Origin of the sequence: Streptomyces sennicomposti (assembly GCF_019890635.1) — a bacterium.
Classification (GTDB): domain Bacteria; phylum Actinomycetota; class Actinomycetes; order Streptomycetales; family Streptomycetaceae; genus Streptomyces; species Streptomyces sennicomposti.
Genome location: NZ_JAIOAB010000042.1, coordinates 1 through 56,660, shown reverse-complemented (window position 1 = coordinate 56,660; position 56,660 = coordinate 1). Strand labels below are relative to the sequence as shown.

Annotated in this window: 48 protein-coding genes (1 of these 48 running past the window's edge); 23 read left to right on the top strand and 25 right to left on the bottom strand. The window is 73.9% G+C overall.

Translation table 11 applies throughout. The features are described from left to right. Positions 1-1,590: the 3' portion of an NAD+ synthase gene (locus tag K7787_RS21995; protein ID WP_223002655.1), read on the top strand. It extends 165 nt beyond the left edge of the window; the window shows 1,590 of its 1,755 coding nt (coding positions 166-1,755); its start codon lies off the left edge, out of view; its stop codon occupies positions 1,588-1,590. Positions 1,591-1,743: 153 nt separating this feature from the next. Here the strand turns inward: K7787_RS21995 and panB are convergent, their stop codons facing one another. Beyond that, entirely contained in the window at positions 1,744-2,610 is an 867-nt protein-coding gene (gene panB, locus K7787_RS21990; protein WP_009188271.1) for a 3-methyl-2-oxobutanoate hydroxymethyltransferase, read from the bottom strand. Between the two features lie 258 nt (positions 2,611-2,868). On the opposite strand from panB, the gene K7787_RS21985 reads away from it, so the two are divergent. From K7787_RS21985 to K7787_RS21960, 6 genes are all read left to right on the top strand, one after another. Then, positions 2,869-4,473, top strand: coding sequence for an MFS transporter (locus K7787_RS21985; RefSeq protein ID WP_009188272.1), 1,605 nt, complete (start codon positions 2,869-2,871; stop codon positions 4,471-4,473). 175 nt (positions 4,474-4,648) lie between these two features. Continuing rightward, complete coding sequence (locus tag K7787_RS21980) at positions 4,649-5,281, top strand: TetR/AcrR family transcriptional regulator (protein ID WP_009188273.1); 633 nt, start codon at positions 4,649-4,651, stop codon at positions 5,279-5,281. A gap of 175 nt (positions 5,282-5,456) precedes the next feature. Further along, positions 5,457-6,515: an endonuclease/exonuclease/phosphatase family protein gene (locus K7787_RS21975; RefSeq protein WP_223002654.1), complete on the top strand. Its 1,059-nt coding sequence runs from the start codon at positions 5,457-5,459 to the stop codon at positions 6,513-6,515. Positions 6,516-6,606: 91 nt separating this feature from the next. Beyond that, the gene (locus tag K7787_RS21970) at positions 6,607-7,830 is read left to right on the top strand and encodes an MFS transporter (protein WP_223002653.1); all 1,224 of its coding nucleotides are present in this window, start codon (positions 6,607-6,609) and stop codon (positions 7,828-7,830) included. A 710-nt stretch (positions 7,831-8,540) separates the two neighbouring features. Next, the gene (locus K7787_RS21965) at positions 8,541-9,563 is read left to right on the top strand and encodes an ATP-binding cassette domain-containing protein (protein ID WP_164388756.1); all 1,023 of its coding nucleotides are present in this window, start codon (positions 8,541-8,543) and stop codon (positions 9,561-9,563) included. Further along, positions 9,560-10,387, top strand: coding sequence for an ABC transporter permease (locus K7787_RS21960; RefSeq protein WP_223002652.1), 828 nt, complete (start codon positions 9,560-9,562; stop codon positions 10,385-10,387). Before K7787_RS21965 ends, K7787_RS21960 begins: the two co-directional genes overlap by 4 nt. Before the next feature lie 31 nt (positions 10,388-10,418). Here the strand turns inward: K7787_RS21960 and K7787_RS21955 are convergent, their stop codons facing one another. Beyond that, the gene (locus K7787_RS21955; RefSeq protein WP_223002651.1) at positions 10,419-14,600 is read right to left on the bottom strand and encodes an AfsR/SARP family transcriptional regulator; all 4,182 of its coding nucleotides are present in this window, start codon (positions 14,598-14,600) and stop codon (positions 10,419-10,421) included. Between the two features lie 328 nt (positions 14,601-14,928). Here K7787_RS21955 and K7787_RS21950 point away from each other — a divergent pair, with 328 nt between their 5' ends. Then, the gene (locus K7787_RS21950; RefSeq protein WP_223002650.1) at positions 14,929-15,729 is read left to right on the top strand and encodes a site-2 protease family protein; all 801 of its coding nucleotides are present in this window, start codon (positions 14,929-14,931) and stop codon (positions 15,727-15,729) included. 13 nt (positions 15,730-15,742) lie between these two features. Here K7787_RS21950 and K7787_RS21945 read toward each other — a convergent pair whose 3' ends face one another. Continuing rightward, on the bottom strand, positions 15,743-15,931 hold the full coding sequence (locus K7787_RS21945; RefSeq protein WP_019982076.1) for a hypothetical protein: 189 nt from the start codon (positions 15,929-15,931) through the stop codon (positions 15,743-15,745). Between the two features lie 255 nt (positions 15,932-16,186). Further along, positions 16,187-16,891, bottom strand: a complete 705-nt coding sequence (npdG, locus tag K7787_RS21940; RefSeq protein WP_169438222.1) for an NADPH-dependent F420 reductase — start codon at positions 16,889-16,891, stop codon at positions 16,187-16,189. 139 nt (positions 16,892-17,030) lie between these two features. Here npdG and K7787_RS21935 point away from each other — a divergent pair, with 139 nt between their 5' ends. Then, the gene (locus K7787_RS21935; protein ID WP_027758085.1) at positions 17,031-17,630 is read left to right on the top strand and encodes a hypothetical protein; all 600 of its coding nucleotides are present in this window, start codon (positions 17,031-17,033) and stop codon (positions 17,628-17,630) included. Between the two features lie 666 nt (positions 17,631-18,296). Here the strand turns inward: K7787_RS21935 and K7787_RS21930 are convergent. Next, positions 18,297-18,527 carry a hypothetical protein gene (locus tag K7787_RS21930; protein WP_164390166.1) on the bottom strand — a complete coding sequence of 77 codons (231 nt, stop codon included), beginning with the start codon at positions 18,525-18,527 and terminating at the stop codon, positions 18,297-18,299. Positions 18,528-18,585: 58 nt separating this feature from the next. On the opposite strand from K7787_RS21930, the gene map reads away from it, so the two are divergent. Both map and K7787_RS21920 read left to right on the top strand, forming a co-directional pair. Next, entirely contained in the window at positions 18,586-19,443 is an 858-nt protein-coding gene (gene map / locus K7787_RS21925; RefSeq protein WP_223002649.1) for a type I methionyl aminopeptidase, read from the top strand. A gap of 166 nt (positions 19,444-19,609) precedes the next feature. Further along, a complete protein-coding gene (locus tag K7787_RS21920; RefSeq protein ID WP_019982082.1) occupies positions 19,610-20,260 on the top strand; it encodes a biliverdin-producing heme oxygenase in 651 nt (216 codons plus the stop codon). Between the two features lie 146 nt (positions 20,261-20,406). Here the strand turns inward: K7787_RS21920 and K7787_RS21915 are convergent, their stop codons facing one another. From K7787_RS21915 to K7787_RS21905, 3 genes are all read right to left on the bottom strand, one after another. Continuing rightward, entirely contained in the window at positions 20,407-21,051 is a 645-nt protein-coding gene (locus K7787_RS21915) for a PhzF family phenazine biosynthesis protein (protein WP_019982083.1), read from the bottom strand. Positions 21,052-21,125: 74 nt separating this feature from the next. Continuing rightward, entirely contained in the window at positions 21,126-22,760 is a 1,635-nt protein-coding gene (locus tag K7787_RS21910) for an HtaA domain-containing protein (RefSeq protein WP_223002648.1), read from the bottom strand. A 116-nt stretch (positions 22,761-22,876) separates the two neighbouring features. Beyond that, on the bottom strand, positions 22,877-24,346 hold the full coding sequence (locus K7787_RS21905) for an HtaA domain-containing protein (protein WP_223002647.1): 1,470 nt from the start codon (positions 24,344-24,346) through the stop codon (positions 22,877-22,879). Between the two features lie 67 nt (positions 24,347-24,413). Between K7787_RS21905 and K7787_RS21900 the strand changes: the two genes are divergently transcribed. The 7 genes from K7787_RS21900 to K7787_RS21870 all read left to right on the top strand — a co-directional run bounded on the left by K7787_RS21900 (position 24,414) and on the right by K7787_RS21870 (position 31,893). Continuing rightward, complete coding sequence (locus K7787_RS21900; RefSeq protein ID WP_372456672.1) at positions 24,414-25,475, top strand: heme/hemin ABC transporter substrate-binding protein; 1,062 nt, start codon at positions 24,414-24,416, stop codon at positions 25,473-25,475. Continuing rightward, the gene (locus K7787_RS21895) at positions 25,472-26,599 is read left to right on the top strand and encodes a FecCD family ABC transporter permease (RefSeq protein WP_223002645.1); all 1,128 of its coding nucleotides are present in this window, start codon (positions 25,472-25,474) and stop codon (positions 26,597-26,599) included. Before K7787_RS21900 ends, K7787_RS21895 begins: the two co-directional genes overlap by 4 nt. After that, entirely contained in the window at positions 26,596-27,438 is an 843-nt protein-coding gene (locus K7787_RS21890; RefSeq protein ID WP_223002644.1) for a heme ABC transporter ATP-binding protein, read from the top strand. Before K7787_RS21895 ends, K7787_RS21890 begins: the two co-directional genes overlap by 4 nt. A 178-nt stretch (positions 27,439-27,616) precedes the next feature. Then, on the top strand, positions 27,617-28,756 hold the full coding sequence (gene efeO / locus K7787_RS21885) for an iron uptake system protein EfeO (RefSeq protein ID WP_223002643.1): 1,140 nt from the start codon (positions 27,617-27,619) through the stop codon (positions 28,754-28,756). Between the two features lie 14 nt (positions 28,757-28,770). Further along, positions 28,771-30,054, top strand: a complete 1,284-nt coding sequence (efeB, locus tag K7787_RS21880; RefSeq protein ID WP_169438230.1) for an iron uptake transporter deferrochelatase/peroxidase subunit — start codon at positions 28,771-28,773, stop codon at positions 30,052-30,054. 5 nt (positions 30,055-30,059) lie between these two features. Beyond that, complete coding sequence (efeU, locus tag K7787_RS21875; protein ID WP_164392773.1) at positions 30,060-30,932, top strand: iron uptake transporter permease EfeU; 873 nt, start codon at positions 30,060-30,062, stop codon at positions 30,930-30,932. Next, on the top strand, positions 30,892-31,893 hold the full coding sequence (locus K7787_RS21870; RefSeq protein ID WP_223002642.1) for an SCO2278 family lipoprotein: 1,002 nt from the start codon (positions 30,892-30,894) through the stop codon (positions 31,891-31,893). Before efeU ends, K7787_RS21870 begins: the two co-directional genes overlap by 41 nt. Positions 31,894-32,196: 303 nt before the next feature. On the opposite strand, the gene K7787_RS21865 is transcribed toward K7787_RS21870, so the two are convergent. Both K7787_RS21865 and K7787_RS21860 read right to left on the bottom strand, forming a co-directional pair. Beyond that, positions 32,197-32,934 carry a bifunctional DNA primase/polymerase gene (locus tag K7787_RS21865; protein WP_223002641.1) on the bottom strand — a complete coding sequence of 246 codons (738 nt, stop codon included), beginning with the start codon at positions 32,932-32,934 and terminating at the stop codon, positions 32,197-32,199. A gap of 133 nt (positions 32,935-33,067) precedes the next feature. Next, entirely contained in the window at positions 33,068-33,682 is a 615-nt protein-coding gene (locus K7787_RS21860) for a TetR/AcrR family transcriptional regulator (RefSeq protein ID WP_223002640.1), read from the bottom strand. A gap of 244 nt (positions 33,683-33,926) precedes the next feature. Between K7787_RS21860 and ddaH the strand changes: the two genes are divergently transcribed. Beyond that, a complete protein-coding gene (ddaH, locus tag K7787_RS21855; protein WP_164391963.1) occupies positions 33,927-34,748 on the top strand; it encodes a dimethylargininase in 822 nt (273 codons plus the stop codon). A 58-nt stretch (positions 34,749-34,806) separates the two neighbouring features. Here ddaH and K7787_RS21850 read toward each other — a convergent pair whose 3' ends face one another. From K7787_RS21850 to K7787_RS21840, 3 genes are all read right to left on the bottom strand, one after another. Further along, positions 34,807-35,832 (bottom strand): small ribosomal subunit Rsm22 family protein, encoded by a 1,026-nt coding sequence (locus tag K7787_RS21850; protein WP_169435680.1) that lies wholly within the window; start codon positions 35,830-35,832, stop codon positions 34,807-34,809. 207 nt (positions 35,833-36,039) lie between these two features. After that, positions 36,040-37,173 carry a serine hydrolase domain-containing protein gene (locus K7787_RS21845; RefSeq protein WP_223002663.1) on the bottom strand — a complete coding sequence of 378 codons (1,134 nt, stop codon included), beginning with the start codon at positions 37,171-37,173 and terminating at the stop codon, positions 36,040-36,042. Next, entirely contained in the window at positions 37,170-38,513 is a 1,344-nt protein-coding gene (locus tag K7787_RS21840; protein ID WP_223002639.1) for a multidrug effflux MFS transporter, read from the bottom strand. Before K7787_RS21840 ends, K7787_RS21845 begins: the two co-directional genes overlap by 4 nt. 98 nt (positions 38,514-38,611) lie before the next feature. Between K7787_RS21840 and K7787_RS21835 the strand changes: the two genes are divergently transcribed. Continuing rightward, positions 38,612-39,772 (top strand): Gfo/Idh/MocA family protein, encoded by a 1,161-nt coding sequence (locus K7787_RS21835; protein WP_223002638.1) that lies wholly within the window; start codon positions 38,612-38,614, stop codon positions 39,770-39,772. Here the strand turns inward: K7787_RS21835 and K7787_RS21830 are convergent. After that, on the bottom strand, positions 39,759-41,399 hold the full coding sequence (locus K7787_RS21830) for an alkaline phosphatase D family protein (protein WP_223002637.1): 1,641 nt from the start codon (positions 41,397-41,399) through the stop codon (positions 39,759-39,761). The genes K7787_RS21835 and K7787_RS21830 overlap by 14 nt on opposite strands. 147 nt (positions 41,400-41,546) lie before the next feature. On the opposite strand from K7787_RS21830, the gene K7787_RS21825 reads away from it, so the two are divergent. Then, positions 41,547-42,344, top strand: a complete 798-nt coding sequence (locus tag K7787_RS21825) for an SDR family oxidoreductase (protein ID WP_223002636.1) — start codon at positions 41,547-41,549, stop codon at positions 42,342-42,344. A gap of 132 nt (positions 42,345-42,476) precedes the next feature. Here K7787_RS21825 and K7787_RS21820 read toward each other — a convergent pair whose 3' ends face one another. Continuing rightward, on the bottom strand, positions 42,477-43,763 hold the full coding sequence (locus K7787_RS21820; RefSeq protein ID WP_223002662.1) for a D-alanyl-D-alanine carboxypeptidase family protein: 1,287 nt from the start codon (positions 43,761-43,763) through the stop codon (positions 42,477-42,479). 276 nt (positions 43,764-44,039) lie between these two features. Further along, a complete protein-coding gene (locus K7787_RS21815; RefSeq protein WP_223002635.1) occupies positions 44,040-44,366 on the bottom strand; it encodes a nuclear transport factor 2 family protein in 327 nt (108 codons plus the stop codon). Positions 44,367-44,506: 140 nt separating this feature from the next. On the opposite strand from K7787_RS21815, the gene K7787_RS21810 reads away from it, so the two are divergent. After that, positions 44,507-45,052, top strand: a complete 546-nt coding sequence (locus tag K7787_RS21810) for a DoxX family protein (protein WP_169435687.1) — start codon at positions 44,507-44,509, stop codon at positions 45,050-45,052. A gap of 148 nt (positions 45,053-45,200) precedes the next feature. Here K7787_RS21810 and K7787_RS21805 read toward each other — a convergent pair whose 3' ends face one another. The 9 genes from K7787_RS21805 to K7787_RS21765 all read right to left on the bottom strand — a co-directional run bounded on the left by K7787_RS21805 (position 45,201) and on the right by K7787_RS21765 (position 55,610). Continuing rightward, complete coding sequence (locus tag K7787_RS21805) at positions 45,201-46,541, bottom strand: MFS transporter (protein ID WP_247721158.1); 1,341 nt, start codon at positions 46,539-46,541, stop codon at positions 45,201-45,203. After that, on the bottom strand, positions 46,535-47,065 hold the full coding sequence (locus tag K7787_RS21800) for a GNAT family N-acetyltransferase (RefSeq protein ID WP_223002634.1): 531 nt from the start codon (positions 47,063-47,065) through the stop codon (positions 46,535-46,537). The genes K7787_RS21805 and K7787_RS21800 overlap by 7 nt, the downstream gene beginning before the upstream one ends. 1 nt (position 47,066) lies before the next feature. Next, complete coding sequence (locus K7787_RS21795; protein ID WP_223002633.1) at positions 47,067-48,284, bottom strand: alanine racemase; 1,218 nt, start codon at positions 48,282-48,284, stop codon at positions 47,067-47,069. Next, the gene (locus tag K7787_RS21790) at positions 48,281-49,594 is read right to left on the bottom strand and encodes a DUF6271 family protein (protein ID WP_223002632.1); all 1,314 of its coding nucleotides are present in this window, start codon (positions 49,592-49,594) and stop codon (positions 48,281-48,283) included. The genes K7787_RS21795 and K7787_RS21790 overlap by 4 nt, the downstream gene beginning before the upstream one ends. Beyond that, on the bottom strand, positions 49,591-50,628 hold the full coding sequence (locus tag K7787_RS21785; protein ID WP_223002631.1) for a phytanoyl-CoA dioxygenase family protein: 1,038 nt from the start codon (positions 50,626-50,628) through the stop codon (positions 49,591-49,593). Before K7787_RS21785 ends, K7787_RS21790 begins: the two co-directional genes overlap by 4 nt. A gap of 271 nt (positions 50,629-50,899) precedes the next feature. Next, on the bottom strand, positions 50,900-52,387 hold the full coding sequence (locus K7787_RS21780; protein ID WP_223002630.1) for a glycoside hydrolase family 3 protein: 1,488 nt from the start codon (positions 52,385-52,387) through the stop codon (positions 50,900-50,902). 8 nt (positions 52,388-52,395) lie between these two features. Further along, the gene (locus K7787_RS21775) at positions 52,396-53,226 is read right to left on the bottom strand and encodes a carbohydrate ABC transporter permease (RefSeq protein ID WP_009188309.1); all 831 of its coding nucleotides are present in this window, start codon (positions 53,224-53,226) and stop codon (positions 52,396-52,398) included. Then, a complete protein-coding gene (locus K7787_RS21770) occupies positions 53,223-54,224 on the bottom strand; it encodes a carbohydrate ABC transporter permease (RefSeq protein ID WP_027758091.1) in 1,002 nt (333 codons plus the stop codon). Before K7787_RS21770 ends, K7787_RS21775 begins: the two co-directional genes overlap by 4 nt. Before the next feature lie 108 nt (positions 54,225-54,332). Next, positions 54,333-55,610: an extracellular solute-binding protein gene (locus K7787_RS21765; protein WP_009188311.1), complete on the bottom strand. Its 1,278-nt coding sequence runs from the start codon at positions 55,608-55,610 to the stop codon at positions 54,333-54,335. 312 nt (positions 55,611-55,922) lie between these two features. Here K7787_RS21765 and K7787_RS21760 point away from each other — a divergent pair. Then, on the top strand, positions 55,923-56,660 hold a 738-nt coding region (locus K7787_RS21760), incomplete at its 3' end, for a GntR family transcriptional regulator (RefSeq protein WP_223002629.1).

Below are 56,660 nucleotides of genomic sequence, written 5' to 3'. Positions count from 1 at the left end.
GCCCTGAGGTCGTCGTTCGTGACGGCGTCCCGCACCGCGCTGCGCGAGCTGGCCGCCCGGCTCGCCGGGGAGGGCCTCGGCGAGCTGCCGGTCGTCGTCGGCTACCTGGACCGCAGCGAGAGCGCCCAGCCGAAGTACGGCATGCCGGCCGGCGCGCCGCGGAACGCGGCGGCGGTGCTGCACCGCGGCGAGGTGGTGCTGACCTTCGCCAAGCACCACCTGCCGAACTACGGCGTCTTCGACGAGTTCCGCTACTTCGTGCCCGGCGACACCATGCCGGTGCTGCGGGTGCACGGCGTGGACGTCGCCCTCGCCATCTGCGAGGACCTGTGGCAGGACGGCGGCCGGGTCCCGGCGGCGCGCACCGCCCGCGCGGGGCTGCTGCTGTCGGTCAACGCCTCGCCGTACGAGCGGGAGAAGGACGACACCCGCCTGGAGCTGGTCCGCAAGCGGGCCCAGGAGGCCGGCTGCACCACCGCCTACCTGGCCATGACCGGCGGGCAGGACGAGCTGGTCTTCGACGGCGACTCGATCGTCGTCGGCGCGGACGGCGAGGTGATCGCGCGGGCGGCGCAGTTCGAGGAGACCTGCGTGGTGCTGGACCTGGAGCTGCCGGCCGCCGCCGCGGACGCCCCCTCGGGCGTGGTGGACGACGGGCTGCGGGTCGACCGGGTCGTGCTGTCCGAGGAGCCGCTGCCGGCCTACGAGCCGGTGCCGGCCGCCGGGTGCGGTGAGCGTCTGGACGACGACGAGGAGGTCTACACGGCGCTGGTCACGGGCCTGCGGGCGTACGTGGCGAAGAACGGCTTCCGGTCGGTGCTGATCGGCCTGTCCGGCGGCATCGACTCCGCGCTGGTCGCGGCGATCGCCTGCGACGCGGTGGGCCCGGAGAACGTGTACGGCGTCTCGATGCCCTCGAAGTACTCCTCGCAGCACTCCAAGGACGACGCGGCGGAGCTGGCCCGGCGCACCGGCCTGAACTTCCGCACGGTGCCGATCGTGCCGATGTTCGACGCGTACATGGACTCGCTCGGGCTGACCGGGCTCGCGGAGGAGAACCTCCAGTCCCGGCTGCGCGGCACGCTGCTGATGGCGCTGTCCAACCAGGAGGGCCACATCGTCCTCGCCCCCGGCAACAAGTCGGAGCTGGCGGTGGGCTACTCGACGCTGTACGGCGACTCGGTGGGGGCGTACGGCCCGATCAAGGACGTGTACAAGACGTCGGTGTTCCGGCTGGCGAAGTGGCGCAACCGGGCGGCGGCCGAGCGCGGCCAGACCCCGCCGATCCCGGAGAACTCCATCTCCAAGCCGCCGAGCGCGGAACTCAGGCCGGGCCAGGTGGACACCGACTCGCTCCCGAACTACCCGGTGCTGGACGCCATCCTGGAGCTGTACGTCGACCGCGACAAGGGCGCCGACGAGATCGTCGCGGCCGGTTACGACCCCGAGCTGGTCGCCCGGACGCTGCGGATGGTGGACACGGCCGAGTACAAGCGCCGCCAGTACCCGCCGGGCACGAAGATCTCCCCCAAGGGCTTCGGCAAGGACCGCCGCCTCCCGATCACGAACGGCTGGCGCGAGCACTTGTGACCGCCCCGCGCGGCCGCGGAACAGCCCCGCCGACGGGGGAAGATCGGCGGGGCTGTTCCCGGTGGTGCCGTGGTGGTCCGGTGGGCGCGGTGGGGCGGGGCGGCGGGCCGGTGGCCCGGCCGCCCGGTGGTGCGGCGCCCTGGGGGTTCCGCCCTAGTGGACGGAGTGCTCCTCCTGCGGGAAGGCGCCGCCGACGACGTCCTCGGCGAAGGACCTGGCCGCGTCGCCCATGATCTGGCGCAGGTCGGCGTACTGCTTGACGAACTTCGGGACGCGGCCGCCGGTGAGGCCGAGCATGTCGGTCCAGACCAGGACCTGCGCGTCGGTCTCCGGGCCGGCGCCGATGCCGACGGTCGGGATGTGCAGGACCCGCGTCACCTCGGCGGCCAGCTCGGCCGGGACCAGTTCGAGGACGACCGCGAACGCGCCCGCGTCCTGCACCGACTTGGCGTCGCGCAGCAGCTGCTGGGCGGCCTCCTCGCCGCGGCCCTGGACGCGGTAGCCCATGGCGTTGACGGACTGCGGGGTCAGGCCGATGTGCGCCATGACCGGGATGCCGGACTCCACCAGGAGCCGGATCTGCTCGTGCGAGCGCTCGCCGCCCTCCAGCTTGACCGCGCCGGCGCCCGCCTCCTTGACCAGCCGGGTGGCCGAGCGCAGCGCCTGCACCGGGCCCTCCTGGTAGGAGCCGAAGGGGAGGTCGGCGACGATCAGGGACCGCCTGGTGCCGCGGACGACGGCGGCGGACAGCATGGTCATCTCATCGAGGGTGACGGGCACGGTGGTGTCGTACCCGAGGTGACAGTTGCCGGCGGAGTCGCCGACCAGGATCACCGGGATGCCGGCCTCGTCGAAGACGGAGGCGGTCATCGCGTCGTAGGCGGTGAGCATGGGCCACTTCTCGCCGCGTTCCTTGGCGAGGGTGATGTCGCGGACGGTGATGCGGCGGGTGCCCTTGCCCCCGTACAGCGCCTTGCTGCCGTCGGAGGGCTGGGTGCGGGCAGCCGAAAGCTGCGTCATTGCAACGGCTCCTTCAGTCATCTCGAGGCGCCCTGACGGCGTCCCCGGACTCCCCTCCATGGTGGCACTTCGGGCCGGAGGGGGCCAGAGGGGGTCTGTGTGCGCCGTGTCTCGGGGGCGGGGTGCGTATCGGGGATGCCGGGCCGGGCGGGCGTAACTCGGAAGGCCCCCTTCCGGTACAGCACGGCGCGTAAGTTCTCAGTAAAATACTTCCGATACGAGACGGTCTCGTATCGGAAAGCGCCTAGGCTCGGGACCATGACTACTCCTGCCGACCACGCCGGGTCCGGCCCCCGGATACCGGAGGCGGTGCACCGGCGCCGCTGGGCGATCCTCGGCGTCCTGATGCTGAGCCTGCTGATCGTGGTGCTCGACAACTCGATCCTGAACGTCGCCATCAAGACGATCTCCACCCCCGCCCCGACGGGGCTGGGCGCGACCCAGAGCGAGCTGGAGTGGGCGATCAACGCCTACACGCTCGTCTTCGCGGGTCTGCTGTTCACCGCCGGCCTGGTCGGCGACCGGGTGGGCCGCAAGAAGGTCCTGCTCGGCGGTCTCGTCGTGTTCGGCATCGGCTCCGCGCTGGCCGCCGAGTCAGGCTCGCCCGGCCAGCTGATCGCCTTCCGCGCGCTGATGGCGCTCGGCGCCGCGTTCGTCATGCCGGCCACGCTCGCCGTGCTGATGAACGTCTTCGAGCGCGAGGAGCAGCCCAAGGCCATCGGCATCTGGGCGGGCGGCGTGGGCCTGGCCATCGCCATCGGCCCGATCACCGGCGGTCTGCTGCTGGACCACTTCTGGTGGGGCTCGGTCTTCCTCATCAACGTGCCGATCGTGATCCTCGCGCTCGGGCTGATGGTGTGGCTGGTGCCCGACTCCCGCGACCCGCGCCCGGGCCGACTCGACCCGGTCGGCGTCGTCCTGTCCGTGGTCGGCCTGGTCCTGCTGGTCTACGGCATCATCAAGGGCGGCGAGCTGGCCGACTTCACCGACCCGAAGGTGCTCGCGACGATCATCGCCGGCGTGGTGGTCCTCGCGGCGTTCATCCTGTTCGAGAAGCGCAGCGACCACCCGTCGCTGGACGTGACGTACTTCAAGAACAAGGTGTTCTCGGCCGCCATGGCCGCCATCGCGCTGGTCTTCTTCGCGCTGATGGGCGTGACGTTCTTCTCGGTCTTCTACACCCAGAGCGTGCGCGGCTACTCCCCGCTGCAGTCCGGTCTGCTGATGATCCCGCTGGCCGCCGCGCAGATGATCTTCGCGCCGCGGGCCCGGCTGGTCGTCGACCGGTTCGGCTACCGGGCGACCACCACGGCCGGTCTGGCGCTGCTGGCCGGCATGCTCGGCGCCTTCGCCGCCTTCGACGCGGACACGCCCATCTGGCTGCTGGAGGTCGTGTTCTTCCTGATGGGCGCGGGCATGGCGCACATCATGACGCCGACCAGCGTGGTCATCATGCAGGCCCTGCCGCGCGAGAAGGCCGGTTCGGCGTCCGCGCTGAGCAACACCTTCCGGCAGGTCGGCGGCGCCCTCGGCATCGCCGTCCTCGGCTCGGTGCTCTCCACGGCGTACCGGAACAGCATCGAGGGCAAGCTCGGGATGCTCCCGGCCAATCTGCGCGACACCGCCGGCGAGTCGATCGAGGCCACCCTCGGCGTCGCCGCGAAGCTCGGCCCGCGCGGCCAGGCCCTGGTGGACCCGGCCAACGACGCCTTCCTGCACGCCATGCACGTCACCGCGCTGTGCGGCACCGTGGTCGCGCTGCTCGGCGCGGTCGTGACGGCCGTGTTCCTGCCCGGCAGGCCGCAGCAGCCGCCTCGGCAGGGCGGCGAGGAGGAGCAGGAGCTGGTGGCGGCCATGGACTAGCCGCGCGGGAGCACGGGCGGGAGTACGGGGACGCGGGAGGTCGTCGAGGAGGGGGAAGCACGGGGGGCGCGGCAGTCGACGGGGGCGGCAGGCCGGCGGTGGGGGAACCATCGCCGGTCGCCGGTCACGGTCACCGGGTAGGAGAATTGCCCGGTACGACGAAAGGACGTCTCAAGTGAGTCTCGCCGACAGCCCGGCCTCACCCGCCGCGGAGGCCCCCGCGCGGGGACGCCCCCGCAGCGAGGCGGTGGAACGCGCCATCGTGGAGGGCGTGATGAAGCTGCTGGAGGAGGGCGTGCCGCTGGCCGAACTCTCCATCGAGCGCATCGCCCGGACCGCCGGCGTCGGCAAGGCCACCATCTACCGCCGCTGGAGCGGCAAGGAGGAGCTGTTCGTCGACGTGGTGCGCGCGGCCGAGCCGCCCGATCCGGAACTGCCCGGCACGAGCGTGCGCGACGATCTGGTGGTCCTGCTGGAGCAGTTGCGCATCCGCGGGCTGGCCAGCCGCTCCTCGGCGATCCTGCACAACGTCTACGCGCAGATGAAGAGCAGCCCGAAGATCTGGTGCGCCTACCACCAGACCGTGGTGGAACCGCGGCGCAGGCTCCAGATCGAGGTCCTGCGCCGGGGGCAGCTGCGCGGTGAGCTGCGCACGGATCTCGACGTCGAGCTGCTGAACGACATCTTCGTCGGCCCCATGCTGGTGCGCAGTGTGATGCGCCCGGAGGCCGATCTGCCCGAGGACCTGCCCGAGCAGATCGTGGACGCGCTGCTCGAAGGTCTACGGCCCGTCAGTTCCCCGTCATAATGTGCACGTTTCGTCACAGACCATGATCACCGAGCGGTAACCGGAACCTCTCGCGCCGACTTGTTCGTCATCGTGCCCGTACGGCCGTCACCGGACGGCGGAACGGAGCCGATCATCCCCTAGGGTCGTAACCCACGGGGTGAACGGTGTGCACGGCAGGCAGTGAGGCGACGGTATGGCGCAGCAGGCGTACATGACGGAGACGGACGACGGCGGCTCGGGGCCCGAGCGCCGGAGAAACCGGCTCCGGCGCCTGGTGCATCGCCTCCTCGGCGCCTGGCGCGGCGACCGGCGGATCTGGCTGCGGGGCATCGTGCTGGCCGTGGTCGCGGTGGCGCTGGCCCTGGTGATGCTGCTGCACTCGCACATCCCCAACCGGATCGGCAACCTCGGCAGTCTCACCGAGACGTTCCTGCCGTGGCTGGGCCTCGCGATCCCGGTGCTGCTGGTGCTGGCGCTGGTGCGCAGGTCGGCGACGGCGCTGCTCGCGGTGGTGCTGCCGGCGGCCGTCTGGCTGAACCTCTTCGGCGGGCTGCTGTTCGACAAGTCGGCCGGCGGCGGCGATCTGATGGTGGCCACGCACAACGTCAACGCCGACAACCCGGACCCGTCCGGCACCGCCCGCGAGGTGGCCGCCTCGGGCGCGGACGTGCTGGCGCTGGAGGAGCTGAAGGCGTCGGCGGTGCCGGTGTACGAGAAGGCGCTGGCGCCGACGTACCGGTACCACGCGGTGCAGGGCACGGTGGGGCTGTGGAGCAAGTATCCGCTCAGCTCGGTGAAGCCGGTGAACATCCGGCTGGGCTGGACGCGGGCGATGCGGGCCACGGTGGCGACGCCCGAGGGCGCGGTCGCGGTGTACGTGGCGCACATGCCGTCGGTGCGGGTGAAGATGAACGCCGGGTTCACGGCCTCGCAGCGCGACCAGAGCGCGGACGCGCTGGGTGAGGCGATCGCCGACGAGGCGCTGCCGCGGGTGGTGCTGCTGGGCGATCTGAACGGCACGATGAACGACCGCTCGCTCAACGCGGTGACCGCGCAGATGCGTTCGACGCAGGGTGCGGTGGGCAACGGCTTCGGGTTCAGCTGGCCGGCGTCGTTCCCGATGGCGCGGATCGACCAGATCATGGTCAGGGGGGTCGAGCCGGAGAGCTCGTGGACGCTGCCGCGCACGGACAGCGACCATCTGCCGGTGGCGGCGCGTGTGAAGGTCACCACATCGGTCACCGGCTCGTAACCCGCTGGAATACGGGACCTGAGAGACTTTGTTCCGCAGCTGAACTTACCGTCCTCACCGCTGCCCGGAACCCACCTCGAAAGGCCCCTTCATGCCCCTGGCCCTGCTCGCCCTCGCCGTGGGCGCCTTCGGCATCGGCACGACCGAGTTCGTGATGATGGGGCTGCTGCCCGATGTCGCGGACGACCTCGGCATCTCGATCCCCACCGCCGGGCACCTGGTCTCGGCGTACGCGCTCGGCGTCGTCATCGGCGCGCCGCTGCTGGCCGCGCTCACCTCGAAGCTGTCCCGGCGGCACGTGCTGATCGGCCTGATGGTCCTGTTCGTCGTCGGCAACGCGCTGTCCGCCCTCGCGCCCGGCCACGGCTGGCTGCTGGCCGCCCGCTTCCTGAGCGGCCTGCCGCACGGGGCGTTCTTCGGCGTGGGCGCGGTGGTGGCGACCGGTCTGGTGCCGCCGGAGCGCAAGGCGCGGTCGGTGTCGCTGATGTTCCTCGGGCTCACCGTCGCGAACATCGCGGGGGTGCCGGCCGCGACGCTGATGGGCCAGCACCTGGGCTGGCGGGCGACGTTCCTCGGCGTCGCCGCGATCGGCATCGCGGCGATCGCCGCGCTGGCGCTGCTCGTCCCGGCCGACCGCGCGACCGCGGTGCCGTCCGCCGGGCTGCGCGGCGAACTGGCCGCGCTGCGGCCCCTGCCCGTCTGGCTGGCGCTGCTGACGACGGTGGCGGGCTTCGGGGCGCTGTTCGCGGCCTACAGCTACATCACGCCGATGCTGACGGAGGCGGCGGGCTACGCCGAGGGCAGTGTGACGGTGCTGCTGGCGCTGTTCGGGGTGGGCGCCACCGCCGGGAACCTGCTCGGCGGACGCCTCGCGGACCACTCGCTGCGGGGCACGCTGTTCGGCGGGCTGGGGGCGCTGGCGGTGGTGCTGGCGCTGTTCCCGGTGCTGATGCGGGACGAGTGGGGGGCCGCGGTCGCGGTGGCGCTGCTCGGGACGGCGGCGTTCGTGACCGGGTCGCCGCTGCAGCTGATGGTGATGGAGAAGGCCGCGGCGGCGCCGTCCCTGGCGTCCTCCGCGAACCAGGCGGCGTTCAACCTGGCCAACGCGGGGGGCGCGTGGATCGGCGGCCTGTCCCTGGCCGCCGGGTTCGGCGCGACGTCGCCCGCGGTGGCCGGGGCGGCGCTGGCCGTCCTCGGGCTGGGCGTCGCGGGGGCGGCGTACGCGGTGGACCGGCGCGAGGTGGCCGCGCCGACCGGGCGCGTGGTGGTGAGTCACCTGCCGGAGGAGACAGGGGTGCCGGGGCTGGTGGACTGAGGGGCGGCCGGTGGCCGTTGGCCGTCCGCGTTCCGGCGGACCGGGGCCACTGAGCGCAGGCCGCTCAGGACCGGACCGCTGGCGCAGGCCGCTCAGCGCAGTACGGCCGCCGACAGGTCGGACCCCAGCGCCGTCAGGTCGGGCAGATTGAGGGTGTGGCGGACATAACGCCCCTGCCGCCGGGCCACGGCTGCACGCCTCCCCCCTGTGGTCGGCGGTGATCTCCGTGGCCGACACCGTGCTGGTGGTCACCCTGCAAGTGCCGGTCACCGTCCTGCTGTCGCGCCTCTCCCGGCGAGGCCGCTCTCTGGGGCGCCCTCGCCGCCACGACGCTCCTCGCCGCAGTCGCCGTAGCCGCGGAGCGGCACGCGCACCCCACAGGGCGGAGCAAGGAACGAGCCGCGGACGCGGGACGGCGGGAGCGGGGGGTGGGGGTGCGGTGCGGGCCGCCGCGTACTGGGGTCCCTCCTCCGTTCCCCCTTCCCCCTCCGGGCCGTATGTCCGCGGGCGGCGGCCCGACCGCACCCCCACCCCCCGGACCCACGAACCCCCGTAGGCGCACCACCCAGCCACCGAGCAGCCGAACCACCGACCGGCCAAGCCGCCACCGAGCCACCGAGCCGCCCCCTGTCGGCGAGATGTCGGTGCCGCCCCCCGTTTGTCGGTACCGTGTCGGACGTTTGTCGGTGGGAGGTGGAAGTCTCTTCGGCATGACGCGAAACGACGACATCCCCACCGGCGGACGCGCCGCCGTGACCGTACGGGGGCTGGTCAAGCACTACGGCGAGACCAAGGCGCTGGACGGCGTCGACCTGGACGTGCGCGAGGGCACCGTGATGGGTGTCCTCGGCCCGAACGGCGCCGGCAAGACCACCCTCGTACGCATCCTGTCCACCCTGATCACCCCCGACGCCGGCCGGGCGACGGTCGCCGGTTACGACGTGGTCCGCCAGCCCCGCCAGCTGCGCCGGGTCATCGGCCTCACCGGCCAGTACGCCTCGGTCGACGAGAAGCTCCCCGGCTGGGAGAACCTCTACATGATCGGCCGCCTGCTCGACCTGCCCCGCAAGCAGGCCCGCGCCCGCGCCGACGAACTCCTGGAGCGCTTCTCCCTCACCGAGGCCGCCCGCCGCCCGGCGAGCACGTACTCCGGCGGTATGCGCCGCCGCCTCGACCTCGCCGCCTCCATGATCGGCCACCCCGCCGTCCTCTACCTGGACGAGCCCACCACCGGCCTCGACCCCCGCACCCGCAACGAGGTGTGGGACGAGGTCAAGACGATGGTCGGCGAGGGCGTCACCGTCCTGCTCACCACCCAGTACATGGAGGAGGCCGAACAGCTCGCCTCCGAGCTGACGGTGGTGGACCGCGGCAAGGTCATCGCGAACGGCGGCATCGAGGAGCTGAAGGCGAAGGTCGGCGGCCGCACCCTGCGGGTACGCCCGGCCGACCCGCTGGAGCTGCGCCCGCTCGCCGCGATGCTGGACGAACTCGGCATCACCGGCCTCGCGACCACCACGATCGACGCCGAGCGAGGCTCGCTGCTGGTGCCGATCCTCAACGACGAGCAACTGACCGCGGTGGTCGGCGCGGTCACCGCGCGCGGCATCACGATCTCGTCCATCACCACCGAACTGCCCAGCCTGGACGAGGTCTTCCTGTCCCTCACCGGCCACCGCGCCGGTGCCCCGCAGGACGCCCGGTCCGCCGCCCCCGAGGAGGTCGCCGTATGAGCGCCGTCACCGCACCCGCCGCCGCCCCCGACGTGCAGGCGGACGCCCGGATCACGCTGCGCGGCCATCTGCGGCACACCGGCGCGCTGGTCCGCCGCAACCTGCTGTGGATCCGCCAGGACCCGGAGTCGATGTTCGACGCGCTGCTGATGCCGATCGTCTTCACCCTGCTGTTCGTGTACGTCTTCGGCGGCTCCATCGGCATGGCGCTCGGCGGCGGCCAGGAACGCTATGTGCAGTACGTGATCCCGGGCATGCTGGCGATGATGAGCATGACCCTGTCGCAGGGCGTGGGCACCGGCTTCAGCCAGGACTTCAACAGCGGTGTCATGGACCGCTTCCGCTCGCTGCCGATCGGCCGCGGCTCGGTGCTGTTCGCGAAGATCGCGGTCGAGCTGGCGCGGATGCTGTTCTCCACGGTCATCCTGATGATCGTCGCCGTGCTGGTCGGCTTCCACATCACCCACTGGCTGGGCCTCATCGCGACCGTGGGCCTGTCCGCGCTGTTCGCCTCGTCCATCATGTGGATCTTCCTGACGCTCGGCGTGGTGCTGAAGAACGCCCAGTCGGTGCAGGCGATGGGCTTCCTGGTGCTGTTCCCGCTCCAGTTCGGTTCGTCGATCTTCGCGCCGACCAACTCGATGCCGGGCTGGCTGCAGCACTTCACCGACTACAACCCGCTCTCGACGCTGGCCGACTCGGCCCGCGGCCTGATGACGGGCGGCGCGGTGGGCCACAGTGTGTGGGTGACCGTGGCCTGGTCGGTGGCGATCACGGTGGTCATGGCGCCGGTGGCGATCCACAAGTTCCGCACCAAGAGCTGACCCGGCCGTGCGGCCGGGCCGGTCCGCGACGTCACTGTCCGACCAGGGCGGCGGCCTCCTCCGGGGAGAGGCCGCCGCCCTCGGCGTGCGCCTCCTGGAAGGCCGCCTCGGTCAGCCGGGACAAGGCGCGTATGCGCACCTGCTCGTGGGTGTGGCGTTCCACCAGGGTGCTCACATGGCCCTCCGGCAGCAGGGCGTCGGCGGCGCCGAGGCAGCGGACGGCGTCCCGCACACGGCTGCCGCCGTCCACTCCGGCTAGGGCCAGCGCGCCGACGGCGAGGTAGGAGGCGTGCATCTGGGGGGCGACGGCCCGGGAGATCGGGTCGTCGGCCCGGTCCAGCGCCCGGCGGATCTTGTCCAGGGCCTCCTCGTCGCGGCCCTCCAGGGCGGCCAGGCGCGCCTCCGCGCCGAGGATGAAGGCCTCGAAGACCACGAAGTGGGAGAGGACGAACTCCTCCCGCAGGATCCGCAGTTGCTCGCGGGCCTCGGCCACCCGGCCGGTCGCGCCGAGCCAGCCGACCAGGGCGAGCCGGGCGAACGGCTGGGCCTCGTTGGTGGAGCCGGCCTCGTTGTCGGTCACCTCGCGCAGCAGCGCCTCGCCGCGCTCCTGTTCGCCCCCCTCCAGCAGCGCGCCGCCGAGCCGGGCGCGCAACACGCTGACCTGGGCGTGGGCGCCGAGGCGCTCGGCGTGCTCGACCGCCGCCGAGTAGTCGGCGGCGGCCTGCTCGTAGCGGCCGGCGCGCTCGTGGGCCTCGCCGCGCGCGGAGAGCGCCTCGGCGAGACCCCAGTCGTCGCCGAGACGGCGGAAGATCTCCAGCGCCTCGTCGGCGTCGTGGGTGGCGTCGCCCACCCAGTCGGCGCGGTTGGCCAGCAGATTGGCGCGCAGTTGCAGCGCGTTGCCGAGGTCCCACTCGAAGCCGGGGGCGCTGCGGCAGGTGGCCACGGTGGCGTCGACGATCTGCCGGATCCGCTCCGCGTCACCGGTCATGATCACGGCGAAGAACCACAGCATGCCGGTCCCCCGGCAGGTCTGCGGCAGCCCGGGCTCGTAGGTCTCGGCGATGACCTGGAGCTTGCGCCGGGCGGCCGGGGTCTGCCAGGCCTCCATCTCGGTCTCCATACAGGCGAGATGGGCCAGGTGCAGACCCCGCCGGGCCTCGGCGAGGACCTCGCCGGTCATCGGCGGCGGGTTGTCGGTGCACCGCTGCCACACCGGGGCGGCCGGGCGCACCGGCTCGGTGAACGGGTCGGGGACGAACGCCATGACCTCGCGGCACCAGTTGCGCGCCTCGACGCGCAGCTCGCGCATCTGCCAGTAGTAGACGAGCGAGAGGACCAGGCACAGGCACTCCTGCTCGTCGCGGGCCGCGACGGCGTGCCGCAGGGCGGTGCGCAGGTTCTCGTACTCCCGCTCGAACCGGGCGATGGCGGCGCGCTGTCCGGGACCGCGCAGCAACGGGTCGGTGGTGCGGGCGAGTTCGCGGTAGTACGTCAGATGGGCGCGCTCGGCCGGGGTACGGCCGCCGGTCTCGTCCAGGCGTTCGGCGGCGTACTCGGCGACGGTCTCCAGGAGCCGGTAGCGCATGCCGCCGTCGCCGTCGGGGGCGGCCACCACCAGGGACTTGTCGACCAGGGAGCCGAGGGCGTCGAAGGCGGCGGGCCCGCACACGGCCTCGGCGGCGGCGAGGTCGCAGCCGCCGGCGAACACGGAGAGCCGGCTCAGCACCTCCCGCTCGGGCTCGTCCAGCAGGTCCCAGGACCAGTCGACCACGGCGCGCAGGGTCTGCTGCCGGGGCAGGACGGTACGGCTGCCGGAGGTGAGGAGGCGGAAGCGGTCGTCCAGCCGTTCGGCGATCTGCCGCGGGGTGAGCATCCGCAGCCGGGCGGCGGCGAGTTCGATGGCCAGTGGGAGGCCGTCCAGGCGGCGGCAGATCTCCGCCGAGGCGGCCGCGGTGTCCTCGTCCGCGTCGGTCCGGAAGCCGGGCCGTACGGCCGCGCCCCGGTCGGCGAACAGGCGCAGCGCCACCGGCTCGGGCAGCGGCTCCACCGGCCGCAGCAACTCACCCGGCACGCCGAGGGGTTCGCGGCTGGTGGCGAGGACGGTGAGCTGGGGGCAGCGGGCGAGGAGTTCCGCGGCGAGGCGGGCGGCGGCGTCCACGACGTGCTCGCAGTTGTCGAGCAGGAGCAGCATGCGGCGGCGGGCGCAGTGTTCCACGAGGCGGTCGACGGGGTCGTCGTGCCGGTCGGCGACGGCCACCCGGATCTCCTCGGCGCCGGCGCCGTAGAGGACGGTCTCACGGGCGCCGACGGCGGTCAGCACGGCCTCGGGCACGGCGTCCGGGTCGTCCACGGGGGCCAGCTCGGCGAGCCAGACGCCGTCCGGCTGCGCCGCGCGCACGGCTTCGGCGGCCTCCTGGGACAGCCGGGTCTTGCCGGCCCCGCCGGGTCCGAGGAGCGTGACCAGCCGGTTGGCCCCGAGATCGGCCCGGATCGTCGCGAGATCGGCCTCGCGCCCGACGAAGGAGGTGAGGCGGGCGCGGAGGTTGCTCGGCGGCTCGGCGAAGCCGCCCCGGGGCGGGACGGCGTCCGCGGCGGCGGGCGGGGTGACGCCGGAGCCCGCCGCGCCGGGCCGCGGGACGGCGCCCTGCCCGACGCCGGGCCGCGAGTCCGGGAGACGGGCGTCGTCACCCGGGACACGGGGGTCGCCTGGGACGCGGGGGTCGCCCGAGCCCTGGGGGTCGCCCGAGGCATGGCGACCGCTGGAAGCGTGGGCGTCGCCCCAGACATCCGAGCCACCGCCGGACACGGGACGGTCACTCGGCAGGAGACGGCTCCCCGGCATGGGATCGCCACCCGAGGCGGGACGACCGTCCGGGCGATGGCCCCCGGCGGGCTCACCGCCTGAGACGGGACGGCGGCCCTCGACGGGGTGGCCATCCGAGGCGGGAGCACCGTCCGGCACCGGACGGCCGCCCTCGACGGGACGGCCACCCGACACCGTTCGGCCACCCCCGGCGGAATGGCCGCCCGCGACGGGATGACCGGCCGGGCGGTCGTCCCCGGCAGGATCGCCACCCGAGGCGGCGTGACCGCCCCCGCCGGAATGACCGTCACCCGAGACACCAGGGCCACCGGAGCCGGGACGGCCGGCCGGGACACCGGAACCACCCGAGCCGGGACGACCACCCGGTACACCCGCACCGCCGGCCGAGGCAGAGTGCCCACCCGGCGCGGAGTACCCACCCGAGCCAGGCTCCCCGCCCGAGGCGCCAGAGCCACCCGAGGCACCGGCACCACCCCGGAAACGCGCGCCCTCGCCCGAGCCACCCGTACCGCCGCCCGAGCCACCAGCACTGGCACCGGCACCCGAGACACCCGCACCGGCACCGGCACCCGAGACACCCGTGCCTCCGCCCGAGAACCCGCCCCCACGCGAGGCGCCCGCGCCTCCACGCGGCGTACCGACACCCCCGCGCGGCGCGCCCGCGCCGTCCAGGAGTTCCGCGTGCAGCGCGCGCAGCTCGCCGCCCGGGTCCGAGCCGAGGCGGTCGGCCAGGAGGCGGCGTACGTCCTCGTAGGCGGCCAGGGCCTGGGCGGTGCGGCCGGCGTCGCGCAGGGCGCGTAGGCGCAGCGCCTGGAGCGGCTCGTCCAGGGGGTGGGTGTCGCACAGGGCGATCAGTTCGGGCAGGGCCTCCTCGGCGCGGCCGAGGGCGAGGGCGGCGGTGAGGCGGGCGCGCCGCGCGTCCAGGTGGCGGGTCTCCCGGCGGGCCGCCTCGGCGGTGCGGTCGGGCAGGTCGGACAGGGCCGGGTCGCGCCACAGGGCGAGGGCGTCGTCCAGGACGGCGGCGGCCTTCTCGGCGTCGCCGTCGGCGAGCGCGGCGAGGCCTTCCCCGGTCAGCCGCTCGAAGCGGTGCAGGTCGATGTCGTCGGCGGCGGCGGTGAGCCGGTAGCCGCCCTCCTCGGAGGCGACCGCGTCGGCGCCGAGCGCCCGGCGCAGCCGGCCGACCAGGGCCTGCAGCGCGCCGGTGGCGTCGGCGGGCGGCTCCGCGCCCCAGACCTCGTCCACCAAGACGCGCACCGGGACCGTACGGCCGGGGCGCAGGGCGAGCACGGTCAGCAGGGCGCGCAGACGCGCCCCGCCGACCGGGACGGCGGTGCCGTCGGGGCGGACTGCCTGGGTGGTGCCGAGGATGCGGTAGCGCACGGGGTCCATTGTCTCCGGTGGTCTCACAGGCGGTCACGGGGTTCGGGCGGCGGGGCGCGGCGCCCGGCGGCCCCGAGGGGACCGACGGCTCCGCGAGGGCCGGCAGTTCCCCGGGGGCCGACGGCCGCACGGGGACCGGCGGCTCGGCTCCGAGGGGCCGGCGGCTCCGCGGCGGCCGGTGGCCCCTCGGGGCCGGGAGGCCGTCCCGGGGCGGTCGGCGCGGGGCGCGCAGGCCATACTCCCCTGGAGCCCCCCACAGCGCGCGAGACGTTTTTCCCCGTACCCGGTACGGTCGGCCTCGTTCGTACGGACGTCCACCAGCACAGGAGCCCTCTCGATGACCACCGCCACCACCCGCCCGAGCGACCGGAGGATCAGTCCGGTCTTCGTGGGGATCCTGGCCGTCACCGCCGTCACGGGCTGGGCCACCTGGACCGGGTTCGCCGAGCAGCCGGGCGTGGCGGTGTTCCTGTTCGTGACGGCGGCCTGGGTGGTCTCGCTGTGCCTGCACGAGTACGCGCACGCCCGGACCGCGCTGCACGGCGGGGACATCACGGTCGGCGCGAAGGGCTACCTCACGCTGAACCCGCTCAAGTACACGCACGCCCTGCTGAGCATCGTCCTGCCGGTGGTGTTCGTGATCATGGGCGGGATCGGTCTGCCCGGCGGTGCGGTGTTCATCGAGCGGGGCCGGATCAAGGGCCGCTGGCGGCACAGTCTGATCTCGGCGGCCGGCCCGCTGACGAACGTGCTGTTCGCCGTCGTGTGCACGGCGCCGTTCTGGCTGGACGCGCTGGACGGGGTGCCCGCCGACTTCCGGTTCGCGCTGGCCTTCCTGGCGCTGCTCCAAATCACGGCGGCGATCCTGAACTTCCTGCCCGTGCCGGGCCTGGACGGCTACGGGGTGATCGAGCCGTGGCTGTCGTACGGCGTCAAGCGCCAGGTGGAGCCGTTCGCGCCGTTCGGGCTGCTGTTCGTCTTCGCGCTGCTGTGGGTGCCGGCGGTGAACAGCGCGTTCTTCGACGTGATCGACTCGATCCTGCGGGCGCTGGGGATCACGGACCTGGACACGTACTGCGGTCAGGGCCTGTACCGCTTCTGGGAGGGCACGGACGACTTCTGCTCGATCGTGCGGTGACCGGCCGGGCCGGTCATCCGGTGACCGGGCCGTCCTGCCGGGCCGCCCGGCCACGGCGGACGTAGTACCAGGTCATGTTGGACGACAGGCCGGCCAGCAGCACCCACACGATGCCCAGCCAGCTGCCCTGCGCGAACGAGACGACGGCCGCGGCCACGGTGAGGACGCAGACGATCAGGGAGTAGAGGGCGAGGCGGGGCATGGCGGTCGGCTCCTGTCGGGGGCACGGGGACACTGCTCGGTACTGCTGGTCACTGCTCGGTACTGCTCGACGCCCCCGGCCCTGCCGGGAGCGCTCCGCCGACCAGTGTCCCCCATGCGGGCCGCGCTCCCGAGCCCGGCCCGTGCCCGACCGGGGCCGCGCTCCCGTGCCCGACCCGGGCCCGGGCCACTCCCGGGACCGGCCCGCTTCCGTGCCCGGGCGGCTCGCCCGGGCCGCCGCGGCTCGCCCGCGCGGCTATACGTCGGTGACGCGGAGCCCGGCGTGCGCCTTGTAGCGGCGGTTGACGGAGATCAGGTTGGCGACCAGGGACTCGACCTGGTGGGCGTTGCGCAGCCGGCCGGCGAAGACGCCGCGCATGCCGGGGATGCGGCCGGCCAGCGCCTGCACGGTCTCCACGTCGGCGCGTTCCTCGCCGAGGACCATCACGTCGGTGTCGATCCGCTCGATCTCCGGGTCCTGCAGGAGCACGGCCGACAGATGGTGGAAGGCGGCGGTGACCCGCGAGTCGGGCAGCAGGGCGGCGGCCTGCTCGGCGGCGCTGCCCTCCTCGGGCTTGAGGGCGTAGGCGCCCTTCTTGTCGAAGCCGAGCGGGTTGACGCAGTCCACGACGATCTTGCCGGCCAGTTCGGCGCGCAGCGACTCCAGCGTCTTGCCGTGGCCCTCCCAGGGCACGGCGACGATCACGATGTCGCTGCGGCGGGCGGTCTCGGCGTTGTCGGCGCCCTCGACGCCGTGGCCGATCTCGTCGGCGGCGGCCCGGGCGCGCTCCGCGGCCCGGGAGCCGATGATCACCTTCTGGCCGGCCCGGGCGAGGCGGTAGGCGAGGCCCTTGCCCTGCGGGCCGGTCCCGCCGAGCACGCCGACGACGAGCCCGGAGACGTCGGGCAGGTCCCAGGGGTCCTTGGCGGGGGCCTTGTGTGCGCTGTCGCTAGTGGTCATGGGCCGACTCTACGTCCGCGTACGGCCGGCCACCGCTGCGGTGGGCCGCCTCGCGGGGGCCTGGGCAAGGTCCCCAGAGCGGGCGAATCGCGGCCGAACTCCGCATCCGGCCGGCCGTTTTGGGGCACCATGCGGTCGTATGGACGCCGTACGGGTCGCGTTGTTGCGTGAAGTGCTCGCCGGGACCGAGTGGCTGGACGCCACCCGGCGGTTCGCGGGGGCGCTGCGGGGGTCGGTGGTCTCGCACGGGGGCGGGCTGCTGCTGGTGGGCACCCCGGAGTACGAGCCGTGGCACCTCGCGGCGCACCTGGTGGACGAGGCCGCCTGGTCGGGCACCCCGGAGCTGGCCCCGACCCTGGTACGGCACGACGCGCGGCCCTCGGACCCGGCGCATCTGGCGGTCGGGCTCGGCCGGCTGGAGGCGGCCCGGCGGGGCGAGACGCTGCTCGTGGTGGCGCCCGGGGAGCCGGCGCCGCTGCTGGAGCGGGTGTGCGGGGCGCGGCGGGCCGGGGCGACGGTGCTGGCGCTGGGGTCGGGCACGGGCGAGCTGGCGGCGCTGGCGCACGAGTCGCTGGCGGTGCCGGACGGCGCGGAGCTGGATCTGGACACGGTGCAGCATCTGGTGAGCGCGGCGGCCGGGGAGAACCCGCTGCCGGGGCCGCGGCGGGGCGGACGACTGCGGGACCGCCTGTCGCGACTGGCGGAGTCCCTGACGGCACCGCCGCCGTCGGGGTGGTAGGTCCGCCGAGGCGCCACGCCGGGGGTGCTCCCGCCGTCGCCCGGCCCCCGGGCCCGCGGTCCGCGGTCCGCGGTCCGCGACCGCCCTCGCCGGGGCTTCCCCGCCGTCCCGCGCCGCGGCCGCCGGGGGGGTAGGGGAGCGACCAGGGCGCGCCGAGGCACCGCGCCGGGGGTGCTCCGGCCGTCCCCCGGCGTTCCCGTGCCCGCGGTCCGCGCCCGCCTCGCCGGGGTGGGCTTCCCGCCGTCCCGCGCCGCCGGCGTCAGGGTGGTAGGGGAAGCAACCTCGGCGCGCCGAGACGCCGCGCCCGGGGCGCTCCCGCCGTCACCCGGCGCTCCGGGCCTGCGGTCCGCGCCCGCCTCGCCAGGTGGCTTCCCCGCCGTCCGCGCCGCCAGGGCGCGCAGCGGGGCTTGTCCGCGGCGCCGTCTCCCGCCGGGCATGACGCGGTGCGTCTGCCGGGCCTGACGGCGTACGACGCCCGGACGAACGCTCGGACGAACGAGCACGCCCGGCGGCTGCGCGCGGAACGCGCGGTCGCGGTGCGGGAGGCGGCCTGAGCGGTACGGGGTGACGCGGCGGGGCCGCCTCGTCCTCAGGCGGCGGAAGACGGCCGGGGCCGCCCGGCGCGGGAGTCGGGCCCGGCAGCCCGGGGCACGGCGCGCAGGGCGGTCAGTCGTCGTCGGGGCCGCTCGTGGGGGCGTCGTGCCAGCGGGCGTCGTTCTCCCACTGGAGGTTGCGCTCGCGGGCGGTCTCCATCGCGTGCTGGGCCTCCTCGCGGGAGGCGTAGGGGCCGAACCGGTCCTTGGCGGGACACTCGGGTCCCTCCTCGACCTTCTTGTGCTCCAGGCAGTAGAACCACTCGCCCGGCTTGCCGACGGTCCGCTTCTTGAACAGGGCCATGACCAGCTCCTCTCGCCACCGACATGTTCCCCCATCGCCCGTGGATAGACTCGCGGGCATGTCTGGCCAGTCGCTGATCGTTCCCGGGGAGATCTCCCCCACCCGTTCCGTGCCCGGAAACATCCGCCGCCCCGAGTACGTCGGCAAGCCCGCGCCGAAGCCGTACACCGGGCCGGAGGTGCAGACCCCGGAGACCGTCGAGGCGATGCGCGTCGCCGGGCGGATCGCCGCGCGGGCGATGGAGGAGGCGGCCAGGCACATCGCGCCGGGCGTGACCACGGACGAGCTGGACCGGATCGCGCACGAGTACATGTGCGACCACGGCGCCTACCCCTCCACGCTCGGCTACCGCGGCTTCCCGAAGTCGCTGTGCACCTCGGTCAACGAGGTGATCTGCCACGGCATCCCGGACTCGACGGTGCTGCGCGACGGCGACATCGTGAACCTGGACGTGACCGCGTACATCGGCGGGGTGCACGGCGACAACAACGCGACGTACCTGGTCGGCGACGTGGACGAGGAGAGCCGGCTGCTGGTCGAGCGGACCCGCGAGTCGCTGAACCGCGCGATCAAGGCGGTCCGGCCGGGCCGGCAGATCAACATCATCGGCCGGGTCATCGAGTCGTACGCCAAGCGCTTCGGGTACGGCGTGGTGCGCGACTTCACCGGGCACGGCATCAGCACGGCCTTCCACTCCGGGCTGATCGTGCCGCACTACGACAGCCCGCACGCCACCACGGTGATGCGGCCGGGCATGACCTTCACCATCGAGCCGATGCTGACCCTCGGCACCGTCGAGTACGACATCTGGGACGACAACTGGACGGTCGTCACCAAGGACCGCAAGCGCACCGCGCAGTTCGAGCACACGCTCGTGGTCACGGAGACCGGCGCGGAGATCCTCACGCTGCCGTAGGGCCGTGTGCCGCGCGCTTCTCGAAGGCCCGCCTCCCTTCCCGGGGGCGGGCCTTCGTGCGCCGGGGTACCGTTGACCCGGTTTACCGACAGCCGGTCGGTAACTTTTCCGACTGTTCGTCGGAAAGATATTGACTTAGGTTAGCCTTACCTAAGAGGATTCCCTCATGGACTCCTTCTCGACTCTCCTGCGCACCGCCTCCCACGAGCAGCACGTGGAGGCGGAGACCTCGACGTTCATGACGGACCTGCTGGGCGGCCGGCTGGGCGTGGCGGCCTACGCCCGCTACACCGAGCAACTGTGGTTCGTCTACGAGGCGCTGGAGACCGGCGCCGAACGGCTCGCCGCCGATCCGGTGGCCGGCCCCTTCGTGCGGCCCGAGCTGTTCCGGCTGCCGTCGCTGGAGCGCGACCTCGCGCATCTGCGCGGCGCCGGCTGGCGCGCCGGGCTGAGCGCGCTGCCCGCGACCGAGGAGTACGCGGCGCGGGTGCGGGAGTGCCGCGAGGAGTGGCCGGCCGGGTACATCGCCCACCACTACACCCGCTACCTCGGCGACCTGTCCGGCGGCCAGATCATCCGCGACCGCGCCGAACGCGCCTGGGGCTTCGCCAGGAAGGGCGACGGCGTCCGCTTCTACACCTTCGAACAGATCGGCAACCCGGCCGCGTTCAAGCGCGAGTACCGGGAACTGCTGGACTCCGTACGGGCGGACGACCTGGAGAAGCAGCGGATCGTGGCCGAGTGCAAGCGGGCGTTCGCCCTGAACACCGAGGTGTTCAGGGCGCTCGGCGAGGAGTTCCCGCTCACCGCCGCCTGAGCGGGCCCCGCCCGCGCGGACCGGTGCGCGCGCCTCCGTGTGCGCGCCTCCGTGTGCGCGCCTCCGTGTGCCCGCCTCTGTGTGCCCGCCTCCGTGTGCGCGGGCGGCTGCGGCGGGTGGGGGCGTGGCACGCCCCGCAGGGGGCGTCAGCGCTCCAGGACCACCCGGCCGCCGATCTCCACCCAGCCCTCCGGCTGGGGAGCCGTCAGGATCTGGGAGCCCGCGCCCTGGACGATGTTGAGCGCCCGGCCGAGCCGGGCGGTCAGCAGCAGCGCCGCCGCGCCCGTCGCCTCGTCCTCCTCGATGCCGTCGTCCCGGCCCGGGAAGGCCCTCGCGCGCACCCGGCCGGCCGCCTCGTCCTCCCACGCCCAGGCGTAGATCCACTCACCGGGCGGCGGGACGGCGAGGTCGTCCACCTCGGCGGCGGTGGCGTACTGCCGCAGGGTGCGCGGCGGCGCCCACTCCGGGCGGGCCTCGATCCAGGTGAACTCGCCGTCCAGGCGGGTGCCGACGACGCCGGCCGGGGTGACGAGTTCGGGCACGTCCAGCAGCCAGGCCGTGCCCACGCAGGGGTGCCCGGCGAAGGGCAGGCGCAGGGTCGGGGTGTGGATGTCGAGGACGCCGCGCTCGGGGTCGTCCACGAACACCGTCTCGCTGAAGCCGAGTTTGGCGGCGAGGGCCTGGCGTTCGTCCGGGTCCGGGATCGTCGAGCCGTCGCGGACGACACCGAGTTCGTTGCCGTAGCCGCCGTTCGCCGCGCAGAACACGCGCAGCACGTCGTAGTCGGTCACCAGGGCATTGAAGCACCGAAACGGCGCGGAGGGCGGCGCCGGCCGTCCGGGCCGGCGCCGCCCTCCGTCGTGGCTCAGGCCTGCGCGTCCGGTGCGCCGCGCCGCCTGCGCACCGCGAACACCACGCCCGCGCCCGCCGCCACGGCGAGTGCGGCGGCCGTGCCGAGGGCGGCCACCGGCGCGTCCGAGCCGGTGGCGGCCAGACTGCCGCCGACGGACCCGCCGCCGGTGGTGGCCCCGGCGCCGCCCGTCGTGGAGCCGCCGCCCCCGGCGTCCGAACCGGTGCCGCCCGAGGCGCCGGCGGAGCCGGACCCGCCGGCGGAGCCCGTGCCGCCGGTGCCCGACGTGCCGTCGCCCGAGGGCAGGTCGGCGCCGTCGGCGAGGGCCACGGACAGGCTCACCGGATCGAGCGCGGTGCCCTTGGCGTAGAAGCCGCTGAACGCCTTCGCGCCCGCCTCGGTCAGCGTCGCCGCCACCTTGTCCAGCGTGATGACGTCGTCCTTCGCCGTCAGGCCGCCCGAGGGGGCCTTGAGGTCGGCGAGGACGACCGCCTTGGTGGTGACGCCGAGGCTGGTGACGTCGGCGGTCAGGGTGCCGGACCCGCCGGACAGGGCCGCCTTGAGATGGGTGAGGGTGAGGTCGAGGCCGTAACCGCCGTTCTCGCCCTCGCCCTTGTGGCCCTTGAAGTTCACCGAGCCCTTGACGGCGGCGGTCAGCGTGCCGGCCTCGGTGTCGTAGGCGCCGGTGGCGTCGGTGAAGGTGAACGCGCCGTTCCCGGCGGCCTGCGAGGCGCCGCCGGAGGTCGTGATGGCGCCCTTGGCTATCGGGCCGACGACGTAGGCGCGGAAGGACTCCTTCAGGCCCCAGGTGAGCCGGCCGTCGGCGATGTCGCCCTGGGCCGGGGCCGGGGCGGCGGAGCCGGTCGCGGTGGCGGAGGCCGACGGGGAGGCCCCGCCGGTCGCCGAGCCCGAGGGGGACGGGGAGCCGCCGGCGCTCGCCGACGCGCTCGGCGAGGCGGACGTCGAGGCGGAGGGCGAGGTGGGCGGCTGCGACGTGGGCGGCTGGGAGGTGGACGGCTGGGACGTGCCCGTGGACGGGCTCGGCGAGGACGAGGTCTTCGTCTGCACCACGGACAGCGGGTCGCCCGCCGCGCCCGCGTAGGTGTCGCTGCCGAGGAACGCGCCGGCCTCATCGGTGAGCGTGGTGGCCAGTCCGCTCATGTCGGCGCCGGTGGGCGCGGCGACCTTCGCGAACGGCACGTCCTGCCGGGTCTCGCCGCCGTCGGCGGTCAGATCGGCGGTGAGGACGCCCGTCGCGCTGTCGTACTGGAAATCGCTGAGCACCCGCTTGAAGTGGTGGGCGCCGGACTCGGCGGTCAGGGTGCCCTTGAAGGCCAGGTGCACGGTGTGGCTGGCGCTGTCGTAGGCGCCCTGGCCGTCGGTGAAGGTGAACGCCCCGTTGCCGGCCGCCTGGGAGGCGCCGTCGGCGGTGGTGAACGTGCCCTTGGCGTAGGGGCCGGTGACGTAGGAGCGGTACGTCTCCTTGATGCCCCAGGTCAGTTCGTACCCCTTCAGGGGGATGCCGCCCGCGGCGGCGGTGGTGGGCGCGGCGGCCAGGGAGGCCGCGCCGATGGCGGCGGCGGCCGTGGCGACGGCGGCGGCGAACGCGAGCGGCCGTCTGCGGCTGCGGTCACCGGTGGTTGCGGGCATGAGGTCTCCTCGTACGGGGAGCGGTGGATGAGTTGAGTGCGGGGGGAGGGAAGGCGAGCCGGGTGTCGGCGGGTTCGGGTCGGTGGTGCGGCCCGGTTCGTGGGGGCTCGCCGGGGTCAGGGGGGGGGGGCGCCGTCGTCCGCGGGGGCGTCGGCGGCCGGGTGGGGCCTGCGGCGGCCCCGGAGGATCGCCGCGCCGAGCGCCGTGGCCGCGAGCACTCCGGCCGCGACGAGGGCCAGCGGCAGCAGCGGTACGCCGTCGTCGTCCCCGGCCGCGGCGACGGGCGTCGCGGAGACGGCGGCGGCGGAGGCGGAGGCGGCCGGGGCGGACGCGGCCGGGGTGGGGGTGGCCGTGCTGCCGAGGTCGGGCAGGGCGGGCAGGCGTACGCCGTCGGTGAGGGCCACGGCCAGGGAGACGGGGTCCATCGCGGTGCCCGCCGGGTACATCCCGCCGAACGCCTTGGCGCCGCGGGCGGTCAGCGCGGCGGGCGCCTCGGTGATCTTCGCCAGTCCGTCGTGGGCGGTGAAGTCCTTCGCGGCGAAGGTGACCAGCGGCACCTGGCTCGCCGTCAGGCTCGCGCCCGCCACGTCGGCGAAGAGGGTGCCCTCGCCGTCCCGGACGGTGACGCGGACGCCGCCGAGCTTCAGGTCGAGGCCGTGGGCGCCGGTGAAGCGGACGGTTCCCTCGAAGGCGGCGGTCAGTTCGCCCCGGTCGTAGGCGCCGGTGCCCGAGCCGAAGCGGAAGAGCGCGCCGCCGTCCTGGGCGCCGTCGGTCAGCTTCCAGCCACCGCGGGCGATGTCCCCGGTGACGTACTCGCGGAAGGTGCGGCGCACGCCCCAGTCCACGACGCCGGTCGCGATGGCGTGGTCCGGACTCCGCTTCGCCTGCCGGGACTCGGCGGGGGTCGGCGCGGGCGCGGCCGTGGTCGGCTTCGCCTCGGGGCGTACGTCGGCCGAGAGGCTGACCGGGTCCAGCGGGGTGCCGGCCGTGTAGTAGCCGGCGAAGGACTTCGCGCCCTGGGCGGTGAGGGTGGCGGGGAGGTTGTTCAGGACGACGCGCTCGCCCGCGCCGCGCATGTCGATGCCGGACAGGGAGAGGGCGGCGAAGGGCACCTGCGGGGACGTCGTGACCGTCCCGGTGCCCTTCGCCTTGCTGACGACGTCCACGTAGAGGGTGCCGGTGGAGCCGGCGATGCGGACGGTGGGGCGGCTGAGGGTGAGGTCCAGCTGGTAGCCGCCGCCGGGCGACTTGTGGCCGACGAAGCGCACGCCGCCGGCGAAGCCGGCCCGGAACGCGCCCGTCGAGCCGTCGTAGGTCCCGCTGGCCGAGGGGAACCGGAAGGAGCTGGCGCCCACCGTGGCGGCGCCGCCGGTCAGGGAGTAACTCCCCTTGGCGATCGGGCCGGTGACATAGCTCTGGAACGAGGACTTGATGCCCCAGTCGAGCCGGCCGCCCGCGACGACCCGGCTCGCCGCGTGGGCGGCGGGGGCCGGCAGCAGGGCGGCCAGGAGGGCCGCGACGAGCACGGCGAGGGCGGTGCCGGCCGCGCTCGGGGCGGTGAGCGGGGCGCGGGGGCGCGTGGGCATGGAAGGTCCTCCGGTATCCACAGCCGGTAGCCAACGAAGGTAAGGCTAACCTAAGCTAAACCTGCCGATGATCGGCTGCCCCGAGAAAGAACGGACGGACCGCACCGTGCGACGCTTGCGCACACGACTGGCGGGAGCACTGGTGTCGGTGCTCGCGCTCGCCCTGACCGCGACCGGCTGCCGAGGCGGCGGCGACGCCTCCGGCGGCGCGAGGACCGCCCCCGCGGTCGCCGTCGCCGACCGGGTGGAACCGCTGACCGGAACCGCCGCGCCGCGCCTGCCCGTCACGGTGACCTCCGCCGACGGCAGGAAGGTGACCGTCGCCGGGGCCCGGCGGATCGTGCCGCTGTCGGGCAGCCTCAGCGAGATCGTGTTCACGCTGGGACTCGGCGACCGGGTCGTCGCCCGGGACATCACGGCCACCTTCGCGCAGGCGCGCAAGCTGCCGGTGGTGACGCGCAATCACGACGTGTCCGCCGAGAGCGTGCTGTCGCTGCGCCCCGATCTGGTGCTCGCCGAGACCACCTCCGGGCCGGACGAGGCCATGGCGCAGATCCGCGCCGCGGGCGTCCCGGTGCTCGTGGTGCGGCCGGCGGCCTCCCTCGCGGACGTCGGGCCGCGCATCCGGGCGGTCGCCGGCGCGCTCGGCGTGCCGGACGCGGGCGAGCGGCTGACCGAGCGCTCGCAGCGGCGGATCGACGCCGTGCGCAAGGCGATCCCCGCGCACGCCGACCACCCCCGGGTCGCCTTCCTGTACCTGCGCGGCTCCGCCTCCGTGTACCTCATCGGGGGCGCCGAGTCCGGGGCCACGTCGCTGATCGAGGCGGCCGGCGGGGTGGACGCGGGCGCGGCCTCCGGGCTGACCAAGGACTTCACCGCGATCACCACCGAGGCGCTGGCGAAGGCCGCGCCGGACGCGATCCTCGTGATGAGCAAGGGACTTGAGTCGGTGGGCGGCATGGACGGGCTGGTGAAGATCCCGGGCGTCGCCCAGACCCCGGCGGGCATGAACCGCCGGGTGGTGTCGGTCGAGGACGGCGTCCTGCTGAACTACGGCCCCCGCACCGACCAGGTCCTGCGCTCCCTCGTCACCCAGCTGTACGGCGACGGAACCGGGGCCGGGCGATGACGGCCCCCGCCCTCACCGGGCCCCCGTCGGAGCCGGAACAGCCGGAACGCGCCACGAAGTCAGCCGAGTTCGCGGCCTCCGCCGACCGGAGGACGCGCGCCCGGCGGCCCGTGCCGCTGACCGGCGGCCTGCTGCTCGCGCTGCTCGTCCTCGTCCCCGTCGCCGCCGGGCTCGGGGCGTATCCGATCCCCACCGGGGACGTGCTGTCCTCCGTGCTGCACCGCGTCGGCCTCGGCGAATCCGGCCTGGACCGGGTGGCGGAGTCGGTGCTGTGGAACGTGCGGTTCCCGCGCATCGTGCTGGCCCTGCTCGTGGGCGCCTCGCTCGGCTGCGCGGGCGCGCTGATGCAGGGCGTGTTCGGCAACCCGCTGGCGGAACCGGGCGTCATCGGCGTCTCCTCGGGCGCGGCGGTCGGCGCGGTCGCCGCGATCGCGCTCGGCATCGACGTCCTGGGCGCCTGGACCGTGCCGGTGTTCGCCTTCGTCACCGGCCTCGGCACGGTGCTGCTGGTGTACGCCATGGCCCGCTCCGGCGGCCGGACCGAGGTGGTGACGCTGATCCTCACCGGGATCGCGGTCAACGCGTTCGCGCTCGCGCTGATCGGCCTGTTCCTGTTCTTCGCGGACACCGCCGCCGTCAACCAGATCACCTTCTGGCAGCTCGGCTCGCTCTCCCAGGCGACCTGGCCCAAGGTGCTCGCGGTCCTGCCGTGCGCGGTGCTCGGCCTGGCCCTGGCCCCGCTGTACGCGCGCCGCCTGGACCTGCTGGCGCTCGGCGAACGCCCCGCCCGGCACCTGGGCGTGGACGTGGAGCGGCTGCGGATCACGCTGGTGCTGATCGTGGCCCTGCTGACGGCGGCCGCGGTCAGCATCTCCGGGATCGTCAGTTTCGTCGGCCTGGTCGTGCCGCATCTGCTGCGGATGGCCGCCGGGCCCGGGCACCGGTTCCTGGTGCCGGGCAGCGCGCTGCTGGGCGCGCTGGTCCTGCTCGCCGCCGACCTCACGGCCCGTACCGTGGCCGCGCCCGCCGAACTGCCGCTCGGCGTCCTGACCGCACTGCTCGGCAGCCCGTTCTTCTTCTGGCTGCTGCGCCGCACCCGCCGCCGGCAGGGAGGCTGGGCATGAGCCGGAGAAGGTTCCCGTACGTCGGCGCGCTGCGCGGCCGCCCCGCTCCACCGCCCCCGGCGCGCGCCGGGGACGTACTGGCCGAGACGGAGTCGCTGCGGGTGCGCCTGGGCGCGCGCGAGGTGCTGCGCGGGGTGGACCTCGCCGTACGGGCCGGCGAGGTGCTGGCCCTGGTCGGGCCCAACGGGGCGGGGAAGTCCACCCTGTTGGGCGCGCTCGCCGCCGATCTCCCGGCCGCGGGGGGCGTCGTACGCATCCACGGGCGGCCGGCGGCGGAGTGGTCCGCGCCCGAACTCGCCCTGCGCCGGGCCGTGCTGCCGCAGTCGGCCGAGCTGTCCTTCCCCTTCCCGGTGGCGGACGTGGTGCGCATGGGCCGCGCCCCGCACGCCGCCGATCCGGCCGTGGACGACGCGGTGGTGGCCGCGGCGATGGCCGCGACCGAGGTGGGCGCGTTCGCCGCGCGGCCGTTCCCGGCGCTCAGCGGCGGCGAGCGGGCCCGGGTGGCGCTCGCCCGGGTGCTGGCGCAGCAGGCGCCGCTGCTGCTGCTCGACGAGCCGACCGCCGCGCTGGACCTCAGGCATCAGGAGCTGGTGCTGCGGCTGTGCCGGGAGCGGGCGCGGGCCGGTGACGCGGTGGTCGTGGTGCTGCACGACCTGGGGCTGGCCGCCGCCTACGCGCACCGGGTGGCGGTGCTGCGCGGCGGCCGGGTCGCGGCCGACGGGCCGCCGGCCGAGGTGTTCTCCGAGGCGCTGCTCACCGAGGTCTACGACCAGCCGGTCGAGGTGCTGCCGCATCCCCGTACGGGCACGGTCCTGGTGACCCCGAAGCGCTCCCTTTGAATCCCCTGTGGCCTGTTCTTTACGGTCCCTTGGGCGGCTCGCGATCAGCCCGTAGCCGGGGCCGTCCCATGAGAGCTGAATCACGGCACGCACGGGTATCAAGCAGGCGCAGTTCCGTTAAGTTAGGCAAGCCTCACCAATACCGTCAGGATCTTTTCAGCCATCCGGGAGCACTTCCATGCGAGCCGTCAGACTCTCCCTCGTCACCGCCGTCGCCACCGCGGCTGCTCTGACCTCCATGACGGCCTGCACCTCCAAGAGCGATGCCTCGGACGGCGACGCGATCCAGGTGACCGCCGCCGACTCCACCTGCGAGACCTCGGCCAAGACGGTCCCGGCCGGCCAGGTGACGCTGAAGATAGAGAACAAGGGCTCCAAGGCCACCGAGGTCGAGATCGTCTTCCCGGACGACCGGATCGTCTCCGAGAAGGAGAACATCGGCCCCGGCACCAAGTACACGCTGACCGCCGAGATCAAGGCCGGCTCCTACGAGATCGCCTGCCGCCCGGGCATGAAGGGCCACGGCGTGCGGCAGAAGCTGACGGTCACCGGCGCGAACGCCGCCGCCAAGCGCGACCCCGCGCTGGACCAGGCCGTCGCCCAGTACCGCCAGTACGCGCAGGACCAGGCCGACGAGACGGTGCCGCTGGCCCAGAAGTTCGCCGACGCCATCAAGGCCGGCGACCTGGAGGCCGCCAAGAAGGCCTACGCCCCCTCCCGCATCGGCTGGGAGCGCACCGAGCCGGTCGCGGAGTCCTTCGGCGACATCGACCCGAAGACCGACACCCGCGCCGACGGCCTGGAGCAGGGCCAGAAGTGGACCGGCTGGCACCGCCTGGAGAAGGCGCTGTGGCAGGACAAGAAGATCGGCGCCGAGGAGAAGACCCTCGCCGACCAGCTCGTGGCCGACCTGAAGGACTGGCAGCAGCGGGTCGGCAAGGCGGAGATCACGCCCACCTCCATGGCCAACGGCGCCAAGGAGCTGCTGGACGAGGTCGCCACCGGCAAGGTCACCGGCGAGGAGGACCGCTACTCGCACACCGACCTCGTCGACTTCAAGGCCAACGTCGAGGGCGCGCAGAAGGCGTACGAACTGCTCAAGCCGGTGGCCGAGAAGAACGACGCGGCGCTCACCGGTGAGCTGGACAAGCAGTTCGCCGCCCTGAACACGGTGCTGGACAAGTACCGCACGGACAAGGCGTCCTACGACTTCGTCTCCTACGACAAGGTCGGCAAGGACCAGCGCAAGGAGCTGTCGGACGCGGTGAACGCGCTCGCCGAGCCGCTGTCCAAGCTCGCCGCCGCCGTCGCCAAGTGAGCGGGAAGCCGCAGATGACCGAGACGGACACCCCGGAACCGGGCGCCGGCGGGCAGACCGGCGCCGCTCCCTCCCGGCGCGCCCTGATCGGCTGGGGCGGCGCCGGGCTGGCGCTCGGCGCCGTCGCGGCCGGCGGCGCGGTCGCCCTGGCCAAGGACGACGACGGCGCGGACCGGACGGACACGGCCGGCGCGGTGGAGTTCCACGGCGCCCACCAGGCGGGCATCGCCACGCCCGTCCAGGACCGGCTGCACTTCGCCGCGTTCGACGTGAAGACCGACGACCGCGCCGAGTTCGTGCAGCTGATGAAGGACTGGACGGCCGCGGCCCGGCGGATGACCGCGGGCCGGGCGGTCGGCGAGGGCGCCTACGGCGGGCTCGCCGAGGCGCCGCCCGACGACACCGGCGAGGCGCTCGGCCTGCCGCCCTCCCGGCTGACCCTCACGATCGGCTTCGGGCCGTCGCTGTTCGACAAGTTCGGTCTGAAGGACCGGCGGCCGGCCGCCCTGGTCGATCTGCCGCCGTTCCCCGGCGACAACCTCGACCGGTCCCGCACCGGCGGCGACCTGTGCGTGCAGGCCTGCGCGGACGACCCGCAGGTGGCCGTGCACGCCATCCGCAACCTGGCCAGGATCGGCTTCGGCAAGGTCGCCATCCGCTGGTCGCAGCTCGGCTTCGGCAAGACCTCCTCCACCACCCCGGGCGCGCAGACCCCGCGCAACCTGTTCGGCTTCAAGGACGGCACCCGCAACATCGCGGGCACCGAGACCGGCCGGCTGGAGAAGTTCGTGTGGGTCGGCGACGGGGACGGCGGCGCGAAGGACGCCTGGATGCACGGGGGTTCCTACCTCGTCGCCCGGCGCATCCGGATGCAGATCGAGGTGTGGGACCGCACCTCGCTGCAGGAGCAGGAGGACGTCTTCGGCCGCGACAAGGGCGAGGGCGCGCCGGTGGGCAAGGCCAAGGAGCACGACGAGCCGTTCCTGAAGGCCATGAAGCCCGACGCGCACGTCCGCCTCGCGCACCCCGACTCCAACGACGGCATCACCATCCTGCGCCGCGGCTACTCCTTCACGGACGGCACGGACGGGCTGGGCCGGCTGGACGCGGGCCTGTTCTTCCTGGCCTACCAGCGCGACCCGCGCAAGGGGTTCATCCCGCTGCAGCGCCGGCTGTCGGCGCACGACGCGCTCAACGAGTACATCCAGCACGTGGGTTCGGCGGTCTTCGCGATCCCGCCCGGCGTCCGCGACGCGCACGACTGGTGGGGCCGCACCCTGCTGTCCGAGGAGGCTTAGGGCCTGTGTTCTCCAACTATCTGATCGGTCTGCGCGAGGGGCTGGAGGCCAGCCTCGTCGTGTGCATCCTGATCGCCTACCTGGTCAAGACCGGCCGCAGGGACGCCCTGAAACCGATCTGGACGGGCATCGCCATCGCCGTCCTGCTGGCCATGGGCTTCGGCTGCGTGCTGGAGTTCGGCTCGCAGGAGATGACGTTCCAGGCGCAGGAGGGGCTCGGCGGCTCGCTGTCCATCGTGGCGGTGGGCCTGGTGACGTGGATGGTCTTCTGGATGCGGCGCACCGCCCGCCATCTGAAGGCCGAGCTGCACGGCAAGCTGGACCAGGCGCTGGCGATGGGCACCGGCGCGCTGGTGGCGACCGCGTTCCTGGCCGTGGGCCGCGAGGGCCTGGAGACCGCGCTGTTCGTGTGGGCCTCCGTGCACGCCGCCTCCGACGGCACCCCGCGCCCGCTGGTCGGCGTCGCCCTCGGTCTGGCCACCGCGGTCCTGCTGGGCTGGCTGTTCTACCGGGGCGCGCTGCGCATCAACCTCGCCAAGTTCTTCACCTGGACCGGCGCGATGCTGGTGGTGGTCGCGGCGGGCGTGCTGGCGTACGGCGTGCACGACCTCCAGGAGGCCGACCTGGTGCCGGGTCTGACGAACCTCGCCTTCGACATCAGCGGCACCATCGAGCCGGACAGCTGGTACGGCACGCTGCTGAAGGGCGTGTTCAACTTCCAGCCCGATCCGACCGTCCTCCAGGTCACGGTGTGGCTGCTGTACCTGGTCCCGGCGCTCGCACTGTTCTTCGCCCCGGTAGGGTTCGCCTCCGGGAAGGGGAAGGTGACGGTAGCTGATGAGCAGGGTCCGCGGCCCTCGAAGGCTTCGCAGGCTTGAGCGGAAGATACTGGCGGCGGCCTCGGTGGCCGCGCTGTCGCTGACGGCGAGCGGCTGTGTGGTGGTGCACGGCGAGCGTGAGGTGCTTCCGGCCACCACGCGCGCCGAAGCGGCCGTGGCGCTCGCCGAGTTCACCGACGCGTACAACAAGGCCGACAAGGCGTACGACAGTTCGCTGGACGCGGCGTACGTCACCGGGGCGCTCGGCGCGATCGACGCGGCGCGGCTGAAGGCCGGGCACGTCAACAGCCCGGGCGGCAATGCCGCGCACACCCCGCTGAAGCTGTCCGACGCGAAGTTCACGATCCCTAAGAAGGCGGGCTGGCCGCGCTGGTTCCTCGCCGACGCCGAGGGCAACAAGGGCGGCAGCGCGCGCTGGCTGCTGGTGTTCACGCGGGACGGCCTGGGCGCGAAGTGGCGGGCGGCGTATCTGACGCTGGTGGCGCCCGGCGCGGTGCCGAAGTTCCGTACGGACGCGGACGGCTGGGCCGAGGCGGTGCCCGCCGGCGCGGCCGGTCAGGTCGCCCCGCCCGCCGGCCTCAGCGAGGACTACGCCGCGTACCTGAAGGACGGCGGCGGTTCCTTCGCCGACGGGGCGTACACCAGCGACTGGCGCGCGCAGCGCGCCAAGACGGCCGTACGGCCCGGTCTGGCCACGCAGTACATCGACGAGCCGCTGACGAACGGCGGCTACGCGCCGCTGGCGCTGCGCACCGCCGACGGGGGCGCGCTGGTGTTCTTCGCCACGCACCACTACCAGAAGCAGACCGCCGCCGCGGGCACCTCGGTGCCCACGCCGAACCAGAGCGTGCGGGCGCTGACCGAGGGCGAGATCAAGCAGTCGCTGACGATGGAGTTCGTCTCCAACCAGGTCGCCCTGGACCCCGCACAGGGCGCGTCCGGCGGCAAGATCACCCTGCTGGGCCGCCTGCAGGGGCTCACGGGGGCGCAGGGGGGCTGAGGGAGCCGCGGCGCAGGGCGCGCGGGCTCCGCGGCGCGGGGCCGGGTACGCGGGCGGGCGTGATGCGCGCGGGGTACCCGCGGCGGCCGGGGTCTGCTGCGCGGGGCCGGGCGGGCGAGGTTCGTGCCCCTCGGGGCGCGGCGGGCCGGGCGCGTGGGCCGGGGGTCCAGGCCGGGCGGGTGAGGGGGCCGCGCGCGAGGCGGTGCAGGTCGACGCCGGGCGGGTCGGGTCTGCGGCGGGGCGGGAGCGGGGCCGCGGGGCCGCGGCGGGGCTTCGGTGCGCCTCCGGGTGCCGGGCGGGGGGTCAGTGGCGCATGGGCCAGGCCGAGCCGACGTGGCCGGGCTCCTCGCCCACGTGGCGGGCGCAGGCGTCGGTGAGGGCTTCCAGGAGGCTGAGCGGGTCGGGCAGCGGATGCTCCGGGCCGCGTACCCACCGCACCGCGCGGCCGTCGTCGCCGGGCAGCCGGGCCGGCGGTACGAGGACGTAGGAGCCGCGGCAGTGCCAGCGCAGGCCCGGGTGCTCGTCCATGGTCTCCGGGTGGCAGTCCAGCTCGCACGGCCACCACTCGTCCTCGTCCTCGGGGGTGCCGCGGGTGGAGGTGAAGAACAGCAGCCGGCCGTCGTCGCTCTCGGCGACCGGGCCGATCTCGATCCCGGCGGCGAGCAGCCGCTCCATGGCCTCCCGCCCGGCCTCCAGGGGCACGTCGAGCACGTCGTGCACCATGCCGGTGGCAGTGATGAAGTTCGCCTGCGGCTGGTGCCGGGCCCACCGCTCGATCTGCCCCCGGTCGGTCGTGGACTGGGTCTGCCAGGCGAAGGACACCGGGTGCCGGGCCGGCGTGGGACAGCCGACGCGGTCGCACGAACAGCCGTAGCCGGTCCCCGGGTGCGCGGCGGGCGCCAGCGGCAGTCCCGCGGCGGCGGCGGCGAGCAGCAGGGCCTGACGGCCGTCGTCCCCGGCGGCCTCCTTCGGGCGGCGTCCGCGCAGCCACTGGGAGAGTTTGCCCTGCCGGCCGGTGCGGCCGCCGAACTGCGCGCTCATCTATCCCCTCGCCTCGCTGGTGTGGACAGCATGCTCCATGGTCCCACCATCCTGCGCCTTGGGTGGACGGAGCCCGCCCGCGGGGTGGGGGCGGCGGGGAGCAGGAGGGGAGGCAAAGGGCGCACGGCGGGGCTCAGCGGGGGGCGATTCCGTACAGGGCGTAGTCGACCAGGGTGTCCGTGTAGTCGTAGGTGATCGGCCCGGTGTGCTGGAGCCAGCGCTGGGCGAGCGGGGAGACGAAGAGCTCCAGGGCGATGCGCGGGTCTACGTCCGGCCGTACCGCGCCCTTGTCCTGGGCGGCGCGCAGCCGCTTCACGTAGAGCTGGAGCTGGGGTTCGAGCAGGTGGGCGACGAACCGGCGGCCGAGTTCCTCGTTGACCAGGCCCTCGGCGGCCAGCGCGCGGGACGGCGCGTCGAAGCGGGGGTCGAGGAGTTCGTCCACGGTGGCGCGCAGGACGGCCTTGAGGTCGGCGGCGAGGTCCCCGGTGTCGGGGATCTCATAGGGCTGGTGCCCGGCCTGCCGGGCGGCCTCCTCGCCGAGGTCGAGGAACGCCTCCAGCAGGACGTCCGCCTTCGACGGCCACCAGCGGTAGATCGTCTGCTTGCCGACTCCGGCGCGGGCGGCGATGCCCTCGATGGTGGTCCTCGGGTAGCCGACCTCGGCGACGAGGGCGAGGGCCGCGTCGTAGATCGCGCGGCGGGAGCGTTCGCTGCGGCGGGTGGCGTCGGGGGTGGGCTTGTCGACCATGAGGGCGACGGTAGCAGGCGGGTGAGACGGGACGTCTCGTCGTGGGGCGGGTGCGGGGCAGGGCGCTCTCGATGCGGGGCGCGCGGGGGCGCGTCCCGGGGCGCACGCCCGTACGCCACTCACGCGGGCGAAAGGGGCCGTCCGGCCCGCGCGCGACGGGCGCGGGCGGCGCACCATGGTCACCAAGGCAACACCGAGCAGCCCGAGCAGCCCCAGCAGCCCTGCGGCACCCGAGGAGCCCGCCTTGGCCCGACCCCGCAGCGCCACGCCCCGGCGCTATCTGATGTGCCCGCCGGCGCACTTCACCGTGCGCTACTCCCTCAACCCGTGGATGGACCCGGCCAAGCCGGTCGACACGCCGCTGGCGCAGGCCCAGTGGGAACAGCTGCGCGAGGTGTACCGCTCCCTCGGGCACACCGTGGCGGAGCTGGCCCCCGTGCCGGGGCTGCCGGACATGGTGTTCACGGCGAACGGCGCGACGGTGGCCGACGGCCGGGTGTTCGGCGCCCGGTTCGCCCACCCGGAGCGGGAGCCGGAGGCTCAGGCGCACCTGGAGTGGTTCGCCGCGCACGGCTACGGGCATCTGCACCTGCCCGTCCACATCAACGAGGGCGAGGGCGACCTCGCCGTCACCGACTCGCTGCTGCTGGCCGGGCGGGGGTTCAGGACCAATCCGCTGGCGCACGGGGAGGCGCAGGAGTTCTTCGGCCGCCCGGTGATCGGCCTGGAGCTGGTCGATCCCCGCTTCTACCACCTGGACCTGGCGCTGGCCGTGCTGGACGACGCGGCCGGCGAGGTGGCGTACTACCCGCCCGCCTTCTCCCCCGGCAGCCGCGAGGTGCTGCGGCGGCTGTTCCCGCACGCGCTGGTCGCGGCCGAGGAGGACGCGCTCGCCTTTGGTCTGAACGCCGTCTCCGACGGGCTGCACGTGGTGCTGCCGCAGGCGGCGGCCGGGCTGTTCGGCCCGCTGCGCGAGCGGGGCTTCGAACCGGTCGGCGTGGACGTGAGCGAGCTGCACCGGGGCGGGGGCAGCGTGAAGTGCTGCTCGCTGGAGCTGCGGGGGTGACGTGCCGGGCGGCCCCCTGGAGGAACCTGAGGGCTCGGGGGGTGGTCCGGCGGCCTGGTTACAGGGCTCGCGGAGGCCAGGCGTCGCCCCAGTCGGCGTCGCGGGCCGCCTTGTACAGATCGCCGTGGCGCTTGGTGACGGTACGGCGGCGCAACTGCTCCGGCTGTCCGGGGCGCCCCTCCGCGTCCGGGGCCTCGGCGGGCTCGCACAGGTCCAGCAGGACCTGTCCCTTGCGGATCTGCGGCCGCCGTACGACGCGGGCGGCGGCCGGGGCGACCGGGAAGCGGACGGCGGCGACGTACGAGAACTTCTCGTCCTCGTAGGCGAGGGAGCCGCCCTTGACCTGCCGGTGCAGGGAGGAGCGGCTGACCCGGGCCGAGAAGTGGCACCAGTCGGTGCCCGGCACGATCGGGCAGGCCGCGCTGTGCGGGCAGGGCGCGGCGATCCGGAAGCCCGCCTGGACCAGACGGTCACGGGCCTCGATGACGCGGGCGTAGCCGTCGGGCGTGCCCGGCTCCACGACCACGACCGCCTGCGCGGCGGCAGCGGCGGCGTCCACCACGGCGGTGCGGTCGGCCGCCGTCAGCTCGCCGAGGACGTAGGAGACGGTGACGAGGTCGGTGGGGTCGAGGGTGAGCGCCGTGCCGATGCGGGCGCGTTCCCAGCGGGCGTCGCCGAGGGCGGGGTTCGCGGCGGCGATCTCCCGGCCGAGGGCGAGCGCCGGGTCGGCCCAGTCGAGGACGGCGACCGGGCGGGAGCCCGGCCAGGTGGCGGTGACGGCCCAGGTGGCGGCGCCGGTGCCGCCGCCCACGTCGGTGTGGCCGGCGGGGGTCCAGTCGGGGGCGGCGCCGGCGAGGGCGGTGAGGGCGGCGCGGACGGCCTCGAAGGTGGCGGGCATGCGGTAGGCCGCGTAGGCGGTGGCGTCGGCCTGGTCGCGGAGGACGGGGGTGTGGGTGGGGGTGGTACCGCGATAGTTCTCGATCAGGCGCTCCACGGCGCCTGCGGCCTGCTTCGGCGGAAGGCCGTCGAGGAGGGCGGTCAAGGCGGTACGGAGGGTCTCCGACGGGGACGCGTGCTCGTTCACCGCGTGATTCTCTCAGCTCCCGCGACGACGGGGCGCCGCCCCCGCCGCCCCTGCCCGTCCCTTCCCGGGGCTGGGTCCCCGGACCCCCGCGGTAGGGGGTGGGGGTGTGGGGTGGTCGGTCTGGTGCAGGTTCGTCGGGGCTGGGCGCGCCCCCGTGGCGGAGCCGCAGATCGGCACAGCCCCGCGCCCCTGACGGGGCGCCGCCCCCTACGGGGCGCTGCGGACCGCTCTGTGCAGGCGGGTTGCCGCTCTTGCTCTCGGGGTGTTGGTCGGGGGGTGGCGGTGGGGGTGGACCTTGTTGGTGAGGAGGATCAGGAAGGTGTCCGTGGCGGGGTCCAGGACCAGGGAGGTGCCGGTGAAGCCGGTGTGGCCCGCCGCGCCGTGGCCCGCGAGTTCGCCCATGAACCAGGGCTGGTCGACGGCGAAGCCGAGGCCCGGCGGGGTCAGCAGGAGGTCGACGAAGTCGGGGCCGAGGATGCGGGCGGGGCCGTAGGAGCCGCCGGCCAGCAGGGTGCGGCAGAAGACCGCGAGGTCGGTGGCCGTGGCGAACAGGCCCGCGTGGCCGGCCACCCCGCCGAGCGCCCAGGCGTTCTCGTCGTGCACCTCGCCGCGCAGCATGCCCCGGTCCGCCTTGGCCCACGGGCGGCGCTGGTCCTCGGTGGCCGCCGCGTCCGGGCAGGGGCCGAACCGGGTCGCGGTCATGCCGAGCGGGCGCGTGATGCCGTCGCGGATCAGGACGTCCAGGGGGCGGCCGGTGAGGCGTTCGAGGAGGTGCTGCAGGAGGAGCGGGTTCAGGTCGGAGTAGGCGTACGTGCCGGGCGGTGCGGTCGGGGCCTCCGCGCGCAGCATCGCCAGGCGGGCGGCGGCGTCCGGGCAGTCGTACAGCGGGAGTTCGGGCCGCAGACCGGAGGTGTGGGTGAGCAACTGCCGTACGGTGATGTCGTGTTCGGCGGCGGCGTGGAACTCCGGCAGATACGCCCCGATCCGCGCGTCGATGCCCAGCGTGCCCCGCTCGATCTGCTGCACCACGGCCACCGCCGTGAACAGTTTGGTGAGGGAGGCGAGGTCGAAGGGGGTGTCGAGGGTCATCGGCACCCGCTTCTCGGGCGGGAGTTCGACGCCGCTGCCGGTGTCGGGATCGTAGGACTCGTACCGTACGGCCCAGCCGGCCGCCTCGGCGACGGCGATCACCGGGCCCCGGCCGGCGACCACGACGGCGCCCGGCGCCCAGGGGCGTTCCCCGGCGGTCAGGGCGCGCACCTCGCGGACGAGGCGGCGCAGTTCGGCGGGATCGAGGCCGGCTCGCTCCGGTGTGTCCCGGCGCAGTCTCGGTGCGCTCAGCTTTCCGCTCCCTTACCGCCCGGTGCCGCGTCCCAGGGACGGCACATTCCCACGAAGCAGCCCAGCGCCGCCATCGCGGCCACCAGCTGGACGACGGCCATGGGAACGGCGGTGTGCTCGCCGGCGACGCCGACCAGCGGGGAGGCCACCGCGCCGACGAGGAAGGACGTGGTGCCGAGCAGCGCGGAGGCGGCCCCGGCGCTGTGCTTGGTGCGCATCAGGGCGAGGGCCTGGGTGTTGGGCATGGTGACGCCCATCGCCGACATCAGCACGAACAGGGCGGCGGCGACCGGCGCGAGGCCCACCGCGCCGAAGGCTCCGGTGGCCATCAGCAGCAGCGCGGTCGCCGCGAGGATGACCACGACGAGCCCGGCGGCCAGCACCCGGTCCAGCCGCACCCGGCCGACCAGCACCTTGCCGTTGATCTGGCCGACGACGACCAGCCCGACCGAGTTCAGCCCGAACAGCAGGCTGAAGGTCTGCGGGGAGGCGCCGTAGATCTCCTGGATCACGAACGGCGACGCCGATATGTAGGCGAACAGGGAGGCGAAGGCGAAGCCGCCGGCGATCATGTAGCCGGTGAAGACGCGATCGGCGAGCAGCCGCCGCATCCCGCCGAGCGCCTGCCCCACTCCCCCCTCGTGCCGGTCGGCCGGCGGCAGGGTCTCGGGGAGTTTCGTCCACACCACCGCGCCGAGCAGCGCGCCCACCACCGTGAGCACGACGAACACGCCCCGCCAGTCGGTGATCCGCAGGATCTGGCCGCCGATCAGCGGGGCCACGATCGGGGCGACGCCGGAGATCAGCATCAGCGTGGAGAAGAAACGGGCCATGGCCACGCCGTCGTACAGGTCGCGGACGACCGCGCGGGCGATCACGATGCCGGCCGCGCCCGCCAGGCCCTGCGCCAGCCGGAAGGCGACCAGCGTCTCGACGTTGGGGGCGAGCGCGCACAGGGCGGTGGCCAGGACGTAGACGGCGAGGCCGGCCAGCAGCGGGCGGCGGCGACCCCAGCGGTCGCTCATCGGGCCGACGACGAGCTGCCCGAGCGCCATCCCGGCCAGGCAGGCGGTGAGGGTGAGCTGCACGGTCGCGGCGGGCGCGTGCAGGGACCGGGTGACCTCCGGCAGGGAGGGCAGGTACATGTCCATCGCCAGCGGGGGCGTGGCGGTCAGGCCGCCGAGGATCAGGGTGACCAGCAGGCTCGCGCGGCGGGCCGCGGTACCGGCGGCCGCCGCTCCCGCTCCGGCCGGCCGCGCGGCCTCCGCCGGCGCCGGTCCCGTCGCCGCCCCGGCCCCCGTGCGCGGTACGTGGGGTTCCGCTGTCCCGCCCTCCGGCATGTGTCCCTCCCTCTCCGACTGGTCCGCCACCTATGCTCTCAGCTCGTACACCGTGCCGAGGAACGCATGAACGAGGGTGGGGTCCGGGGATGTCCGGTATGACGGAGCAGAAGGTGCGCTGGGGGATCCTCGCGACCGGCGGTATCGCCGCCGCGTTCACGGCGGACCTGGTGGACCTGCCGGACGCCGAGGTGGTGGCGGTGGCCTCCCGGCGGGCCGAGCCGGCGAAGGCGTTCGCGGAGCGGTTCGGCATCGAGCGCGCCTACGGCTCCTGGGCCGAACTGGCGCACGACGAGGACGTCGACGTCGTCTACGTCGCCACCCCGCACGTCGCCCACCGCGCCGCCGCCGGACTGTGCCTGTCGGCCGGCCGGAACGTGCTGTGCGAGAAGCCGTTCACGCTGAACCTGCGCGAGGCCGCCGAACTGGTCGCCCTCGCCCGCGAGCACGGCCGCTTCCTGATGGAGGCCATGTGGATGTACTGCAATCCGCTGGTACGGCGGCTCAAGGCGCTGGTCGACGACGGCGCGATCGGCGAGGTGCGCACCGTGCAGGCCGACTTCGGGCTGGCCGGCCCCTTCCCGCCCGCGCACCGGCTGCGCGACCCGCGCCTCGGCGGCGGCGCGCTGCTCGATCTCGGCGTCTACCCGGTGTCGTTCGCCCAGCTCCTGCTCGGCGAGCCGGCGGACATCGCGGCGCGTGCGGTGCTCTCGCCCGAGGGCGTGGACCTGCAGACCGGCGCGCTGCTGTCCTGGGAGGGCGGCGCGCTGGCCCAACTGCACTGCTCCATCACCGGCGGTACGGCCACCGTCGCCTCCGTCACCGGCTCCGAGGGCCGCATCGACGTGCCGTCGGGCTTCTTCCACCCGGACCGCTTCGTGCTGCACCGCGACGGCCGTGAGCCGGAGGAGTTCGCCGCCGACCCGGCGGACGGGCCGCGCACCAGCATGCGGCACGAGGCGCTGGAGGTGATGCGGGCGCTGCGCGCGGGCGAGACGGAGTCGCCGCTGGTGCCGCTGGACGGCACGCTCGCGGTGATGCGGACGCTGGACGCGATCCGGGAGCGGATCGGCGTGCGCTACCCGGGCGAGACCGGGGCCGGGGGCGAGACCGGGGCCGGGGCCGCGGCACCGGCCGAGGGCACGGCGCCGGCCGGGGACGTGGCGCCGGCCGGGGATACGGCCGGTCCCGCCGACGGGAGTGCGGACGGGACCGGCCCCCGGCAGGGCTCCGGGGCGGCGGAGGTCACGCCGGCTTGAGCCCCGGCTCCCCCGCCTCCGTCACGAAGGACGCGGCCGTCGTGAGCGGCGCGCCCTGCGTGGTCACGTGGGAGACCGTCTTGAAGTCGGCGCGGGCCAGCTCGCGTCCCAGGGACACCGTGGCGTAGCCGCGCAGCCCGTTGAAGAACCTCAGGTGCGGGTTGGCGGTCATGAGGGTGTTCCAGTTGGACGGCTTCGCCGAGCCGTTGCCGCCGCTGGTGATGGAGGAGGTGACGATCTCCGTGCCGACCGTGCGGGAGCCGGGGTCGGAGAAGTCGCGCTTGATGTCGAAGGCGTAGTGCACGTGCACGTCGCCGGTGAGCACCATCAGGTTCTCCACCCCGGCGGCCCGCGCCCCGGCCAGGACCCGTTCGCGGGAGGCCGGGTAACCGTCCCAGGAGTCCATGGAGAGCTTGGACGGCAGGGTGGTGGAGTTGTACCGCTGGGAGAAGGTGACCTGCTGGGGCACCACGTTCCACAGCGCGTCCGAGCGGCGCCAGCCGTCGATCAGCCAGCGTTCCTGCGCGGCGCCGGTCAGGGTGCGGCGGGGGTCCTCGGACTCGGGGCCGCCGTACTGCCAGCCGTCGCCGTAGGCCTGGTCGGAGCGGTACTTGCGGGTGTCGAGGACGTCGAACTGGGCGAGGCGGCCCCAGTGCAGGCGGCGGTAGAGCCTGAGGTCGGGGCCGTGCGGGAGCTGGGGGCTGCGCAGCGGCATGTTCTCCCAGTAGGCGCGGTAGGCGGCGGCCCGGCGCAGCAGGAACTCGTCGGCGGGGCCGCCCGTCTCGGAGACGTCGTCGGCGTAGTTGTTCTCGGTCTCGTGGTCGTCCCAGGTGACGACGAAGGGGTGCGCGGCGTGCGCGGCCCGCAGGTCGGGGTCCGTCTTGTAGAGGGCGTAGCGCAGGCGGTAGTCCTCCAGGGTCACCGTCTCGTGGTGGAACAGGTCCGGGAGGGTGCCCTTCGGCAGGCCGCGGGAGCCGCCCGCGGAGTCGACGGCGTACTCGTAGAGGTAGTCGCCGAGGTGGAAGACCACGTCCACGTCGTCCTGGGCCAGGTGCCGGTAGGCGGTGTAGTAGCCCTCGTCGTAGCGCTGGCAGGAGACCAGGCCGAGGGTCAGTCCGGCGGGGCGGCTGCCGGGGGCGGGCGCGGTGCGGGTGCGGCCGGCCGGGCTGGTCCAGCGGCCGGCGCGGAAGCGGTAGTGGTAGACGCGGCCGGGCTGGAGCCGGCCGACCTCGACGTGCACGGTGTGCTGGAACTCGGGGTGGGCGGTGGCGGCGCCGCGTCTGACCACGCGCCGGAAGCGCTCGTCCAGGGCGAGTTCCCACTGCACGGTGACGCGGCGGGCGGGCAGTCCGCCGTCGGCCTGGTACGGGGCGGGCGCGAGGCGGGTCCACAGCAGGACGGAGTCGGGCAGCGGGTCGCCGGAGGCGACGCCGAGGGTGAACGGGTCGCCGGGCAGCCGGGCCGCGTCCAGTTCGGCGGCGCTCGCGGCGCCGGCGGCCGGCAGGTTCACGGAGAAGGCGAGCGCGGCGGCGGCGCCGGTCGTGGTCAGGAAGCGGCGGCGGCCCAGCGAGCGGGCGGCGGCGCGCAGTTCGGGCGCGTGCGAGGGCTGGCGGCGGGCGGGCGTCATCCGGGTCCTCCCCTGGCGGCGGGTGCGCGGTACAGGGGCATTGGACCGGTCCGGGACGACCCGAGCTTGGCAAGGACATGACCGTCCCATGGCGGGCGGATGAGTTCCGCATGATGCCGCCCGGCGTCACGCCGTACGCTGCGGGCCATGAACACCGTGAACAACGCAGGAGACGTACGGGCCGGTGGCGAGGGCGGGGCCGGGCGGGTGGCCGTGGTGACGGGCGCCGGTTCGGGGATCGGGCGGGCGGTCGCCGTCGAACTGCTGCGCGGCGGCTGGTCGGTGGCGCTGGCGGGCCGGCGCACCGAGACCCTGGAGGAGACGGCGGCGCTCGTCCCCTCGGCGCCCTCGCTCGCCGTCCGCGCCGACGTGGCGCGGGAGGAGGACGTGACCGCGCTGTTCGCCGCCGTGGTGGACCGGTTCGGGCGGGTGGACCTGCTGTTCAACAACGCGGGCACGTTCGGGCCCGGCGGGGTGCCGGTCGAGGAGCTGTCCTACGACGCGTGGAAGCACGTGGTGGACACCAACCTCAACGGGGCCTTCCTGTGCGCGCAGGCGGCCTACCGGCGGATGAAGGAGCAGGACCCGCAGGGCGGCCGGATCATCAACAACGGCTCCATCTCGGCGCACACGCCCCGCCCGCACTCCGCGCCCTACACCGCCACCAAGCACGCCCTGACCGGGCTGACCAAGGCGCTGTCGCTGGACGGGCGGCCGTACCGGATCGCGGTCGGGCAGATCGACATCGGCAACGCCGCCACCGACATGACCGCCCGGATGGAGAAGGGCGTGCTCCAGGCCAACGGCGAGGTGGTCCCGGAACCGGTGATGGACGTCGCCGACGTGGCCCGCACGGTACGGCACATGGCCGAACTGCCGCTGGAGGCCAACGTCCAGTTCGCGACGGTCCTGGCGACGACGATGCCGTACGTGGGACGCGGGTGACGCGGACGGCGCCGCGCGGGTGCGTGCGGCAGGGGGGTGTGCCGCACGGGCGCGTACGACACGGGGTCGTGCGACGCGGGTGAGCCGGGGCGGGCGGGGGCGCCGGGCCGGTCAACGGCGGTGGCGGGGCCGTCAACGGCGGTGGCGGCCCCGGGTGTCGGGCTCCTGAGCGGCGGGGGCGCGGCCTTCCGGGTCGGCCGGGCGGCCGAGGGCGCCGGGGCCCACGGGGCGGCCAAGGCCGCCGCGGGCGGTTCCGGCCGCCGCCGTCGCCGCCCTCCGGGCTCGCGCGCGGCGGCGCAGCGCCCACGCCCCGCCGGCCAGCAGCGCCGCCGTGAGGCCGGCGCCCTCCAGCAGCCGCCCGGTCGAGGGGCCGGCGTCCGCCGCGACGGACGCGCCGGTCGGCCCGCCGGTACCGGTGGCCCGCTGTCCGGCGGGGCCGGCCGCCCGGGCGCCGCCCTCGCTCAGCGGGTCCACCAGGACGCCCACCGCCCGCGCCGCACCGCCCTGCGCGAAACCCCAGTCGAGCAGGGCCGCGCTCTCCTCGTAGACGGCGTTGGCGCCGGCCGCCGGGTGCATCACGGTGACGAGCAGGGTGCGGCCGCCGCGAACGGCCGCGCCGGTGAAGGTGTTTCCGGCGTGCGAGGTGTAGCCGTTCTTCACTCCGATCATGCCGTCGTACGTCTTCAGGCCCCAGGACCCGGTCAGCAGGCGGTCGGTGTTCTGGATCTGGAACGTCTTCTTCCCGCCGGCCGGGAAGTCGGCGGTGCGGGTGCCGCAGTAGCCGCGGAAGTCGGCGTTCTTCAGCCCGTGCCGGGCGAACAGGGTCAGGTCGTAGGCCGAGGAGACCTGGCCCGGGTGGTCGTAGCCGTCGGGGCTGACCACATGGGTGTCCAGGGCCTGGAGGTCGGCCGCCCGGGCCTGCATCTCGGCGACCGTCTTCGCGATGCCGCCGTTCATGGCGGCCAGCACGTGCACCGCGTCGTTGCCCGAGCGCAGGAACACGCCCTGCCACAACTGCTCGACGGTGTAGGTGGTGCCGGGCTGGATGCCGACCAGGCTGGAGCCCTCGGGGATGTCGGCCAGGTCGGCGGCGGTGACCGTGTGCCGGTCGGTGCGGGGGAACTTGGCCAGGACCGTGTCCGCGAACAGCATCTTCAGCGTGGAGGCGGGGGCCAGGCGCTCGTGCGCCCGGTAGGCGGCGAGCACCTCCCCGCTCTCCCAGTCGGCGAGGAGCCAGGCCTGGGCGGTGAGTCTCGCGGGCAGGGCGCTGGTGCCGCGCGCCTGCGCTCCGGGGCGGGCGAGCAGGTCGCCGCCGATCACGGTTCTGGTGTCGGCCACCGCCGGTGAGGAGGCGGCGGCCGCCAGCGGGGCGGCGGCGGTCAGGGCGAGCAGGGAGCGCCTGGACAGGTGGGGGGACATCGCAGACCGAGTGGAATCGCGCACTCCGGGACCGTACAGAGCGAGCCCCCGTCGATGCACGACGGGTCTCCAAAGGCCGATCAAAAGATCATCAAAAGGAGGGAACGTCCCCGTGTACGGGGTGCGTTCGCGAAGGCCGTGCGCTGTGCCCCCGCTGTGCCCGCACAGTGCCCCGGAGGGGCCCCGCAGCCGGGCCCCGGAGGGGCCCCGCGGTCGGCCCGCGCCCGACCGCTCGACTCCTGATCGACCCCCCTGGCCGGGCTACGCCTGCCCAGGCTACGCCTGCCCGGTCTCGAAGCGGGTGATGCGGCCGTCCTCGGCGACGGTGAACAGCCAGCGGGTGCGCATCTCGCCCCAGGTGTCGTTGCGGTAGCGGGCGACCAGGGCACGCCCGCCCTGCGACTCGCTGTCCACCTCCAGATGGCCGTGCGTGGCGAAGATCTCCGCCTCGGTCCACTCGGCCGGGTCGCGGTCGGCGCCGTCGTCCGACATGGTCGCGCCGGGCGCGAGGAGCCGCATGAAGGCCTCGCGGTCATGGGCGTTGACGGCGGTGACGAAGGCGCGGACGGCCGGGTCGCTGAGTCGGGCGGTCTGAATCGTCATGCCCGCAGCGTCACACCCGGCCCGGCGCCCCGCCACCCGAACGGCGTCCCGGGCGGGCCGGGCGGGTGTGAGCGGTGCGACGGTGGAGACACGGGGGGTGTTCCGGGGTCGGAAGCCGTACCGATGTGCTGGGAGTCACCGTGACCTGTTACGACCGACGCGATCTGGGCCTGCTGCTGCTCCGGCTGGGCACCGGCGGGGTGCTGGCCGCGCACGGCGCGCAGAAGCTGCTGGGCTGGTTCGGCGGGGCCGGCCTCGAAGGGACCGGTCAGTTCATGGAGTCCGTCGGCTACCGGCCGGGCAAGGCCAGCGCCATGGCGGCCGGGCTGGCGGAGGCGGGCGGCGGGCTGCTGCTGGCGCTCGGCCTCGCCACCCCGGCGGCGGGCGCGGCGGCGGCCGGCGCGATGGCGGGCGCGGCCGCGGTGCACGCGCCGAACGGTTTCTTCGCGCAGAGCGGCGGCTACGAGTACGCCGCCTCCCTGGGCCTGACCGCCGCCGGACTGTCCGTCACCGGCCCCGGCCGCCTCTCCCTGGACCACGCCCTCGGGCACGCGGTGAACCGGGGCTGGATGGTCCCGGCGGCGTTCGCGACGACGGCCGCGGCCACGGCGGTCGTCCTCGGGGCGCGGGTACGGCACCTGCGGCGGCAGAAGGAGGGGACGCAGGAGCCCCTGTTCGAGGAGTAGCCCGCCGCGAGGATCAGCCCCCGCGAGGAGCAGTCCGCCGCGCCGAACAGCCGGGCGGCCCGTGTGGCCTGTGTGGTCCATGTGGTCTGTGTGGCCCGTGTGGTCCGCCCGCACCGCTCGCGCGCCTCTCAGTGAGCGCCCCCGCGTCTCAGTGGGCGCCCTCCGCCACCGCCTCCCCCGGCCCGGGCGCTCCCTGCCCGGGCGCCCCCGTCTGCGGCACCCCTTCGGCGGCGGGAGCGGTCTCCCTGCTCGGCCAGGGAATCCAGAGGGCCGTGAGGGTGACGATGAGGGCCGAGGCGGCGACCGTGGCCATGCCGAGGGTCAGGCTGCCCGCGCCCGCGACGAAGCCGATCAGGGCGGGACCGCCGAGCAGTCCGGTCGTCCCCATCGCGGCGACCAGCGCGAGCGCGTTCGAGCCGTGTTCGGCGGCGGCGACGTACACGCACGGCGTCACGGCCGCCGCGCCGAGCCCGACGCAGGCGAAGCCGAGCAGCGTGGGCACGAGATGGCCGGCCGCCAGGGCGAGGGCGAGACCGACGCCGGCCACGGCGCTGCCGACCCGCACCACCCGTCCGTCGCCCCACCGGTCGCGCCAGCGGTCCGCCCGCAGCCGGGCCAGCAGCATCATCACGGAGACGACGGCGATGCCGAGCGGGGCGACGGTGGCGGAGGTCTTGACGACGTCCTTCATGTAGAGGGTGGACCAGTCGTTCATGGCGCCCTCGGTGATGGTGCCGAACGCCATCGCGCACCCCATGAGCAGGGTGGCGGCGGACGGCAGCACCGGCCGGGTCCGCTTCTTCGGCGTGTCCGGCTCGGCGGGCGCGGGCTCCCGGTGGGTGAGCAGGCCGGGGCGCGCGTATCCGAGGAGCAGGAGCAGCAGGACGGCGGCCACGGCGAAGTGGGTCGGGACGGACTGCGTGACGGCGGTGCTGCCGGAGGCCAGGAGCGCGGCGGCGAGCAGTCCGGCGCTGAAGGTGGCGTGCAGCTGGGACATGGCGGTGCGCCCGTACGTCGTCTCCAGGGCGGCGCCCTGGGCGTTCATGGCGACGTTGAGGCAGCCGACGGCGACGCCGTCGCAGCAGACGGCGAGCAGGGCGAGCGGATAGTTCGGCACCACCGACAGGGCCGCGAGCACCGCCACCAGGCACAGCGCGGAGACCAGGGCGAGGCGGCGGGAGCCGAGGCGGCGCATCAGGACGGCGACCAGCGGGAAGGAGGCGGCGGCGCCCGCGCCGCAGGCCATCAGCAGCAGCCCCACCTCGCCCGTGCCGAGGTCGAGGCGGGTCTTGAGCGCGGGCAGCCGGGCGATCCAGGTGGCGTACTGGAAGCCGAGGAAGCAGAACAGGGCCGCGATGGCCCATTTGGCGCGGCCGAACCCGGCCGGGTCGGGGGTCGCGGGGGCGCCGGGGGGCTCGGCGGTGCCCAACGCACCCGGGATCTCGGGGGTGTCCGGGGTCTCGGGGGTGTCCGGGGTCTCGGTCAGCATGCCGGGCGCCTTCCGTGGGTGGGGTGGGCGGCCAGCTCGGCCGTCATGTAGACCGCGTCGGCGCCGTATCCGGCGGGCAGCGGGGTGCCGTGGTGGGGGCGGTAGCCGCGGGCGCGCCAGAAGGGCTCCTTGTCGCCGACCGCGACCAGCGACATGGTGGTGAAGCCGAGCCGCCGGGCGGTGTCGGCCACGTGCCCGGCCAGCCGGCCGCCGAGTCCTCTGCGGCGCAGCGGGCGGGCGACGACGAGGTCGTGCAGATGCAGGTTGGGCGCGTGGTGGACGGCCTGTTCGGGGCGGGTCAGGTCGGGGCAGCGGAACTCGGGGTAGGGCAGGGCGAGGACGTAGCCGGCGATCCGGCCGTCGAGGTCGAGGACGAAGCAGGTGCCGGCGGAGGCGCGGGCGCGGGTGCGCAGCATCGGCTCGCCCTCGGCGAGGCCGAGGCCGTCGTACGCCTCGGCCTCCAGGGCGGCGACGGCGGGCCAGTCGGCCTCGGCGACGGCCCGGATGCGCGTGTGTTCTGCCATGTCAGTGCCGTTCGTCGCGGAGCGGGTCAGGGCCGGGTACGCACATCTGCGGCAGGGGGCGGATGCCGTTGAAGCCCTGGGTGGTGTAGCTGGCGGCGTAGGCGCCGGCGGACAGGACCCAGACGGGGTCGCCGGAGGCGAGGGCGCGCGGGACGCGCACGGGGTGGGTGCCGCCGCCGTAGGCGTCGTCGCTGTCGCAGGTGGGTCCGGCGACGACGGCGGGGAGGTAGGCCGGGTCGTCGGGGCCATTCGGCGCGGGGTGGGTGGGGAAGAGCAGGCGGTGGATGACCTGGTCCATCTCGTAGAGGCCGTTGAACTTGCCGCAGCTCAGGTAGAGCCAGTGCGCGTCCTCGCCGTCCGGCTGCCGGCGGCGGGTCAGCCGGTAGACGTGGGCGCGTACGGCGCCGTGGTCGGCGACCAGGTGGCGGCCGGGTTCCATGACGAAGCCGAGCGGTCGGCCGGTGAGGGCGCGGAGGTGGTCCACGCCCTCGCGGAGGAGGGTGAGGATCTTGTCCAGGGGCGGGTCGAGGGGGTTGCCGTGGCGGTCGAGGTAGCCGAGTGCGGGCAGGCCGCCGCCGAGGTTGACGTGGTCGGGTGCGATGCCGAGCCGGTCGAGCCGTGCCAGCACGTCGGCGAGCAGGTCGACGGCCTGCTGCCAGGCCTCGCCGGTCATCTGCTGGGAGCCGACGTGCACGGACAGTCCGGCCGGGGTCAGTCCGGCGGCGCGGGCGGCGGCCAGGACGCGTACGGCGTCGTCGGCCGAGCAGCCGAACTTGCGGTTCAGGCCCCACAGGGCGCCCTCGCCGCTGGTGGCCAGTCGGCAGAACACCCGTGCGCCGGGGGCGTGTTCGGCGATGGCGGCCACGTCCTGGACGCTGTCGGTGGCGAAGGCGGTGATGCCGAGCCGGTGGGCCTCGGCGATGTCGGCGTCGGACTTGACGGTGTTGCCGTAGTGGACGCGGTCCGCGTCGACGCCGGTGGCCAGGGCCTGGGCGATCTCGGCGGGGCTCGCCGCGTCGAAACCGGCGCCCCGGGCCGCGAGCAGGCGCAGCACCTCGTCCACGGGGCAGGCCTTGAGGGCGAAGCGGACCTGGACGCCGGGCAGTTCGGCGACGAGCCGGTCGTACTGGGCCTGGATGCCGGGCAGGTCGTAGACGACGCGGTCGGCGGGGGCGGCGGTGAGGGCGGCGGCCAGGCGGGGGCTGAGTGGCACGGTCATCCGCTCCCCCGGCCGGGTGCGGTGTGCCGGGCGGCGGCCACGAGGGCCGGCCAGGCGTCGGCGAGGCGGGCGTAGTCCTCGATGTCGCGTTCGGCCTCCGCCAGCAGCCGCTCCCGCCGGGGGGCGAGGCGCTCGGCGAACTCCTCGTAGCGGCCGCCGAGTTTGCGGTAGGCGGTGTCGCAGCGGTCCAGGCGCCAGTGGTTGTCGGCGCGGTCCGTGCGGGCGCTCTCGCGCAGGAGACCGGCGACCCGCTCGGTGCGGATGCGCTGGTGCTCGTCCAGGAGCGCGGGGCCTTCGGCGGCGAGGCGGTCGTAGACGCGGTGGAGGTGGAGCATCGACAGCAGGAACTTCACGAACCGCAGCTGGTAGGCGTGGAAGCCGGTGTCGGTGCGGCGTTCGGGGGTGTGGAAGTTCTCGATGTGCCGGTTGTGCAGGATGCCGGGGAGGGTGGCGTCGTGGACGAGGTGGAGGAGGAAGTAGTCGCTGCCGATGGTGTCGGTGGCCGGGGAGAGCGGGAAGCGTTCGTAGACGTCGCGGTCGAAGGCGACGTTGCACATGTCCACGCGCATCGGGTCGACCAGGGCGAGGGTGGCGTCGTCGCCGGCGAAGGGGGTGGTGCCCGCGCCGGTGAAGGACTCCTCGACCAGGTCGCGGCGGCGCTCGTCGGGCCAGTCGGCGGGCGCCCACAGGCCGACCACGTCGTGGTAGACGGTCTCGTCCAGCCGGCGTATCTCCGCTATGTCCACGGAGAGTTCGCCGATGAAGGAGGCGCCGGCCAGGGAGACGGGGCGCCCGGCGAGGGCCGGGTCGAGGTCGGTGCGGGTGACGGCGGCCGACGCCTCGGCGGCGGGGCGGCCGAGCCAGGGCAGCTCGTGGTGGACGGGGAAGACCGGTTCGCCGTCGTGGAGCTGGTAGGCGCTGTCGGAGTCCCGGCGGTGCACCGAGCGGCAGCCGAGGGCGGCGGCCAGCAGGAAGGCGCGGTTGGTGCAGGCGCCGTAGGAGACGCCGGCCGGGAGCATCAGGTCGAGGAAGCGGTCCGCGTCGGGCAGGCCGGCCCGCTCGATCACCCGGCGCAGGAAGGCGCGTTGCGGCTCCTCGCCGAGGTGGTGCACGCGCACCCGCGGCACGCTCGGCAGCGCGGCCAGGACCCGGGCGTGCTCGGCGCGGGTGGCCTCGTCGCAGGAGTCGAGGACCAGCAGCTCCACGTGCACGTCGTGGTGTTCGGTGGCGTAGGCGGCCTCGCGGTGGAGTGCCGCGAGGGTGGCGGAGCAGGCGCGGTCGGTGGGCAGGCAGAGGCAGATCCGGTTCACCGCGCCTCTTCCCCGGCGCTCCAGGAGTCCAGGCCGAGCAGCTTGCGCCCGAGGTCGTTCAGTTCGGCGGGGCCGTAGCGCAGGGCCTCGGGGCGGCGGGCGTCGCCGAGCAGGGTGGCGTTCCAGTCGGGGGTGGACAGGGTGCGCCAGGACTCGACGCGGGAGGTGCGCAGCGCGGTGTGCTCCTCCAGGGCGGGCATCATGGACAGGTACTGGACGGCGCGGACCTCGTTCTCGGAGCGGTTGGGCGCGACTCCGTGCGCCAGCAGGCCGTTGAAGATCAGCAGGTCGCCGGCCTGGAGGTCGGGCCGGACGACGGGGAACTCGGCGCGGTCGACGGCGGGCCGGATCGGGTCGCGGCCGGGCGGCTGGGCCAGGCGCCACTCCTCGAAGCGCCGGAACAGCTCCGGGTCGCACTGGAAGCCGCCGAGTTCGGGCCGGGTGTCGTTGAGGGCGATGATGCCCTGGACGCGCTGCGGGAGGACGGCGAGGGTGCTGTCGACGTCCCAGTGCAGCTCGATGTCGAAGCCCTCGTCGGTGGCTTCGATCAGGGAGCGCGAACGGGTGCGTATGTTGGGCGGGTTGAGGTTGAGCCGGTCCAGGGTGACCCACAGCTCGGCGCAGTCCCACACGTCGGCGAAGGCGTCGTACACGCGCTGCGACTGGCGGCTGTTCCACAGCAGTTGGTGGTGGTACGCCTCGACGAAGCCGTAGATGAACAGGTGCTGGTCGAGTTCGGAGCGGAACTCGGGCTCCTGGTACCAGGTTTCGGGGCGGTCGGGGTCCAGGCCCTGGAAGTCCCAGGTGAAATCGAGCAGTTCCTTGGCCTCGCCGGGGGTGATGGCCTCGCGGACGACGACGTAGCCGTAGGTCTGCCAGTGGGCGAAGTCCGCTTCGGAGAGCACCCTGAGCGGGCGGGTCTTCTCCAGGTCGCGCAGCGGGGTGGGGGCGAGGTAGGTCTCGCCGTCGGCGCTGAAGTAGGGGCGCTCGGAGGCCGCGCGGTGGAGGTAGGGGGTGGGGGCGGGCTGGTGCATGCAATCACTCCGTGGTGATCGGACCGAGGTGCACTCCCACGCTGGACTAGACCAATTTCGGGTGTCAACGGCTACCGGCCGGTACCGGCGCAAGTGCCGCCCAACTGCCGGTTTACTGCCGGTCGCCGGGCATGAGAAAGGCCGGTGCGGGGCTTCGAAAGCCCCGCACCGGCCGGTTCTCGGGCCGTGCGGCTCCGTCGCGTCGTCGGACCGTGCGCACCGGCCGCTTCCCGAGGCCGTGCGTCCCGGCCGCGGTCCCGGGCCGTACGGCTCAGCCCGCGACGACCGCCTCCGCCGCCGCCGCCCCGCACACCCGGGCCGCGCCGTGCGTGGCGATGTGCGGCGCGCCGCGCGGCGGGGCCTGCGGTACGCCCATCTCGACCACCACTGTGTCCGGGCGGGCGGCGAGCAGCGCGTCCAGCGCCGCGCCCATCCAGGCGTGCCGGTGCTCGTCGCGGACCACGGCCACGATCCGGCGGCCCTCGGCCGCGGCCAGGGCGGCGGCCCCCGCGTCGGCGCCCGTGAAGGAGCCCGAGGCGCTGCCGGGCAGCAGCCGGCGCAGCTCGGCGGCCACGCCCCACGGCGTCTCGTCACCGACCGCGATGTTGGCCTCGGGGCTGAACCGGGCCACGAAGACCGGTCCGTCGGCCGGTGCGGCGGCGCCGGCGCGGGTCACCCGCAGGGCGCGGCGGGCCGCGGTCAGGCCGATCTCCGGTTCGGGCGCGACGTCCGCCGCGCCCCGGCGGCCCTCGGCGGTCCACCGGGCCAGCTCGCGCACCCGGGCGGCGGCGTCGCTGAGGCGCTCCTCCGGGAGTTCGCCGGAGCGCACGGCGGCCACCAGCGCGTCGCGCAGGCCGAGCACGGTGGCCTCGTCGCACAGTCCGCCGCCGACGCAGATCGCGTCCGCGCCGGCCGCGATGGCGAGGACCACGCCGTGCTCCAGGCCGTAGGTGCCGGAGATGGCGCGCATCTCCATGCCGTCGGTGACGATCAGGCCCTGGTAGCCGAGTTCCTCGCGCAGCAGGCCGGTGAGGATGCGGCGGGAGAGCGTGCCGGGGCGTTCGGCGTCGAGGGCGGGCACGAGGATGTGCGCGCTCATCACGGCCCGGGTGCCGGCGGCGATGGCGGCCCGGAAGGGGGGCAGCTCGCGTTCGTAGAGGGTGTCGGCGTCCACGTCGATGCGGGGGACGGCGTGGTGGGAGTCGACGTTGGTGTCGCCGTGGCCGGGGAAGTGCTTGGTGCAGGCGGCGACGCCGGTGGACTGCAGGCCCTCGACCCAGGCGGCGGTGTGCCGGGCCACCAGGTCGGTGGCGGCGCCGAAGGAGCGCACGCCGATGACCGGGTTGTCGGGGTTGGCGTTGACGTCGGCGGACGGCGCCCAGTCGAAGTTGACGCCGCAGGCGGCCAGGCGCCGGCCCAGCTCGCGGGCGACGCCCCGCGTCAGGTCGGGGTCGTCGACGGCGCCGAGGGCGTGGTTGCCGGGGAAGGAGGAGCCGGTGCGCACGTCGAGGCGGGTGACGTCGCCGCTCTCCTCGTCGATGGCGACCAGCAGGTCCTCGCGTTCGGCGCGCAGTTGTCCGGTGAGGGCGGTGACCTGCTCCTCGGTGACGACGTTACGGCCGAACAGGGCCACGGAGGCGAGTCCCTCGGCCAGGCGGCGGCGCACCCAGTCCGGGGCTGTGGTGCCGTCGAACCCCGGCTGCAGCACCGCGAGCGCGTCCCGGGTGAGGGTGTCGGGCCCGGTGGCGAGTGTGGTCATCGGCGGTGTCATCCCTTCACGGCGCCGTCGGTCAGGCCGCTGACGGCCTTGCGTTGCAGGAAGATGAAGAGGATCAGGATGGGCAGCGCGAACAGGGACGAGGCGGCCATGGTGGCGCCCCAGTCGTCGCCGAAGGCGGTCTGGAACTGCGAGATCCACAGCGGCAGCGTCTGCTTCTCGATGTCCTTGTTGAGGATCAGGACCAGCGGGAACTCGTTCCAGGCGGTGATGAAGCCGAACAGCGAGGTGGCCATCAGACCGGGCGCGAGCAGCGGGAAGATCACCTTGATGAAGGCCTGGAGGCGGGTGCAGCCGTCGACCATCGCCGACTCCTCCAGCTCCTTGGGCACCGCGGAGACGTAACCGCGCAGCGTCAGGATGGTCAGGGGCAGCACCATCATCGCGTAGAAGGCGGTGAGCGGGACCAGGCTGTCGAGCATGTCGTTGTCGCGGACCAGCATGTAGATGGCGATGATCATGACCTCCCAGGGGGCCATCTGCGCCAGCATGAAGGTCACGATGAGCCCGCGCCGCCCCTTGAACCGCATCCGGGCCAGGGCGAAGGACGCGAACAGCGCGATGACGAGCGAGATCAGCACCGAACTGACGGTCACGATCACCGAGTTGGCGACCAGCGTCCAGAAGTGGTCGGCGTGCACCGCCTTGTCGAAGTGCGAGACGGTGGCGTGGTACGGGAACCACACCGGGTCCTCGGTGATGATGTCGCCGGTCGGCTTGAACGCGGTGGCGAACATCCAGTACACGGGGAACACGAAGCCGACGAAGAGGACGACGGCGGTCGCGTTGGGCCAGAGACGGCCGAAGACGGAGCGCTTCACAGCTCGTCCTCCTCTTGCTTGAGCACCATGCGCAGGTAGTACGAGGTGATGGCGAGCAGGACCAGGATGGTGAGGAAGGAGATCGCCGCGCCGACGCCGAAGTGCTGGTTGCCGACGCCCTCGACGTAGGCGTAGATCGGCAGGGTCTCGGTGAGGTGGTCGGGGCCGCCCTCGTTGAGCGCGAAGATCTGTGCGAACGACTTGAACACCCAGATGACCTCGAGGAAGGTCGTGGCGTACAGGAACGGCCGCAGGAAGGGCAGGGTCACGGAGGTGAAGCTCTTCCAGGCGCCGGCGCCGTCCAGCGCGGCGGCCTCGTACAGCTCCTTGGGGATCGTGGTGGTGGCGGCGTAGAGGTTGATCGCCACGAACGGCACGGACTGCCAGACGATCAGCACGATGACCACGAAGAAGGTGGAGAACTGGCTGCTGAACCAGTTGTAGTCCGCCATCGAGTGCCAGCCGAGCTTGTCCAGGACCCAGTTGACGACGCCGAAGCGCTGGGCGAACAGCCACTGGTAGACGGTGGTGGCGGCGATGACGGGCATGGCCCACGCGAGCACGAGGCCCACCATGAGCAGCAGCCGCATCTTCTTGCCGAGGCGGGCGAGCAGCAGCCCGATCAGGGTGCCGCCGATCATGATGAGGACGACGTTGACCGCGGTGAAGACGACCGAGCGTCCGACGACGCTCCAGAAATCCGAACCGCTCAGGATCTCCTTGTAGTTGTCGACGCCGTTCCACTCGGTGAGGTGCTGGATGAGCTGCCGCGGGTTGAGGTTCTGGAACGACAGGATGCCGTTCTTCACCAGTGGCCAGCCGAGCAGGACCACGGTGGCCGCCAGCGCGGGCAGCAGCAGGAGGTAGGGGGCGGCGGCGGCGCGGCGGCCGGCCGGGGTCTTCGCGGTGCGGGCCTCACCCCGCGGGGGCGCCGGCGGCCCGGACTTGCGGACAGCGGGCTCCCCGGCCGTGTCCGTGCCTTCGGTCTGCACTGACATGAGTTGCCATCTCTTCCGTGGCCGTACGAACTGCGGGTACGAACTCCGTGGCCGCATGACCGGCACAAGGGGCCGGGGGCGCCTTTCGGGGCGCCCCCGGCACGGTCATCAGTTCTTCTGGGCCAGGCGCTTGTTGATGTCGGACTCGACGTCCTTGGCGGCGTCGGCCGGCGCCTTGCCGTTGAGGACGGCGGTCATGTACGCCTTGATCGGGTTCGGCGTGTTCTCCACCGCGGCCCACTCGGGGATCAGCGGGGTGGTGCCGCCGACGGCGGCGCCGGGCGCGGCGGCCTCGGCGGCCCCGTTGCCCTTGAGGTTGCTCTCCAGCGACTCCTTGTTCGGGATGACGCCGTTGAGCTTGGACAGCTCGCCCTCGAACTGGTCGGACAGGGCGATCTTCAGGAACTCCTTGGCCAGCGACTGCTTCTTGCTGTTCTGCGCGACGGCCAGGTTGGAGCCGCCGAGGAAGACGCCCTCGGGCTTGTCGGCGGTGGCGCCGGGGATGGTGAAGTAGCCGAGGTCCTTCTCGATGTTCTTGTTGGCCTGGATGGCGGTGGCGGCCTCCCAGCCCATGCCGATGAACGCGCCGGTCTTGCCCTTGGCGAAGATCGTGGCCTGCTGCGGGGTGGCCTCGTCCTTGTCCTTGGGGGCCTTGGAGTAGGAGGCGTACTTCTTGTAGATCTCCATGGCGGCGGTGACCTTCGGGTCGGCCAGGTTGGAGACGTACTTGTCGCCGTCCTTCTTCACCAGGTCGGCGCCCTGGCCGATGATCAGGCCGTCGAAGAAGTACCAGTTCTGGCCGGGCAGGTAGATCGGCTCGGCGTCGGTCTTCTTGCCGATGGTCTCCAGGTCCTTGAAGAACTCGTCACGGGTCTTCGGGGTGTCCGTGATGCCGGCCTTGGCCCAGATCGCCTTGTTGTAGATGACGACGCGGTTGGCGAAGTACCAGGGGGCGGCGTACTGCTTGTCCTCGTAGACGGAGGACTTGGAGACCGACTCGGTCCAGTCGGAGCCGATCTCCTTCTTCAGGTCGCTCAGCTCGGCGAGGCCGCCGGTGGCCGCGTACGCCGGGGTCTGGGTGTTGCCGACCTCCAGGACGTCCGGCGGGTTGGACTCGGAGAGGGCCGTGGTGACCTTCTGCTGGATGCCGTCCCACTTCTGGACCTCGAACTTGACCTTCGCGCCGGTCTTCTTCTCGAAGGCGGCCTGCACGTCCTTGGTCCACTGCTCCGGCACCGAGCCGTCCATGGTCCAGACGGTGAGGGTCTGGCCCTTCCAGCTGTCCGGCCCCGCGTCCTTGCTGTTGTCGTCGTCGCCCCCGCCACACGCCGAGACGGAGACCATCATGCCCGCGATCACGATCGCGGCCGCAAGCTTGCGCTTCACGCCACCCTCCTCAGGGATGCTGCCAACCCCCCACGCCCTCGGCGGTGATGCGCGCACGACGCTGTTTCACGTAGGGCTCGGGACCTGGTCACTAATGGTGTAGACCAGTACGACGGAGCTTGGCCTAGACCTTTTGAGGTGTCAAGGGTGGTTCGGGAGCCTGTTCCCGGGCGTTATGAGAAAGACACCTGAGCGTGCTCGCGCCCGTTTGCGGGCCGGTTCAACCGGAGTCGCCGCCTCCACAGTTGGACTAGACCATAGGGGCGTTGGTCGCTATAACGGGAGCCCACCCACACAGCCGGGAAGGCAGGCATGGCCACCGACGTCAGCAGCGCCCCGCACCACGGGGGGACACCCGGCCGCGTCGCGCGCGTGCCGAAGTACTACCGGATCAAACAGCAGGTGCTGGAGATGACGCAGGCGCTTCAGCCCGGCTCGGCCATGCCGGCCGAACGGCTGCTCGCCGTCCGGTTAGGAGCCTCGCGCACCACCATCCGCCAGGCCCTCCAGGAACTGGTCGGCGAGGGCCGGCTCGACCGCATCCAGGGCAAGGGCACCTTCGTCGCCCAGCCCAAGCTGTACCGCTCACTGCGGCTGACCTCCCACACCGAGGACATGCGCGCCCAGGGCCTGGAGCCCGCCTCGCAGATGCTGGACATCGGCGAGATCCCGGCGGACGCGAAGCTCGCGGCGCTCCTTGACATCGCTGTCGGGGAACGGGTGCTGCGCATCGAGCGGCTCCGGCTGGCCAGCGGCGACCCCATGGCGATCGAGACGACGCACCTGTCCGCCGTGCGCTTCCCCGGGCTGCGGCGCACCCTGGCCACCCGCCCCTCCCTCTACACGGCGCTCGCCGAGGTCTACGGCGTCCATCTCGCCGAGGCCGACGAGACCATCGAGACCTCGCTGTCCACCCCGCGCGAGGCGCAGCTCCTCGCCACCGACGTGGGCCTGCCGATGCTCCTGCTGTCCCGGCACTCACGGGACGCGGAGGGGCGGCCGGTGGAGTGGGTGCGGTCGGTGTACCGGGGCTCCCGCTACAAGTTCGTG

Coding starts and splice junctions, on each gene's coding strand:
- panB (WP_009188271.1), bottom strand. CDS start 2,610: ATGACGCAGCTTTCGGCTGCCCGCACCCAGCCCTCCGACGGCAGCAAG.
- K7787_RS21985 (WP_009188272.1), top strand. CDS start 2,869: ATGACTACTCCTGCCGACCACGCCGGGTCCGGCCCCCGGATACCGGAG.
- K7787_RS21975 (WP_223002654.1), top strand. CDS start 5,457: ATGGCGCAGCAGGCGTACATGACGGAGACGGACGACGGCGGCTCGGGG.
- K7787_RS21970 (WP_223002653.1), top strand. CDS start 6,607: ATGCCCCTGGCCCTGCTCGCCCTCGCCGTGGGCGCCTTCGGCATCGGC.
- K7787_RS21965 (WP_164388756.1), top strand. CDS start 8,541: ATGACGCGAAACGACGACATCCCCACCGGCGGACGCGCCGCCGTGACC.
- K7787_RS21960 (WP_223002652.1), top strand. CDS start 9,560: ATGAGCGCCGTCACCGCACCCGCCGCCGCCCCCGACGTGCAGGCGGAC.
- K7787_RS21955 (WP_223002651.1), bottom strand. CDS start 14,600: ATGGACCCCGTGCGCTACCGCATCCTCGGCACCACCCAGGCAGTCCGC.
- K7787_RS21950 (WP_223002650.1), top strand. CDS start 14,929: ATGACCACCGCCACCACCCGCCCGAGCGACCGGAGGATCAGTCCGGTC.
- K7787_RS21945 (WP_019982076.1), bottom strand. CDS start 15,931: ATGCCCCGCCTCGCCCTCTACTCCCTGATCGTCTGCGTCCTCACCGTG.
- npdG (WP_169438222.1), bottom strand. CDS start 16,891: ATGACCACTAGCGACAGCGCACACAAGGCCCCCGCCAAGGACCCCTGG.
- K7787_RS21935 (WP_027758085.1), top strand. CDS start 17,031: ATGGACGCCGTACGGGTCGCGTTGTTGCGTGAAGTGCTCGCCGGGACC.
- K7787_RS21930 (WP_164390166.1), bottom strand. CDS start 18,527: ATGGCCCTGTTCAAGAAGCGGACCGTCGGCAAGCCGGGCGAGTGGTTC.
- map (WP_223002649.1), top strand. CDS start 18,586: ATGTCTGGCCAGTCGCTGATCGTTCCCGGGGAGATCTCCCCCACCCGT.
- K7787_RS21920 (WP_019982082.1), top strand. CDS start 19,610: ATGGACTCCTTCTCGACTCTCCTGCGCACCGCCTCCCACGAGCAGCAC.
- K7787_RS21910 (WP_223002648.1), bottom strand. CDS start 22,760: ATGCCCGCAACCACCGGTGACCGCAGCCGCAGACGGCCGCTCGCGTTC.
- K7787_RS21905 (WP_223002647.1), bottom strand. CDS start 24,346: ATGCCCACGCGCCCCCGCGCCCCGCTCACCGCCCCGAGCGCGGCCGGC.
- K7787_RS21900 (WP_372456672.1), top strand. CDS start 24,414: ATGATCGGCTGCCCCGAGAAAGAACGGACGGACCGCACCGTGCGACGC.
- K7787_RS21895 (WP_223002645.1), top strand. CDS start 25,472: ATGACGGCCCCCGCCCTCACCGGGCCCCCGTCGGAGCCGGAACAGCCG.
- K7787_RS21890 (WP_223002644.1), top strand. CDS start 26,596: ATGAGCCGGAGAAGGTTCCCGTACGTCGGCGCGCTGCGCGGCCGCCCC.
- efeO (WP_223002643.1), top strand. CDS start 27,617: ATGCGAGCCGTCAGACTCTCCCTCGTCACCGCCGTCGCCACCGCGGCT.
- efeB (WP_169438230.1), top strand. CDS start 28,771: ATGACCGAGACGGACACCCCGGAACCGGGCGCCGGCGGGCAGACCGGC.
- K7787_RS21870 (WP_223002642.1), top strand. CDS start 30,892: ATGAGCAGGGTCCGCGGCCCTCGAAGGCTTCGCAGGCTTGAGCGGAAG.
- K7787_RS21865 (WP_223002641.1), bottom strand. CDS start 32,934: ATGAGCGCGCAGTTCGGCGGCCGCACCGGCCGGCAGGGCAAACTCTCC.
- K7787_RS21860 (WP_223002640.1), bottom strand. CDS start 33,682: ATGGTCGACAAGCCCACCCCCGACGCCACCCGCCGCAGCGAACGCTCC.
- K7787_RS21840 (WP_223002639.1), bottom strand. CDS start 38,513: ATGCCGGAGGGCGGGACAGCGGAACCCCACGTACCGCGCACGGGGGCC.
- K7787_RS21835 (WP_223002638.1), top strand. CDS start 38,612: ATGACGGAGCAGAAGGTGCGCTGGGGGATCCTCGCGACCGGCGGTATC.
- K7787_RS21830 (WP_223002637.1), bottom strand. CDS start 41,399: ATGACGCCCGCCCGCCGCCAGCCCTCGCACGCGCCCGAACTGCGCGCC.
- K7787_RS21825 (WP_223002636.1), top strand. CDS start 41,547: ATGAACACCGTGAACAACGCAGGAGACGTACGGGCCGGTGGCGAGGGC.
- K7787_RS21820 (WP_223002662.1), bottom strand. CDS start 43,763: ATGTCCCCCCACCTGTCCAGGCGCTCCCTGCTCGCCCTGACCGCCGCC.
- K7787_RS21815 (WP_223002635.1), bottom strand. CDS start 44,366: ATGACGATTCAGACCGCCCGACTCAGCGACCCGGCCGTCCGCGCCTTC.
- K7787_RS21805 (WP_247721158.1), bottom strand. CDS start 46,541: ATGCTGACCGAGACCCCGGACACCCCCGAGACCCCGGACACCCCCGAG.
- K7787_RS21800 (WP_223002634.1), bottom strand. CDS start 47,065: ATGGCAGAACACACGCGCATCCGGGCCGTCGCCGAGGCCGACTGGCCC.
- K7787_RS21795 (WP_223002633.1), bottom strand. CDS start 48,284: ATGACCGTGCCACTCAGCCCCCGCCTGGCCGCCGCCCTCACCGCCGCC.
- K7787_RS21785 (WP_223002631.1), bottom strand. CDS start 50,628: ATGCACCAGCCCGCCCCCACCCCCTACCTCCACCGCGCGGCCTCCGAG.
- K7787_RS21780 (WP_223002630.1), bottom strand. CDS start 52,387: ATGACCACACTCGCCACCGGGCCCGACACCCTCACCCGGGACGCGCTC.
- K7787_RS21770 (WP_027758091.1), bottom strand. CDS start 54,224: ATGTCAGTGCAGACCGAAGGCACGGACACGGCCGGGGAGCCCGCTGTC.